This is a genomic window from Streptomyces sp. LMG1-1-1.1 (genome assembly GCF_040815545.1).
In the GTDB taxonomy this organism is placed as follows: Bacteria; Actinomycetota; Actinomycetes; order Streptomycetales; family Streptomycetaceae; genus Streptomyces.
Genome location: NZ_JBFPNH010000023.1, coordinates 1 through 52,836, shown reverse-complemented (window position 1 = coordinate 52,836; position 52,836 = coordinate 1). Strand labels below are relative to the sequence as shown.

At 71.7% G+C, this 52,836-nt stretch carries 59 protein-coding genes, 1 tRNA gene, 1 pseudogene and 2 riboswitches (1 of these 63 only partly in view); of the genes and pseudogenes, 18 read left to right on the top strand and 43 right to left on the bottom strand.

Annotated elements, in window-relative coordinates; genetic code table 11:
- From MRBLMG1_RS13620 to MRBLMG1_RS13595, 6 genes and pseudogenes are all read right to left on the bottom strand, one after another.
- Positions 1–886: the 5' portion of an ABC transporter ATP-binding protein gene (locus MRBLMG1_RS13620; protein WP_367824039.1), read on the bottom strand. The gene continues 167 nt to the left of window position 1, outside the view; the window shows 886 of its 1,053 coding nt (coding positions 1–886); the start codon lies at positions 884–886; the stop codon falls past the left edge of the window.
- Positions 883–1,560, bottom strand: a complete 678-nt coding sequence (locus MRBLMG1_RS13615) for a phosphonatase-like hydrolase (RefSeq protein WP_367824037.1) — start codon at positions 1,558–1,560, stop codon at positions 883–885. The genes MRBLMG1_RS13620 and MRBLMG1_RS13615 overlap by 4 nt, the downstream gene beginning before the upstream one ends.
- Before the next feature lie 5 nt (positions 1,561–1,565).
- A complete protein-coding gene (locus MRBLMG1_RS13610) occupies positions 1,566–2,699 on the bottom strand; it encodes a TIGR03364 family FAD-dependent oxidoreductase (protein WP_367824035.1) in 1,134 nt (377 codons plus the stop codon).
- Positions 2,700–2,831: 132 nt separating this feature from the next.
- Positions 2,832–3,590, bottom strand: a complete 759-nt coding sequence (locus MRBLMG1_RS13605; RefSeq protein WP_367824033.1) for a GntR family transcriptional regulator — start codon at positions 3,588–3,590, stop codon at positions 2,832–2,834.
- A gap of 51 nt (positions 3,591–3,641) precedes the next feature.
- On the bottom strand, positions 3,642–4,499 hold the full coding sequence (locus tag MRBLMG1_RS13600; protein WP_367824031.1) for a hypothetical protein: 858 nt from the start codon (positions 4,497–4,499) through the stop codon (positions 3,642–3,644).
- A 482-nt stretch (positions 4,500–4,981) separates the two neighbouring features.
- Positions 4,982–5,926, bottom strand: a pseudogene (locus MRBLMG1_RS13595) (ROK family transcriptional regulator); the annotation flags it as partial.
- 77 nt (positions 5,927–6,003) lie between these two features.
- Between MRBLMG1_RS13595 and MRBLMG1_RS13590 the strand changes: the two are divergent.
- Entirely contained in the window at positions 6,004–7,092 is a 1,089-nt protein-coding gene (locus MRBLMG1_RS13590) for a Gfo/Idh/MocA family protein (protein WP_367824029.1), read from the top strand.
- Positions 7,089–7,571, top strand: a complete 483-nt coding sequence (locus tag MRBLMG1_RS13585) for a heme-degrading domain-containing protein (RefSeq protein WP_367824027.1) — start codon at positions 7,089–7,091, stop codon at positions 7,569–7,571. Before MRBLMG1_RS13590 ends, MRBLMG1_RS13585 begins: the two co-directional genes overlap by 4 nt.
- Here the strand turns inward: MRBLMG1_RS13585 and MRBLMG1_RS13580 are convergent.
- From MRBLMG1_RS13580 to MRBLMG1_RS13560, 5 genes are all read right to left on the bottom strand, one after another.
- Positions 7,543–9,192 carry a choice-of-anchor A family protein gene (locus tag MRBLMG1_RS13580; RefSeq protein WP_367824025.1) on the bottom strand — a complete coding sequence of 550 codons (1,650 nt, stop codon included), beginning with the start codon at positions 9,190–9,192 and terminating at the stop codon, positions 7,543–7,545. The genes MRBLMG1_RS13585 and MRBLMG1_RS13580 overlap by 29 nt on opposite strands.
- A gap of 76 nt (positions 9,193–9,268) precedes the next feature.
- Complete coding sequence (locus MRBLMG1_RS13575; protein ID WP_367824023.1) at positions 9,269–10,126, bottom strand: fumarylacetoacetate hydrolase family protein; 858 nt, start codon at positions 10,124–10,126, stop codon at positions 9,269–9,271.
- A 137-nt stretch (positions 10,127–10,263) separates the two neighbouring features.
- The gene (locus MRBLMG1_RS13570) at positions 10,264–11,007 is read right to left on the bottom strand and encodes a YidC/Oxa1 family membrane protein insertase (RefSeq protein WP_367824022.1); all 744 of its coding nucleotides are present in this window, start codon (positions 11,005–11,007) and stop codon (positions 10,264–10,266) included.
- 99 nt (positions 11,008–11,106) lie between these two features.
- Positions 11,107–11,403, bottom strand: a complete 297-nt coding sequence (locus MRBLMG1_RS13565; RefSeq protein WP_367824020.1) for a DUF6412 domain-containing protein — start codon at positions 11,401–11,403, stop codon at positions 11,107–11,109.
- Between the two features lie 123 nt (positions 11,404–11,526).
- Positions 11,527–12,108 carry a winged helix-turn-helix transcriptional regulator gene (locus tag MRBLMG1_RS13560; protein ID WP_367824018.1) on the bottom strand — a complete coding sequence of 194 codons (582 nt, stop codon included), beginning with the start codon at positions 12,106–12,108 and terminating at the stop codon, positions 11,527–11,529.
- A 95-nt stretch (positions 12,109–12,203) separates the two neighbouring features.
- Between MRBLMG1_RS13560 and MRBLMG1_RS13555 the strand changes: the two genes are divergently transcribed.
- Positions 12,204–13,685, top strand: a complete 1,482-nt coding sequence (locus tag MRBLMG1_RS13555; protein ID WP_414721580.1) for an MFS transporter — start codon at positions 12,204–12,206, stop codon at positions 13,683–13,685.
- A 101-nt stretch (positions 13,686–13,786) separates the two neighbouring features.
- Here the strand turns inward: MRBLMG1_RS13555 and MRBLMG1_RS13550 are convergent, their stop codons facing one another.
- Positions 13,787–14,608, bottom strand: coding sequence for a class E sortase (locus tag MRBLMG1_RS13550; RefSeq protein WP_367824014.1), 822 nt, complete (start codon positions 14,606–14,608; stop codon positions 13,787–13,789).
- A gap of 63 nt (positions 14,609–14,671) precedes the next feature.
- Here MRBLMG1_RS13550 and MRBLMG1_RS13545 point away from each other — a divergent pair, with 63 nt between their 5' ends.
- Positions 14,672–15,676 carry an SEC-C metal-binding domain-containing protein gene (locus MRBLMG1_RS13545; RefSeq protein WP_367824012.1) on the top strand — a complete coding sequence of 335 codons (1,005 nt, stop codon included), beginning with the start codon at positions 14,672–14,674 and terminating at the stop codon, positions 15,674–15,676.
- A 7-nt stretch (positions 15,677–15,683) separates the two neighbouring features.
- Here MRBLMG1_RS13545 and MRBLMG1_RS13540 read toward each other — a convergent pair whose 3' ends face one another.
- Positions 15,684–16,790, bottom strand: a complete 1,107-nt coding sequence (locus MRBLMG1_RS13540; RefSeq protein WP_367824010.1) for an MrcB family domain-containing protein — start codon at positions 16,788–16,790, stop codon at positions 15,684–15,686.
- 161 nt (positions 16,791–16,951) lie between these two features.
- Here MRBLMG1_RS13540 and MRBLMG1_RS13535 point away from each other — a divergent pair, with 161 nt between their 5' ends.
- Positions 16,952–17,254 (top strand): hypothetical protein, encoded by a 303-nt coding sequence (locus MRBLMG1_RS13535; RefSeq protein ID WP_367824008.1) that lies wholly within the window; start codon positions 16,952–16,954, stop codon positions 17,252–17,254.
- A 76-nt stretch (positions 17,255–17,330) separates the two neighbouring features.
- Here MRBLMG1_RS13535 and MRBLMG1_RS13530 read toward each other — a convergent pair whose 3' ends face one another.
- The 4 genes from MRBLMG1_RS13530 to MRBLMG1_RS13515 all read right to left on the bottom strand — a co-directional run bounded on the left by MRBLMG1_RS13530 (position 17,331) and on the right by MRBLMG1_RS13515 (position 21,304).
- Positions 17,331–18,542, bottom strand: coding sequence for a DUF445 domain-containing protein (locus MRBLMG1_RS13530; RefSeq protein WP_414721576.1), 1,212 nt, complete (start codon positions 18,540–18,542; stop codon positions 17,331–17,333).
- Between the two features lie 70 nt (positions 18,543–18,612).
- Positions 18,613–19,593: an ABC transporter ATP-binding protein gene (locus tag MRBLMG1_RS13525; protein ID WP_367824004.1), complete on the bottom strand. Its 981-nt coding sequence runs from the start codon at positions 19,591–19,593 to the stop codon at positions 18,613–18,615.
- Between the two features lie 12 nt (positions 19,594–19,605).
- Positions 19,606–20,511 carry an ABC transporter permease gene (locus MRBLMG1_RS13520; protein ID WP_414721575.1) on the bottom strand — a complete coding sequence of 302 codons (906 nt, stop codon included), beginning with the start codon at positions 20,509–20,511 and terminating at the stop codon, positions 19,606–19,608.
- Positions 20,504–21,304, bottom strand: a complete 801-nt coding sequence (locus tag MRBLMG1_RS13515) for an ABC transporter permease (protein WP_367824151.1) — start codon at positions 21,302–21,304, stop codon at positions 20,504–20,506. Before MRBLMG1_RS13515 ends, MRBLMG1_RS13520 begins: the two co-directional genes overlap by 8 nt.
- 219 nt (positions 21,305–21,523) lie before the next feature.
- Here MRBLMG1_RS13515 and MRBLMG1_RS13510 point away from each other — a divergent pair, with 219 nt between their 5' ends.
- Positions 21,524–23,806: a transglycosylase domain-containing protein gene (locus MRBLMG1_RS13510; RefSeq protein WP_367824002.1), complete on the top strand. Its 2,283-nt coding sequence runs from the start codon at positions 21,524–21,526 to the stop codon at positions 23,804–23,806.
- Here MRBLMG1_RS13510 and MRBLMG1_RS13505 read toward each other — a convergent pair.
- The 3 genes from MRBLMG1_RS13505 to MRBLMG1_RS13495 all read right to left on the bottom strand — a co-directional run bounded on the left by MRBLMG1_RS13505 (position 23,800) and on the right by MRBLMG1_RS13495 (position 24,977).
- A complete protein-coding gene (locus tag MRBLMG1_RS13505) occupies positions 23,800–24,120 on the bottom strand; it encodes a DMT family transporter (protein ID WP_015033851.1) in 321 nt (106 codons plus the stop codon). The genes MRBLMG1_RS13510 and MRBLMG1_RS13505 overlap by 7 nt on opposite strands.
- Positions 24,121–24,153: 33 nt before the next feature.
- Positions 24,154–24,218, bottom strand: a riboswitch (guanidine-III (ykkC-III) riboswitch).
- 50 nt (positions 24,219–24,268) lie between these two features.
- Positions 24,269–24,607 carry a GroES family chaperonin gene (locus MRBLMG1_RS13500; RefSeq protein ID WP_367824000.1) on the bottom strand — a complete coding sequence of 113 codons (339 nt, stop codon included), beginning with the start codon at positions 24,605–24,607 and terminating at the stop codon, positions 24,269–24,271.
- 46 nt (positions 24,608–24,653) lie between these two features.
- Entirely contained in the window at positions 24,654–24,977 is a 324-nt protein-coding gene (locus tag MRBLMG1_RS13495; RefSeq protein ID WP_367823998.1) for a DUF3618 domain-containing protein, read from the bottom strand.
- A gap of 126 nt (positions 24,978–25,103) precedes the next feature.
- Here MRBLMG1_RS13495 and bcp point away from each other — a divergent pair, with 126 nt between their 5' ends.
- The 4 genes from bcp to MRBLMG1_RS13475 all read left to right on the top strand — a co-directional run bounded on the left by bcp (position 25,104) and on the right by MRBLMG1_RS13475 (position 27,106).
- Complete coding sequence (gene bcp, locus MRBLMG1_RS13490) at positions 25,104–25,571, top strand: thioredoxin-dependent thiol peroxidase (protein WP_367823996.1); 468 nt, start codon at positions 25,104–25,106, stop codon at positions 25,569–25,571.
- Between the two features lie 146 nt (positions 25,572–25,717).
- Positions 25,718–26,368 (top strand): HNH endonuclease, encoded by a 651-nt coding sequence (locus tag MRBLMG1_RS13485; RefSeq protein WP_367823994.1) that lies wholly within the window; start codon positions 25,718–25,720, stop codon positions 26,366–26,368.
- Positions 26,365–27,057, top strand: a complete 693-nt coding sequence (locus tag MRBLMG1_RS13480) for an HNH endonuclease (RefSeq protein WP_367823992.1) — start codon at positions 26,365–26,367, stop codon at positions 27,055–27,057. Before MRBLMG1_RS13485 ends, MRBLMG1_RS13480 begins: the two co-directional genes overlap by 4 nt.
- Positions 27,023–27,106 (top strand) — tRNA-Leu (locus tag MRBLMG1_RS13475). Before MRBLMG1_RS13480 ends, MRBLMG1_RS13475 begins: the two co-directional genes overlap by 35 nt.
- Positions 27,107–27,161: 55 nt before the next feature.
- Here the strand turns inward: MRBLMG1_RS13475 and rdgB are convergent.
- The 4 genes from rdgB to MRBLMG1_RS13455 form a co-directional block, all read right to left on the bottom strand.
- Complete coding sequence (gene rdgB, locus MRBLMG1_RS13470) at positions 27,162–27,770, bottom strand: RdgB/HAM1 family non-canonical purine NTP pyrophosphatase (protein ID WP_367823990.1); 609 nt, start codon at positions 27,768–27,770, stop codon at positions 27,162–27,164.
- 7 nt (positions 27,771–27,777) lie between these two features.
- The gene (locus MRBLMG1_RS13465; RefSeq protein ID WP_367823988.1) at positions 27,778–28,179 is read right to left on the bottom strand and encodes a hypothetical protein; all 402 of its coding nucleotides are present in this window, start codon (positions 28,177–28,179) and stop codon (positions 27,778–27,780) included.
- A 74-nt stretch (positions 28,180–28,253) separates the two neighbouring features.
- Positions 28,254–28,985, bottom strand: coding sequence for a ribonuclease PH (rph, locus tag MRBLMG1_RS13460; protein WP_189829816.1), 732 nt, complete (start codon positions 28,983–28,985; stop codon positions 28,254–28,256).
- An 85-nt stretch (positions 28,986–29,070) separates the two neighbouring features.
- Positions 29,071–29,343: a glucose PTS transporter subunit EIIB gene (locus MRBLMG1_RS13455; RefSeq protein WP_367824150.1), complete on the bottom strand. Its 273-nt coding sequence runs from the start codon at positions 29,341–29,343 to the stop codon at positions 29,071–29,073.
- Positions 29,344–29,539: 196 nt separating this feature from the next.
- On the opposite strand from MRBLMG1_RS13455, the gene MRBLMG1_RS13450 reads away from it, so the two are divergent.
- On the top strand, positions 29,540–30,838 hold the full coding sequence (locus tag MRBLMG1_RS13450) for a PTS transporter subunit EIIC (protein WP_367823986.1): 1,299 nt from the start codon (positions 29,540–29,542) through the stop codon (positions 30,836–30,838).
- A 285-nt stretch (positions 30,839–31,123) separates the two neighbouring features.
- On the top strand, positions 31,124–32,389 hold the full coding sequence (locus MRBLMG1_RS13445; protein WP_367823984.1) for a PTS transporter subunit EIIC: 1,266 nt from the start codon (positions 31,124–31,126) through the stop codon (positions 32,387–32,389).
- Between the two features lie 67 nt (positions 32,390–32,456).
- Here the strand turns inward: MRBLMG1_RS13445 and MRBLMG1_RS13440 are convergent, their stop codons facing one another.
- Positions 32,457–33,209, bottom strand: coding sequence for an MBL fold metallo-hydrolase (locus MRBLMG1_RS13440; RefSeq protein WP_367823982.1), 753 nt, complete (start codon positions 33,207–33,209; stop codon positions 32,457–32,459).
- A 204-nt stretch (positions 33,210–33,413) separates the two neighbouring features.
- Between MRBLMG1_RS13440 and MRBLMG1_RS13435 the strand changes: the two genes are divergently transcribed.
- Entirely contained in the window at positions 33,414–33,899 is a 486-nt protein-coding gene (locus tag MRBLMG1_RS13435; RefSeq protein WP_367823980.1) for a type II toxin-antitoxin system PemK/MazF family toxin, read from the top strand.
- Between the two features lie 105 nt (positions 33,900–34,004).
- On the opposite strand, the gene MRBLMG1_RS13430 is transcribed toward MRBLMG1_RS13435, so the two are convergent.
- The 7 genes from MRBLMG1_RS13430 to MRBLMG1_RS13400 all read right to left on the bottom strand — a co-directional run bounded on the left by MRBLMG1_RS13430 (position 34,005) and on the right by MRBLMG1_RS13400 (position 39,175).
- Positions 34,005–34,955, bottom strand: a complete 951-nt coding sequence (locus tag MRBLMG1_RS13430) for a PLP-dependent cysteine synthase family protein (RefSeq protein WP_367823978.1) — start codon at positions 34,953–34,955, stop codon at positions 34,005–34,007.
- Between the two features lie 5 nt (positions 34,956–34,960).
- Complete coding sequence (locus MRBLMG1_RS13425; RefSeq protein ID WP_367823976.1) at positions 34,961–35,239, bottom strand: MoaD/ThiS family protein; 279 nt, start codon at positions 35,237–35,239, stop codon at positions 34,961–34,963.
- A 102-nt stretch (positions 35,240–35,341) separates the two neighbouring features.
- Positions 35,342–35,458, bottom strand: a complete 117-nt coding sequence (locus MRBLMG1_RS13420) for a putative leader peptide (protein WP_017237079.1) — start codon at positions 35,456–35,458, stop codon at positions 35,342–35,344.
- A gap of 44 nt (positions 35,459–35,502) precedes the next feature.
- The gene (locus MRBLMG1_RS13415; protein ID WP_367823973.1) at positions 35,503–36,288 is read right to left on the bottom strand and encodes an ABC transporter ATP-binding protein; all 786 of its coding nucleotides are present in this window, start codon (positions 36,286–36,288) and stop codon (positions 35,503–35,505) included.
- A gap of 31 nt (positions 36,289–36,319) precedes the next feature.
- Entirely contained in the window at positions 36,320–37,399 is a 1,080-nt protein-coding gene (locus MRBLMG1_RS13410) for a FecCD family ABC transporter permease (protein ID WP_367823971.1), read from the bottom strand.
- The gene (locus MRBLMG1_RS13405) at positions 37,396–38,367 is read right to left on the bottom strand and encodes an ABC transporter substrate-binding protein (RefSeq protein WP_367823969.1); all 972 of its coding nucleotides are present in this window, start codon (positions 38,365–38,367) and stop codon (positions 37,396–37,398) included. The genes MRBLMG1_RS13410 and MRBLMG1_RS13405 overlap by 4 nt, the downstream gene beginning before the upstream one ends.
- Before the next feature lie 42 nt (positions 38,368–38,409).
- Positions 38,410–38,544, bottom strand: a riboswitch (cobalamin riboswitch).
- Positions 38,537–39,175 (bottom strand): HD domain-containing protein, encoded by a 639-nt coding sequence (locus tag MRBLMG1_RS13400; protein WP_367823967.1) that lies wholly within the window; start codon positions 39,173–39,175, stop codon positions 38,537–38,539. (Overlaps the previous riboswitch by 8 nt.)
- A 72-nt stretch (positions 39,176–39,247) precedes the next feature.
- Between MRBLMG1_RS13400 and MRBLMG1_RS13395 the strand changes: the two genes are divergently transcribed.
- Positions 39,248–40,201, top strand: coding sequence for a GlxA family transcriptional regulator (locus MRBLMG1_RS13395; protein ID WP_367823965.1), 954 nt, complete (start codon positions 39,248–39,250; stop codon positions 40,199–40,201).
- Here MRBLMG1_RS13395 and MRBLMG1_RS13390 read toward each other — a convergent pair.
- From MRBLMG1_RS13390 to clpS, 4 genes are all read right to left on the bottom strand, one after another.
- Positions 40,192–40,617, bottom strand: a complete 426-nt coding sequence (locus tag MRBLMG1_RS13390) for a Mov34/MPN/PAD-1 family protein (RefSeq protein WP_367823963.1) — start codon at positions 40,615–40,617, stop codon at positions 40,192–40,194. The two genes, MRBLMG1_RS13395 and MRBLMG1_RS13390, sit on opposite strands and share 10 nt — an antisense overlap.
- A gap of 76 nt (positions 40,618–40,693) precedes the next feature.
- The gene (locus tag MRBLMG1_RS13385; RefSeq protein ID WP_367823961.1) at positions 40,694–42,127 is read right to left on the bottom strand and encodes an amino acid permease; all 1,434 of its coding nucleotides are present in this window, start codon (positions 42,125–42,127) and stop codon (positions 40,694–40,696) included.
- 321 nt (positions 42,128–42,448) lie between these two features.
- Positions 42,449–43,033, bottom strand: a complete 585-nt coding sequence (locus tag MRBLMG1_RS13380) for a DUF2017 domain-containing protein (RefSeq protein WP_367823959.1) — start codon at positions 43,031–43,033, stop codon at positions 42,449–42,451.
- Positions 43,033–43,338 (bottom strand): ATP-dependent Clp protease adapter ClpS, encoded by a 306-nt coding sequence (gene clpS, locus MRBLMG1_RS13375; protein WP_367823957.1) that lies wholly within the window; start codon positions 43,336–43,338, stop codon positions 43,033–43,035. The genes MRBLMG1_RS13380 and clpS overlap by 1 nt, the downstream gene beginning before the upstream one ends.
- Before the next feature lie 115 nt (positions 43,339–43,453).
- On the opposite strand from clpS, the gene MRBLMG1_RS13370 reads away from it, so the two are divergent.
- Complete coding sequence (locus MRBLMG1_RS13370) at positions 43,454–44,782, top strand: nicotinate phosphoribosyltransferase (RefSeq protein WP_367823956.1); 1,329 nt, start codon at positions 43,454–43,456, stop codon at positions 44,780–44,782.
- A gap of 120 nt (positions 44,783–44,902) precedes the next feature.
- Positions 44,903–45,502, top strand: a complete 600-nt coding sequence (locus MRBLMG1_RS13365) for a nicotinamidase (RefSeq protein ID WP_367823954.1) — start codon at positions 44,903–44,905, stop codon at positions 45,500–45,502.
- Between the two features lie 29 nt (positions 45,503–45,531).
- On the opposite strand, the gene MRBLMG1_RS13360 is transcribed toward MRBLMG1_RS13365, so the two are convergent.
- The 3 genes from MRBLMG1_RS13360 to MRBLMG1_RS13350 all read right to left on the bottom strand — a co-directional run bounded on the left by MRBLMG1_RS13360 (position 45,532) and on the right by MRBLMG1_RS13350 (position 46,971).
- The gene (locus MRBLMG1_RS13360) at positions 45,532–45,975 is read right to left on the bottom strand and encodes a DUF2267 domain-containing protein (RefSeq protein WP_367823952.1); all 444 of its coding nucleotides are present in this window, start codon (positions 45,973–45,975) and stop codon (positions 45,532–45,534) included.
- 70 nt (positions 45,976–46,045) lie between these two features.
- On the bottom strand, positions 46,046–46,441 hold the full coding sequence (locus MRBLMG1_RS13355) for a DUF2267 domain-containing protein (RefSeq protein ID WP_367823950.1): 396 nt from the start codon (positions 46,439–46,441) through the stop codon (positions 46,046–46,048).
- Positions 46,442–46,539: 98 nt separating this feature from the next.
- On the bottom strand, positions 46,540–46,971 hold the full coding sequence (locus MRBLMG1_RS13350) for an Hsp20/alpha crystallin family protein (RefSeq protein ID WP_367823948.1): 432 nt from the start codon (positions 46,969–46,971) through the stop codon (positions 46,540–46,542).
- A 128-nt stretch (positions 46,972–47,099) separates the two neighbouring features.
- Between MRBLMG1_RS13350 and MRBLMG1_RS13345 the strand changes: the two genes are divergently transcribed.
- A complete protein-coding gene (locus MRBLMG1_RS13345; protein ID WP_367823946.1) occupies positions 47,100–47,732 on the top strand; it encodes a type III effector protein in 633 nt (210 codons plus the stop codon).
- Positions 47,733–47,776: 44 nt separating this feature from the next.
- Here the strand turns inward: MRBLMG1_RS13345 and MRBLMG1_RS13340 are convergent, their stop codons facing one another.
- Together MRBLMG1_RS13340 and MRBLMG1_RS13335 are read right to left on the bottom strand one after the other, a co-directional pair.
- A complete protein-coding gene (locus tag MRBLMG1_RS13340; RefSeq protein WP_015033879.1) occupies positions 47,777–48,088 on the bottom strand; it encodes a hypothetical protein in 312 nt (103 codons plus the stop codon).
- A 122-nt stretch (positions 48,089–48,210) separates the two neighbouring features.
- Complete coding sequence (locus MRBLMG1_RS13335; protein WP_367823944.1) at positions 48,211–50,619, bottom strand: immune inhibitor A domain-containing protein; 2,409 nt, start codon at positions 50,617–50,619, stop codon at positions 48,211–48,213.
- A gap of 330 nt (positions 50,620–50,949) precedes the next feature.
- Between MRBLMG1_RS13335 and MRBLMG1_RS13330 the strand changes: the two genes are divergently transcribed.
- Entirely contained in the window at positions 50,950–51,228 is a 279-nt protein-coding gene (locus MRBLMG1_RS13330) for a hypothetical protein (RefSeq protein ID WP_367823943.1), read from the top strand.
- Between the two features lie 67 nt (positions 51,229–51,295).
- Here the strand turns inward: MRBLMG1_RS13330 and MRBLMG1_RS13325 are convergent, their stop codons facing one another.
- Positions 51,296–52,048 (bottom strand): RDD family protein, encoded by a 753-nt coding sequence (locus MRBLMG1_RS13325; protein WP_367823941.1) that lies wholly within the window; start codon positions 52,046–52,048, stop codon positions 51,296–51,298.
- A gap of 98 nt (positions 52,049–52,146) precedes the next feature.
- The coding region (locus MRBLMG1_RS13320; RefSeq protein ID WP_367823939.1) for an RDD family protein at positions 52,147–52,836 on the bottom strand (690 nt) is incomplete at its 5' end.

Sequence of the window (52,836 nt, the reverse complement as noted above, 5' to 3'; positions counted from 1 at the left end):
CCTCGGAGATCCGGCCGCGCAGCGCGTTCGGACCGTCGCCGAGGCCGACGAGGTGGGGGCGGACGCACAGGGTGGCGGTGGCGCCGGGCGCGGCCTCGGGGGCCGGCACCTTCAGCGGGGTGCCGTCGAAGGTGACGCCGTCCGTGGACACCGTCACCGGCAGCAGGTTCGCGTTGCCGACGAACGACGCCGTGAACTCCGTACGGGGGCGGCGGTACAGGTCCTGCGGGGTGCCGCAGTCCTGGAGGCGGGCCTTGTCCATGACGGCGATCCGGTCGGCGAGGGTGAGCGCCTCGACCTGGTCGTGCGTGACGTACAGGATCGACACGTCGGGCAACTCGCGGTGGAGCCGGGCGAGTTCGGCGAGCATGCCGGAGCGCAGCTGGGCGTCGAGCGCCGAGAGGGGTTCGTCCAGGAGGAGGACGCGGGGCCGGATGGCGAGGGCGCGGGCGATGGCGACGCGCTGCTGCTGGCCGCCGGAGAGCTCCCGGGGGTAGCGCCGGGCGTAGGCCGCCATGCCGGTCATCTCCAGGGCCTCGGCGACCCGGCCGGGGATCTCGTCCTTCGGCGCCTTCCGGGCCTTCAGGCCGAAGGCGACGTTGGCGTCGACCCGCAGGTGCGGGAAGAGGGCGTACTGCTGGACGACCATGCCGATGCCGCGCCGGTAGGGCGGGAGCGCGGTGACGTCGCGGTCCCCGATGAACACCCGTCCGGAGGCCGGCCGGACGAAGCCGGCGACGGTCCTCAGGGCGGTGGTCTTGCCCGAGCCGGAGGGCCCGAGGAGCGCCATGACCTCGCCGGACTCGACGGTCAGGTCGAGCGAGTCGAGGACGGTGGTGCTCCCGTAGGTGACGGTGACGCCGTCGAAGCGGATGCCGCTGGTCATGCCTCGGACTCCCGTATCAGCGCGGGGAGTCCGGCGATCGAGGCGAGGACGTGGGTGGCGCCGTGCTCGGCGAGCGCCGCCTCGTCGTGCGCCCCCGTGAGGACGCCCGCCACGATCCCGGCGCCCGCACGGGACCCGCTGAGCATGTCGTACGAGGTGTCGCCCGCGACGACGGTCCGCCGGACGTCGTCGACGGCTCCGGTGCGCAGGAGGGCGGCAAGGACCATGTCCGGGTACGGACGGCCCCGGCCGCCCGCGTCGGACGGGCAGAGGGTGAGGTCGACCAGGTCGCTCCAGCCGAGGGCGTCGAGGATGGCGTCCTGGGTGATCCGGGCGAATCCGGTGGTGAGGACGACGGTCCTGCCCTGGTCCTTCAGGGCGGTGATCGTCTCGGCGGCGCCGGGGATCGGGGCGATCAGGCCGCCGGCGACGAGCTCGCCGTACGCCTCCTCGAAGGCGAGGTTGGCCTGCTGGGCGCGGGTCTCGTCGCCGCCGAAGAGGTGGCGGAAGACGGAGATCTTGGACTCGCCCATGGTGGCGCGGACGTAGTCGATCATCGTGGCCGGGTCTTCGCCGAGGCGCTCGGCGGCGGCGGTGAAGGCCTGCTCGACGAGGCCGCCGTCGGCGACGGTCGTGCCGGCCATGTCGAGGACGACGAGGTTCAGGTTGTTCATGTGGTTCACCAGCCCAGTTCGTTCGCGGTCTTCTCGGCGATGGCGGGCGAGCAGGTCATGCCCCGGCCGCCGGGCCCGGTCACCAGCCACACGCCGTCGTCGACCCGCTGGCGGTGCACGACCCGGCTGGTGTCGGTGCACTGCGCGTACACCCCGGCCCAGCGGCGGCGGATCTTCGGCAGCGGGCGGCCGAGGAACGATTCGACGACGCGGGTGAGGTGCTCGTAGGGGTCTTCGAGGGTGTCGAAGGCGAAGGGGTGCTCGTATTCGTGGGTGTCGCCGATGGTCAGCCCGCCGTCGAGGCGCTGCACCATGAGGAGCTGCATCTTGTGGGCGGCGGCGGTCGGGTCCTGCGGCTGCGCGGCCTGGAGGGAGTCCAGGGCCTCGGAGGCGTAGGCGGGGTAGTAGCGGAAGGAGTCTGCGTCGGCGACGGAGGTGGTGAGCGCCTCGCCGAGGGGCTCGGTCTGCATCATCTGGAGCCGGACCCGGCGGACGGGTACGGGGCCGGCGATCTCGCGGACGAGGCCGGAGAGCCAGGCGCCGGTGCACAGGACGACGGCGTCGCCGGTGTGGGTGTCGCCGTGGTCGTCGCGGACGCCGCTGCTTCCGCTACCGCCGGCGATGACGTCGCGGACCTCGCGGTTCGGCAGGAAGGTGTACTTCCCGGTGGCCAGGAGGGCCTTACGGAGGGCGAGCTGGGCGAGGCGGGGCTCGACGGCGGCGTCGCGTTCGCACCAGAGGGCGGCCTCGAAGTCGCCGCGCAGGGCGGGGTTGACGGCGCGGGCCTCGCCGGCCGTGAGCAGCTTGTAGCCGCGGGCGGCGGCGTCGGGCCTGGCGAGGGCGGCCTCGGCGACGGCGAGTTCCAGCGCGTTCCGCACGGGAGTGAGGGAGCCGATGGCCCGGAAGCCGAGCTCCGGGACGCGGGCGCCGATGCCCTCCCACAGTTCGCGGGCGCGCAGGGCGGTGTCGAGCTCCTCACCGCCCGCGCGGCCGCTCACCCAGATCTGCCCGAAGTTACGGAGGGACGCCCCGCGTGCCTCCGCTTCGCGCTCGATGTGTACGACCTCATGGCCGCGTTCCACTGCGTGCCAGGCGTGCATGGTTCCCACCACGCCGGCTCCTACGACGATCACCTTCATGACGGAAACGGTCGCGCCGGTGCGTGGACCGGACGAGACCGGTGAGGAACGGCACGGTGAACGAACCGACAAGCTTGGACCAGACCCGTTATCAATTCGTCATCTATGGCGTTGCCGTGATCTCCCGTTTCGTCACCCTTGCCGCCCCAGATGGGCGGTGAAGCTGAAGCGGTCGCCCCGGTAGAGCGTGCGGACCCGCTCCAGGGGCCGGCCCTCGGTGTCCCGGGAGACGCGGTGGAGCAGCAGCATCGGCAGGGCCGGCGGGGTGCCGATCAGCAGGGCCTCGCGCGGGGTGGCGAGCACCGTCTCGATGCGCTCGTCGGCATCGCCGAACGAGATGCCGAGACGGTCGTGGAGATAGGCGTAGAAGGACGAGTCCGGGTCGAACTCGGCGTCCAGGTGCGGGGCGCGGGCTTCGGAGACGTACGTGCTCTCCAGGCCGACCCGCTCGTCGTCGGCGAGCAGCACCCGCTCCATGTGCCAGACGGGCGCACCGCGTTCGGCACCGACCTCCGGGGCGAGCGCCTCCGGGCAGGGGAAGCGGTCGAGCGAGATCAGGCTGCGGCCGGGGCGGCGGCCCTGGCGGCGCACGCCCTCCGTGTAGCTCGCGAGCGACAGGGGCTGTTCGAGCTTCGGGCCCGCGACGACCGTGCCCCGGCCCTGGCGGCGCAGCCGCCCCTCCAGGAGGAGTTCGCGCAGCGCCTGCCGGACGGTCTCGCGGGACACCTCGTACCGGACGGCGAGGTCCCGCTCGGTGGGCAGCAGCCCGCCCTCGCCCAACTCGTCCACGAGGACGGTCAGTTTCGCCTTCACCGCGTAGTACTTGGGGACACGGCCGTGCTCGGGGACGCCGGATCGGACGGGGGCGCCGGGGGTGCTCTGGTAGTTCACCCGAGGGATGGTCGCAGACGGTCGTGAACGGGAAGGTGTACGGAGCGTGGCTCAGCGGTGCCGGGCGCGTCGGCCGGCCCGGACGAGCACCGCGCCGAGCAGGACGAGGGCGACGGCGAACGGGGCGAGGACCAGGACCTCGTCCCGCCCGGACCCCCGTCCCGTAAGGGCGAGTTCCGGGCGCGCCTCGGGTGCGCCGGGAGCCTTCGGCTCCTTGGCCCGTGGGGCGGTGGCCGGCGGATCGGCGTGCTTGCCGGGCACCTCGGGCGGCGCGGATGTGTCAGGTTCGGTGGGCGCGCGGGGCGCGGGCGGTCCGACCGTCAGGCGGTAGTCGCCGGACTCGCCGACCCAGTCGCCGTCGGCGCCCCGGCGCTGGACGACCGCCGCGTTGACGACGACCTCGTCCGGGGCCGCGTCCGCGCCGAAGGCCAGGCGTACGGGGACGGTGAGGGTCCCGCCCGCCGGCACCACGAAGCCGCCGAAGTCGGTGAACGCCCCCACGCTCTCCGCCTCCTCCGTGGCCTCGAAGGCCACCGGACGCCAGCGCGCGGACCCGGCGTCGTAGAACTCGAAGCGGATCTGCGCGGGCCGGAGCGTCCGCTCGCCGTCCGCGAACACCAGCACGGGATGGATGTCCGAGCAGGGCGCGTCCGTGCCGTTGGTCAGGTCGAGCTTCCACTCCTGGAAGGGCCCGCCGGCCGGGTAGTCGGTCGGCCCCCCGTGGATCCGCGTGTCGATCGGGAACCCGCTGTCGGGCACCTCACCGCAGGTGGGAGCGGCAGGCGGGTCGGGGGCGGGGGCTCCGAGCGCCGGAGCCGCCAAGGTGAGCAGGGCCGCCGCGGTCGCCGCCGTGGCCGCGGTCCGGGGGGTGCGCTGCCGGCGGCTCCGGCGCGGGGGTGCTGATGCCATGGGCGGGGCCTTTGCTGCTCGCGGGGCGGGCGTACGGGTCGGCCGCGACGCTGCCACGCCGGAACGGGCGGAGGCGGCAGCGACACCGCGCGTACCCCTGGAAGGCCCGGACGTTCCGCCCGATCAGCCTATTGTCCGAAGATCGGACCGAGGACGAGCCAGACGGCACCCTCGGCTACGACGTCCGACTGGGGCTGGGGCTGGGGCTGGGGCTGGGGCTGGGGCTCCGACTGCGGCTCCGGTTGGGGCTGGGGTTGGGGCTGGGGCTGGGGCCCCGACTGCGGCTGCGACTCCGGCTGGGGCTGGGGCCCCGACTGCGGCTGAGGCTCCGACTGCGACTGCGGCTGCGACTGCGGCTGAGGCTCCGACTGCGACTGCGGCTGCGACTGCGGCTGCGGCTGCGGCTGCGGCTGCACCTCCGACTCCGCCTGAGCAGGCGCCTGCGTCACGACCGTCACGGGGGTCGTCAGGCCCAGCCCGGCCAGGACCTCGCGGACGCCGGTGGCGAACACCTCGGGCGCGGCGAGCACGACGCGGCCGCCGAGGAGGACCCGGTCGATGTCGAGGAGGCGTACGAGGTTGGCGGCGCCCGCGCCGAGGATGCGGGCGGCCTCGGCGAGTTCGCCGCGGGCCACCGCCGCCAGGCACAGGACCTCCAGGCAGCCGCGGCCGCCGCAGGCGCACGGCGGGCCGTCGAGCTGGACGGTCTGGTGGCCGAGCTCGCCCGCCCCGGTCCGGTCACCGCGCAGCGGCACGCCGCCGAGGACGAGGCCCGCGCCGAGGCCCGTACCGAGGTGGACGTACGCGAAGGACCCGGGGGCGGCGGGGCGGAGGGCGAGCCCGAGGGCGGCGGCGTTGGTGTCCTTGTCCAGGACGACGGGCAGGCCCAGGCGCCGGGTCAGCTCGTCCCGTACGGGCAGGCCCTCCCACTCGGGGAACCCCGTCACCCGGCCGGGCACACCGGCCCGGTGGTCCAGCGGCCCCGGCATGGCGGCCCCGACCCCGAGCACCGTCCCGCCGGGCGGGACGGCGGCGAGCAGCGCCCGTACCTCCTCCGTCACGGCGTCGAGGACCGGGCCCGCCCCCGCCCCCAGGTCCACGGGCCGGCGGCGCAGGGACACGGCCGCGCCCGCGAGGTCGGTGAGGAGGGTGGTGAGCTCGTCTCGGTCGAGGTGGACGCCGACGGCGTACGCGGCGGTGGGGACCAGGCGCAGGACCGTGCGGGGCTTGCCGCCGGTGGAGGCGCGGTGGCCCGCCTCGGCGGCGAGGCCCTCGGCCCGGAGGCGGGCGGTGATCTTGCTGACGGCCTGGGGGGTGAGCCCGGTCCGTTCCGCCAGCTCCAGTCGGCTGATCCCCGCCTCGCCCGCCGTGCGCAGCAGATCGAGCACGAGCGCCGCGTTGTGGCTGCGCAGGGCCGGCACGTTCACTCCCACCAGATCTTTCCTCACTCCCCCATTGTCGCCGTCGCTTGCACTTTGGCAACAGCGTTGCTTAAGTGAGGAGCATGACTGGCACCGACCCCCGTACCCCGCTCCGCGTCGGACTCGTCGGCTACGGCCTCGCGGGCTCCGTCTTCCACGCCCCGCTGATCGCCGCCTCCGAGGACCTCGTCCTCGCCGCCGTCACCACCGGCAACCCCGAGCGCGCCGCGGAGGCCCGGGCCGCCCACCCCGGGGTCCGGGTCACCGCCCGCCCCGAGGACCTGTGGGAGCGGGGAGCGGACGACCTCGACCTGGTCGTCGTCGCCTCGCCGAACAAGACGCACGTCGCGGTCGCGACGGCCGCCCTGGAGGCCGGCCTCCCCGTCGTCGTCGACAAGCCGCTCGCCGGCACCGCCGCCGAGGCCCGCGCGCTCACCGCGCTCGCCGAGCAGCGGGGCCTGCTGCTCTCGGTCTTCCAGAACCGCCGCTGGGACAACGACTTCCTGACCCTCCGCCACCTCCTCGACGAGGGCGCGCTCGGCGAGGTCCAGCGCTTCGAGTCCCGCTTCGAGCGCTGGCGCCCGCAGCCGAAGGGCGGCTGGCGCGAGTCCGGCGCGCCCGAGGAGATCGGCGGTCTGCTCTACGACCTGGGCAGCCACGTCGTCGACCAGGCGCTCGTCCTCTTCGGCCCGGTCGTCTCGGTGTACGCCGAGTCGGACGTGCGCCGACCGGGCGCCGAGACCGACGACGACACCTTCCTCGCCCTCACCCACGCGAACGGCGTCCGCTCCCACCTCTACGTGAGCGCCACCACCGCCCAACTCGGCCCCCGCTTCCGGGTGCTCGGGCAGCGCGCCGGCTTCGTGAAGTACGGCCTCGACCCCCAGGAAGCCGCCCTCCGCGAAGGCCTCCGGCCCACCCCCGGCACCGTCTGGGGCACCGAGCCGCCGGAGCTGTGGGGCCGGCTCGGCGCCGGGGAGTCCCCGCTCACCGGTGGCGGCGCCCCCGTCGAATCCCTGCCCGGCGACTACCCGGCGTACTACGCGGCCGTCGCCGCCGCCCTGCGCGGCACCGGCCCGAACCCGGTCACCGCCCACGAGGCCGCCACCGCCCTCGACGTCCTCGAAGCCGCCAGGCTGTCGGCCCGCGACGGCGTCACGGTGACCCTGTGAGCAGCCCAGAGGTCCTGGAGATCGAGGCCCAGGAAGCCCGCCTGGTACTCCCCCGGTTCACGTACGAGGACGCCTGGACGCTCGGCACCCTCCTCGTCGGCATGGCCAGGGAGCGCCGCGCCCCCGTCGCCATCGACATCCGGCGGGGCGCGCAGCAGCTCTTCCACTGCGCGCTGCCGGGTTCCAGCGCGGACAACGACGCCTGGATCGACCGGAAACGGCGGGTCGTCGAGCGGTACGGCACGAGCTCGTTCCTGGTCGGGGCCCGCTTCCGCGCGAAGGGGACCACGTTCGAGGCGTCCTCGCGCCTCGACCCCGACCGGTACGCCGCCCACGGCGGTTCGTTCCCGGTCGCGGTCGAGGGCGCCGGCGTCATCGGCTCGGTCACGGTCTCGGGACTCCCGCAGGCCGAGGACCACGCCCTCGTCGTCGAGGCGCTGGAGCGGCTCCTCAGCTCGTACGCCGCCGGCGACGGCTGACCAGCACCAAGGCTCCGCCGCCGATCGCCAGGCCGACCGCCGTGGCCCCCATGACGATCTCCCCGGCGCCCGCGCCGGTGTCCGGCAGATGACCGTTCGGCCCGTGGTTTCCACCGGAGTCACCGCCGGCGCCGGAGTCACCGCCGCCACTTGAGTCACCCCCGCCGCTTGAGTCACCCCCGCCGCTTGAGTCACCTCCGCCGTCTGTCGACCCACCGTCCGTCGATCCGCCGCTCGTGGGGTCCGTGGGGGTGGGCGTCGGGGTCGGGTCCGTAGGCGTCGGGGTCGGGTCCGTGGGCGTCGGGGTGGGGTCGGTCGGGGTCGGTGTGAGATCCGTCGGGGTCGGGGTCGGGTCGGTGGGGGTCGGCGTGGGATCCGTCGGCGTCGGCGTCGGATCCGTCGGGCTCGGCGTCGGATCCGTCGGCGTCGGTGTGGGATCCGTCGGGGTCGGCGTGGGATCCGTCGGCGTGGGCGTCGGATCCGTCGGCGTCGGCGTCGGATCCGTCGGCGTCGGAGTCGGATCCGTCGGCGTCGGAGTCGGCGTCGGATCCGTGCACGCCGGCAAGTCGCCGTTGAACGGGTAGGCGTGGAGTTCCTGGCCGCCGCCACCGCCGGCTTCGGAGGTGTGGGTCAGGTTGCCGGTGGTGAAGAAGCGGCCGTTCACGCCGGGCATGGTCACCGTCGCCGTGCTGGCCTGGTTGCCGATCAGCACGCTGCCCGCGAACTGGGCCGTGCCCTCGAACGTGATGGTCGTCGCGTCCGGGAAGTTCCACAGCACGCGTTCGCGCAGGCCGTCCGGCAGCCCGTTGACGTACGAGTCGATGGTGCGGTCGGCGCCGAGGACGTTGACGAGGACGGTGGCGTCGGCCGGGATGCCGGTGAAGGTGATGCCCTGCTGGCCCTCGTTGGCCGACTCCAGGTCGAAGTCCACGGTGAAGACCTGGAGCGCCGAGGTCCCGTCACCCGTGAAGAGCGTCTCGGAGCCGTTGTTGACGGCGGTTCCGGTGGGGGTGCGGGAGGCCCCGTTCACGTACGCGTAGCACTGGCTGGCGTCGGTGAGCCGGTCGCGGAGCGCGGTGTACGGGGCGGCGGCCGCGGTGTCGTGTGCGGGGGCCGGGCTCACCGTGCCGGAGAGGTCGCCGGCGTACCGTACGACGCCGTGGATCGTGCCCTCCTCGGCGAGCAGGCGCTGGCCGGCGGCGACCGTGAGGTCCTCGCCGACGGTGAGGAAGTCCGTGCCGTCGTCGGGCGGGACGCGGGAGCCGACGCCCGCGACGCCGACGTTGTAGACGGCGGAGACGCCCGCCGCCTTGTTCTGGTCGAAGCCGCCGAGGACGACGACCTTGCCTTCGGCCTCCGCCGCGGATTGGCGGACGAGCATGTCGCCGCCGACGAAGACGTTGATGTTGTCGTCGCGGTACTGGACGGTCCCGCTGCCGTTGTCGTCGGGGTACTGCGGAGGGCAGTTGCCCGGTTTGCAGGGGCCGAGGCCGCCCGGCAGCGGATCGGCGTGGCCGGTGACGGCCAGCGCGCCGACGAGGGCGGTGGCCGCGACCGTGGACCCGGCGATGAGCGCGAGACGGCGCCGATCGCGCCGCCGATCGTCAGAAATTCGTTCCATATCCGGCAATATGCAAAAATCATACGAAAATGGCGACGCCCCACGCGGGGCGCCGCCGTTTTCACCTCACGGGCCGTCAGGCGCTCTTGAGCTCCTGGCGCTGCCTGCCGAGGCCGTCGACCTCCAGCTCGACGACGTCGCCGGGGCGCAGGTAGGGCTTGGGCTCCGGCTGCCCCATGGCGACACCGCCGGGCGTACCGGTGTTGATGACGTCACCGGGGTACAGCGTCATGAACCGGCTGACGTACCGGACGACCTCCGCGACCGAGAAGATCTGGTCGGAGGTGTGGCCGTCCTGCTTGAGCTCGCCGTTGACCCAGAGCCGCAGGCCGAGGGCCTGCGGGTCGGGCACCTCGTCGGCGGTCACGAGCCAGGGACCGAGCGGGTTGAACGTCTCGCAGTTCTTGCCCTTGTCCCAGGTGCCGCCGCGCTCGATCTGGAACTCGCGCTCGGAGACGTCGTGCGCGACCGCGTAGCCGGCGACGTGCGCTAGGGCCTCCTCGTCGGTCTCCAGGTAGCGGGCGGTGCGGCCGATGACGATGGCGAGCTCCACCTCCCAGTCCGTCTTCACGGAGCCGCGCGGGACCAGCACGGTGTCGTCCGGGCCGACGACGGTGTCGGCGGCCTTGAGGAAGACGACGGGCTCGGCGGGGGTCGCCTGGCCCGTCTCGGCGGCGTGGCCGTGGTAGTTCAGCCCGATGCACACGACCTTGCCGATCCGGCCGACCGGCGGGCCGACGCGCAGCCCGGTGGCGTCGAGCGCGGGCAGCACGCCGGCGCCGGCCGCCGCCCTGACGCGGTCGAGGGCGGAGGCGTCGGCGAGCAGACTGCCGTCGATGTCGTCGACGAGGGCGGACAGGTCGCGGAGCGTCCCGTCCCGGTCGAGCAGGGCGGGACGCTCGGCTCCCGGCGGCCCGACACGCAGCAGCTTCATGGTCTTCTCCCTGTGGTCGAGGTGGGCCCGGGAAGGGCCCTGCGGTACCCCGGCCGATGGAGTGCGGCCATCGGAGGATTGGTCGATCCTCCAAGAGAACGGGTCACTCTGCAAGACCCCGTTCACACCCTGGACCCTTACGCGCGAGTAGCAAGCGCTCCGGGGACCCCCTCCGCACCGTCCTCGCCCCCCGCGCCCGTACGGAAGAGCAGGGCCCGCTCGACGGCGGTCCAGGCCGTGCTGGTGACGATGTAGAGCGCGGCGGCGAGCGGCACCACGGCGACCGAGATCAGCGTGGCGAAGGACAGCAGCGGCATCACCTTGGCGATCGCGCCCGCCCCCGGCGTGGGCTGCCCCAGGTCGAGGGGCTGGGCGGCGAGCTGCGCCTTCGTACGCCGGTACGTGAACGTGGCCACGGCGGCGACGAGCGCGAAGAGGACGAGGTAGACCCGCCCGGCCGGTCCGAAGACCCCGCCGTGGGACAGCGCGTCGGCCCAGTGGTCGCCGAGCGGGGCGGCGAGGAGGGTGTGCCCGGCCATCCGGTCGCCCGAGAACAGGTGGTACATGAGCAGGAACGCGGGCGCCTGGAGCAGGCTGGGCAGGATCCCCGCGAACGGCGAGACCTTCTCCCGCGCGTGCAGCTCCGTCATCGCCTTCCTGAGCCGCTCCGGGTCCTCGGCGTGCTTCTTCCGGAGCGCCGCCAGCTCCGGCGCGATCCGGATGCGGGCCTTCTGCCCGCGCGCCGAGGCCCGGGACAGCGGATGGACCGCGAGCCGTACGAGCATCGTGAAGAGCACGATCGCGGCGGCCGTGGCGGTGGTGGCGAACAGCGGCTGGAGCAGGTCGGCGAGCCGCTCGACCAGGGAAGCGAAGACGGACAAGGGGAGCCCTCCGTGGGGTCTCGTCGTGCCGGGGAGATGTCGTTTCTCGGCATGACGGATCCGCGCGCGGGCCTGTCCGGTGTGGTGTGCGGTGGCTCCCTACGCGGCCGTCGGGAGGGCGCGGCCGGGAGCTCGGGGTCTCCTGCGGCCCGCGGCGTCGGGGTCCCGCTGCGGCAGGAACGCGGTCCGCCGCTCCCGGTCGCGGATGGCCGTTCGGACGGCGGTGGGCGGCACGGCCGGGGCCGTACGCGCTCCGATCAGGGCGCAGACGACGGTGGTCGCGGCGAGGGCGACGGCGGCGGAGACGCTCGCGCCGTCGGACAGGAGCAGGTCGGCGAGGGCGAGGAGGAAGAAGAGCGGCGCGAGGACGCGCAGGACCAGGTCCCTTGCCGTCATCACCACCACCTCCTCGTCGTCGCGCGCATGTGCCGGCCGTGGCCGTCGTGCTCGCGGTGGCCGTCGCGCCCGGCGTGTCCGTCGCCGTGCTCGGCGTGTCCGTCGCGCTCGGCACGCCGTGTCTCACCGTGAGGACGCGCGACGCCCCTCAGGAGTTCCCGTGCGCGAGGACTCGCCGGAGTTCTCGTGTTCCAGGGGGACGAGGAGGCGGCGGGGCCGGAGGAGGGCGCGGCTCACCGGGTCGCCGGGGTCCGGATCGAGGCCGGCGCCGGGCCGCATCTCGACGTCGGCGGGCGCCACGGGGACGCGGCAGGCGGGGCATTCGCCGTACGCGCCGAGTTCGGTGCCGCAGTCGGCGTGGTGGAAGTGGCGCACCGGTACGGCTCCGGGGGCCTCGGCCCGGCCCCAGGCGCCGAGCGAGCGCAGCACGGGCCAGAGGGCGAGGCCGCGTGCGGTGAGCACGTACTCGTCGCGCGGCGGCGACTCCCGGTAGCGCCGCCGGTCGAGGACGCCCGCGTCGACGAGGGCCTGGAGGCGGGCGGCGAGGACGGCGCGGGGGGCGCCGAGGTGGACGAGGAAGTCGTTGTAGCGGCGGACGCCGTAGAAGGCGTCGCGGACGACGAGGAGGGTCCAGCGCTCCCCGACGACCTCCAGGGCGCGGGCGATGGAGCACTGCTGGTGGGCGTAGTCCTTGCCGAGAGCCATGAGCCCATCGTACGCATTCAAGGTTCATTGACCGAACCTTCCTGCTACGTTGAGTTCATTCACCGAACCGACGGGTGGAGGTCCTGTCCGTGGAAATCCCCGCCGCACCCCGCCCCACCACACCCCGCCCCGCCACACCTCGCCGCGCCGCCACCGGCCCCGCCACCACCGGGCCCGCCCCGGCCGCCGCCCCCGGGTCTCCCACACCCGGGGCGCCCACCCCCGACTCCTCCGCCCGCGGGCCCCGCCCAGGCGCCACCCTCACCGTCACCGCCGCGGCCACCGCCGTCGCGCTGATGAACTACACCGCCCCGATGCTCACCCTCCCCGCCATGGCCACCGCCTTCCGCACCCCGGCCTCGGCCCAGGCCTGGCTGCTCAACGGCACCCCGCTCGGCCTCGCCGTCCTCCTCCTCGTGGCCGGCAGCCTCGCCGACGCGCACGGGCGCCGCCGCGTCTTCCTCCTCGGCACCCTCGCCCTCGGCCTCACCACCGCCCTCGGTGCCCTCGCCGGCTCCACCCTGACCTTCACCCTGGCCCGCACCGCCCAGGGCGCCGCGAGCGCGGCCGTCCTCGCGGGCAGCCTCGGCCTCCTCGCCGAGGCCTACCCGGCGGGCCGCGACCGGATCCGGGCCACCGGCATCTGGGGCGCGGCGGTCAGCGGCGGCATCGCCCTCGGCCCGCTGCTCGCCGGCGCGCTGAGCCTCCTCGACTGGCGGCTCGCGTACGGGGCGCTGGGCGCGGCGGCCCTCGCCATCGCGGCGGCGGGCACCCGTGCCCTCGCCCGCGACACGGCGAAGCCGGCCCGCCCCGCGCGGCCCGACCTCCCCGGCGCGGTCACGCTCGGCCTCGCCCTGGCGGCGCTGCTCACCGCACTCACCCTCGGCCGGGACGGCTGGCTGCGCGCTCCCGTGGGCCTGCTCCTCCTCGCCTCCGCCGCCCTCACCGCCGCCTTCGTGGCGGTCGAGCGCCGGAGCCGTACGCCCATGATCGACCTCGCCCTGCTGCGGCGGCCCGCGTTCCTGGCGTCGACCCTCGGGGCGCTCTTCACGGGCCTGGCCGTCATCGGCCTGTTCAGCGTCGTGCCGGCGCTCCTCCAGAGCGGAGCCGGCATGTCCCCCCTCGGCGCCGCCTGGCTGTTCGTCCTCTGGTCGGGAACGGCCTTCGTCGTGGCCCTCCAGGCCCGCCGCCTCGCGGGCCGCCTCTCCGCCCCCTACCAACTCGCCCTGGGCTTCGCCCTCTCCGCGGCGGGCGTCCTCACCCTGCTCGGCGGCCTCGACGGCCCTTGGCCCCGCCTCCTCCCCGGCCTCCTCACGGCAGGCGCGGGCAGCGGTCTCCTCAACGCCGCCCTCCCCCGCCTCGCCGTCGACTCCGTCCCCCCGGAACGCGCCGCGATGGGCTCCGGCGCCAACAACACCGCCCGCTACATCGGCTCCTCCGCCGGCGTCGCCCTCACCCTCGCCCTCGCCACGACCGACCCGGACACGGCCCTCATCGCCTCGACGGCCCTGGCCCTCACGGGCGCGGCCCTCACACTCGCCCTGGGACGACTCGTACGCGGACGCCCGCCGGGGTGACGACTCGTACGGGGACGCCCCGGACGCCCAATGCGGTGACGGCTGGCTCGTACGCGGACGCCCGACACGGTGACGACTCGTACGGGGAGGCCGGGATCCACTCACCCGGCCGACACCAGCCTCGCCCACACCACCAGCCGGTAGGCGCTGCTGAACTCCGGCGTGCACGTCGTCAACGTCAGATACGCCCCCGGCGCCCCGTACCCGTACGACGGCTTCACGATCGACCGCGGCACCGGCCGGATGACCCCGACGTCCCTCGGCGACGTCGCCCGCAACACCTGGTCGACGCGATAGACGTACGTACGCGTGCGCGTACGCACGGAGATCTCGTCGCCGACACCGAGCCGATTGATGTACCGGAACGGCTCCCCGTGCGTGTTGCGGTGCCCCGCCACCGCGAAGTTCCCCACCTCCCCGGGCGCCGCGGTCCCCCGGTACTGCCCGACATACCCCTTGTCGAGCACGGACCGCTTCGAGACACCGTGGGCGACGGGCGCGGTGAGCCCGATCCGGGGGATACGTAGAACGGCGAAGGCTGCGGAAGGAGCGGCGGGCCCGCCCCCGGAACCACGCCCGCCGACCACCCCGGGCTCGACGGGCCCACCGGACGCGCCCGGCTCCACGGGCACGACGGGATCTCCGGGGTCTCCGGCATCCACGGGACCCCCGGAGCCCGCAGGAACCAGGGGGTCGCCGGGGGAAGACATGTCCCACTCCCGCTCCAGCGCGCTCACCTGCCCGCGGGCCTCCGCACGGGCCTCCCGGTTGGTCCACCACAGCTGATGGGCGACGAGGAGCAGGACGACGACCCCGCAGGTGACGACCGCCTCGGCACAGACCCACAGGACACGCGCACCCGTACGGCGCCGCCCCCGCCCCTGGACGACGACCGGCACCCGCTCCCGCACCCTGGCCCGCACGCGGGGCACCATAAGCGCTGAGGCGCCAACTCTCCAGGCCCGTACAGCAGTACGGTGGAGAGCATGCGCCCCGACACCCCTGCCGCCCACACCACCGAAGCCGAGCGCCTGCTGCGCACGGCAGCGCAGTACCCGGGAGACCGTGAGCCCCTCTACCTCCAGGCCGCGGCCCACCTGGAACTGGCCGGCGACCGACCGGGCGCGACCGCCCTCTACGACACGCTCCTCACCGGCGAACCGGCGAACCCCCACCTGATCCGCGCCCTCATGGCGGCGAACCTCTGGGAGTACGGTCACGAGGCCGAGGCCCGCGCGATCATCGACGGCATCCGGCGCGCGACGCCCACGGACGCGGCGGCCTGGGAGATCACGGCGGAGACGCTGGAGGCCCACGACGAGCTGGAGGCGGCGGAGTCGACGCTGACGGACGCCGCGACCCTCCTCGCCGCCACGGCGGAGGACCTCCCCCACGCGACCCGCTCACTCCTCACCACCCGCCACCGCATCCGCCGCATGCTCGCCCTCCCCCACGACGACTGGGACGACCTCGCGGACCGCCTCCACACGGCCGCCGTCCCCCTCGACGAACTCCACGACCCCAAACGCCTCTGGTCCCTCGGCTCCTCCGACCCCGCGGAACTCCAGGCCGAGATCACCCGCCTCCGCTCCGAACTCGGCACCTACCGCACCGCCCTCTCCCGCCCCTTCCCGGTCGCCGTCCTCCACTGGCCCGAACCGGAACTCGACGAGCTCCTCGCCGCCTACCCCGAGCTCGAAGCCGAGTACCCCACCTACCGCGCCCACCTCACCGACCTCGAAGCCTCCCTCCGCGAACTCTCCCAAGCCGGCACCCCCAACCTCGGCATCGTCCGCGCCACCGTCCCCTCCTACGAAGCCTTCGCCGCCTCCGAATCCACCCACCCCTCGAACCCGGACCTCCTCCCCCAATACGCCACCACCCTGGCGGCCCGCGCCCGCGCCACCCCCTGGCCCCCCGCCCGAACCGCCCCCTGCTGGTGCGGCTCAACCCACCCCTACGCAACCTGCCACGGAGGCACCCCTACTTGAGTCAGGGCTAATCCGCCGTCATCCCCCAGTCCTGTGACCTGGGGGAGCCGCCCCATCCGTCCCCGGATCGCCAAACCGAGGCGATTCCGCGCTCTTCTAGGTACGAGGCGTAGACACCGATCTCCTCGGAGAAGAGCCCTATAAGGAAAGGCTCCGGCTTCTCTCGGTAGAGGAAATGGCGGTATTCGTAGAGCTGGCCGAGTGCCTCGCGCACCGCCACCGTCGGATTTCCGTTGCGGACGACCTTCGCCTCTACGAGCCACTCCTCACTCCCCTCCGCGTCCTGCTGGCGGAGCACCAGGTCCTTGGGGTGCTGTAGGAGTGTGATGGGCACGTAGCCACGCCCCACGATGTGGTCACCGAAATCCTCGACGAGCTTCTCGTGAGTGCGTCGCTTGACCTGCTGTCGAGCTTTGATCTCCACCACGTAGTCACTGCTGTCCTTGGGATGGAAGCCAGCGAGCGGGTCGGGGACAGGATGTGCGTGACCGTGTGGTTCGTACGACACCTCTAGGTCGTCCGCGTCGTCACTCATCCACCAAGCACGGTCCGCTTCCTGGACCCGATGGAGAAGCCCGATGCCGCTCAACAGGTCTTCCATCAGCGTGACGTCGCTGGGCAATTCGGCCGTCTCATATGTCTTCGTGATGACGCTGGCAGCCTCGTAGGCCCTGGGACGAGCCGCATTGTCCCGAAGCTCCGGCTCGTCGACCCAACCCTGCCTCTCTCGCCGCTTCACGGCTCGGCGGAGCCTGGCCGCGTGATGACGGAGGTGCTCCTCGCGCGCTCGTCCGCGCCCCAGCCGCCTCTCCAGCCACGTAATCCCCTGCTGCAAGGTCAGTGCCACGCTTTTCAGATCGGCGCTGAAGATATAAGCGAGGTACAGACCCCTCTTCGGGTCCTTGTCGCCCCCTTCGGCGAAAATGCCGATCCAGGGCGTCGCCGCCGGCGTCGTCTGCCCCCCATGCCCTTGTGCTTTGTAGCCATGCGGAAGGGCAAGGTCGGTGCGACTCGCCACCGCCCGCAGCACCTGCTGCCCCACCACGTCTCGTCTCGAACCAGCGCTCCGGTCGTACGTGCTCGCGACCTCGCTGAGTAGATCTCGTATCCCCATGCGAGGAACCTAGATCAGGGAGGCGTAGGACACATGTCCCTTGAACCCACCTCATCGGGCTCGTCTCGCGCGGTCACAGACCCGCGAACCTGCCGCCGAGCGATAAGCGGAGGGCGACCCCCTACGCTCGAAGGAAATCCAGCGACCCGAAAGGCCCCGTCATGTCCCGTGTTCCCTCGTCCGTCGTAGCCGCTGCCGGGCTTGTCGGTGGGTATGCCGTTGCTCGGTGGACGGAGAAGAGGCCGCTGGGGGGTGTGGTGCTTGTTGCGGCTGGTGGGGTGGCGGCGCGGGAGTGGCGGGAGGTGGGTGGGGCCGGGGTGGCTGTGGGGTTGACGGCTGCGTATGTGGCGGCGTTTGCGGGGTCGCATCCGTTGGCGAAGAGGGTGGGGGCGTGGCCTGCGGTGTTCTCGGTGGCCGGGGGGATGGCGGCTGCTTCGTGGGCGGTGACGCGGGCGAAGGGCTGACCTGTCGGTCGGGACGCGCGCGGAGGGGCTGATTGGTCGGTCGGGACGCGGGAGAGGGCCGGCACTGTGGGCCGGTTCAGGCGCCGGCTGCGTGGCTGAGGGTGTAGATGAGGAGGCCGGCGAGGGCGCCGACGACGGTGCCGTTGATGCGGATGAACTGGAGGTCGCGGCCGATGTTGGCTTCGATCTTGCGGGAGGTCTGGGTGGCGTCCCAGCCGGCGACGGTGTCGGTGATGAGGGAGGTGATCTCGTGGCGGTAGGTGGTGACGAGGTAGGCGGCGGCGTCTTCGGCCCAGCCTTCGACCTTTGACTGGAGGCGGGTGTCGGTGGCGAGGCGCTTGCCGAGGGAGATGAGGGAGGCGCGGGCGCGGAGGCGGAGCTGGCTGTGGTCGTCCTCGGCGGCGGCGATGATGAGGCCGCGGACGGAGGACCAGGCGGAGGCGATGATGTCCTGGATCTCCGGGCGGGCGAGGAGGTCGGACTTCAGGCGTTCGACGCGGGCGCGGGTGTCGGTGTCGGCCTGGAGGTCCGCGGCGAAGTCGGCGAGGAAGCGGTCGATGGCGCCGCGGGCGGGGTGGCCGGGCATGTCGCGCATCTCGGTGACGAACCGGAGGAGTTCCTTGTAGACGCGTTCACCGACGCGGCGGTCGACGAAGCGGGGCGTCCAGCCGGGGGCGCCGCCCTGGACGGCGTCCATGACGGACTCGCCGTGGGTGACGAGCCAGTCGTGGGCGCGGTTGCAGACCAGGTCGACGGCCCGGTGGTGGGCGCCGTCCGACACGATCCTCTCCAGGGTCTTGCCGAGGCCGGGGGCGATCTCCACGGCCTCCGCGCGGCGGGTGATCGCCTCGCCCACGACCGCTTGGACGTCCGCGTCGCGCAGGACCGTCAGCGCGCCGCGCAGCGCGGTCGAAGCTTCGGCCGTGACGCGGTCCGCGTGGGCGGGTTCCGCGAGCCAGGCGCCGAGGCGGCGGCCGATGCCGAGGGCGTGCAGCCGGCCCCGTACGACGTCGGCGGAGAGGAAGTTCTCGCCGACGAAGGAGCCGAGTGAGGCGCCGAGCTGGTCCTTCTTGGTGGGGATGATCGCCGTGTGGGGGATGGGAAGGCCGAGGGGCCGCCGGAAGAGGGCGGTGACGGCGAACCAGTCCGCGAGAGCACCGACCATGCCGGCCTCGGCCGCCGCGGCGACGTAGCCCGTCCAGGCGCCCCAGCCCGCGTTGTGGGCCCAGGTCGCCAGGGCGTAGATCAGGGCCACGCCGATGAGCAGGGACGTCGCCAGCGTTTTCATCCGCCGGACGCCTCTGCTCTTCTCCTCGTCCGCCGCTGTGTACGAGAAACTCACCAATGCACTCGACCTCCTACATCAGGGACTCCCGGCGCTCGTCCCGAGTTCCCCCGTACATCTTCGCGATCACCGCCTCGATGTCCGGCTCCCGCACCGAGAGGTCGAGGAGCGGATGGTTCGCGGCGACCGCGGCGACCAGAGGGGCGGCGGACGCGCCGGCCGGGAAGGCGAGCCATTGGCGGGGGCCGTCCGAGCGTACGAAGCGGGCGCCGGGCACGTCGGTGATCGGCGGGAGCTCGCGCTCCAGGTCGACGACGAGGAGGCGCTCGCTGTCGCCCACGGCGTGCAGGCCGGCGAGTTCGCCGTCGTACATCAGGCGCCCGTGGTCGATGACCATGACCCGGGAGCAGAGCTGCTCGATGTCGGTGAGGTCGTGGGTGGTCAGCAGCACCGTGGTGCCCCGGGTCGCGTTCAGCTCGCGCAGGAAGTCCCGCACCCGCGCCTTGGAGACGACGTCGAGGCCGATCGTCGGCTCGTCGAGGTAGAGCACGTCGGGGTCGTGGAGGAGGGCCGCCGCGATGTCGCCGCGCATCCGCTGGCCGAGGGAGAGCTGGCGGACGGGGACGTCGAGCAGTTCGCCCAGGTCGAGGAGGTCGACGCAGCGGTCGAGGTTCTCGCGGTAGCGGGCGTCGGGGATGCGGTACATGCGGTGCATCAGCCGGTACGAGTCCCTCAGCGGCAGGTCCCACCAGAGGGTGGTGCGCTGGCCGAAGACCACTCCTATCCGCTGGGCGAGCCGGGTGCGTTCGCGCGCCGGGTCGATGCCGGCGACCCGCAGTCGGCCGCCGGTGGGGGTGAGGATGCCGGTCAGCATCTTGATCGTCGTCGACTTCCCGGCGCCGTTGGGGCCGATGTAGCCGACCATCTCGCCCCGCTCCACGCCGAAGCCGATCCCGTCCACCGCCCGGACCTCCCGCTTCTCCCGGCGGAACAGCCCGGCCTTGCGGCGGACGGTGAAGGTCTTCTCGACCGCGTCCAACTCGATGAAGGGCATGGCTCCCGGACCTCAGCTTCCTGTCGATCGGTACGAGCGGATTCCGGCGCGCCAGGCGAGGCCCGCGACCGCGCAGCAGACGGCGGCGACCAGCGGCGACGCGAACGCCGCCGCGTCCGGCACGCCCGCGGGGGCCGGTCTGCCGAGGAGGTACAGGGCGGGCAGCCAGTTCACGAACGCGAGCGGTACGACGTACACGACGCCCCGCACCAGCTCCTGGGCGAAGAGCGTCGGCGGGTACTGGAGGAGGGTGTTCCCGCCGTACGTGAACGAGTTCGTGACCTCGGCCGCGTCCTGCATCCAGAACAGCGCCGACGCGCCGAGCACCATCACCGCGGCGAAGATCACCGCACCGCACACCACGGTCACCGGCAGCAGCGCCGCCTTCAACGGCGTCCACTCCACGTCGAGCAGCACCAGGGCCCACACCAGGACCATCAGCCCCTGCGCGACCCGGCCGAACCGCCGCAGCGCGAACTTGTCCGCCGCCACCTGCGCGAGCAGGGGCGCCGGGCGCATCAGGAACGTGTCGAGCGAGCCGTCCCTGACCCGCTTCCCCATCCGCTGGAGCGAGCCCATCGTGAGGTCCGCGATCCCGAACGACGTGCCCGTCAACCCGTACAGGAGGGCGACCTCCGCGAACGAGAACCCGCCGAGGCCCTCGACCTGACCGAACATCAGCAGGATGACGACGAAGTCGAAGAAGGTGACGCAGAAGCTGGTGAAGACGGTCAGCGCGAACGACGCCCGGTAGGTCATCGTCGAGCGGATCCACATGCCCGCGACCATGCGGTACGTGCGGAGGGAGTCGGCCACCGGCCGGGACGCGTAGGGAGGCGTGTACGGGGGCGTGTCCCGTGGCGTGCACGGCGGGTCGGACACCGGGCCGTCCTCTCGCGCCTGGAGGTCCTCAGCCACCCTGGACCACCACCTTCCGGGTCGCCGCGGCCTGTGCCGCCCGGCCCGCGCCGAGCAGGACGAGGGCCCAGGAGCCCTGGAAGGCGTACGCGCCGGCGAGTTCCCAGCCCTCGTACCGGCCGAGGTAGACGTCGGCGGGGACCTGGAGGAGGGAGGCCCAGGGCAGCAGGCGGGCGACCTCGCCGAGGGTGCCGGGGAAGACGTTGAGGGGGAGGAGCATGCCGGAGAAGAAGAGGCCGCCGAGCCAGGCGACCTGCACCACGCCCTGGCCGTCGAGGAGCCAGAAGGCGCTCATCGCCACCGCGTACCAGATCGCGAAGCCGACGACCGAGCCGAGCGCCACCGCCACCAGGAACGCCAGCCAGACGCCGGGCCCGGAGGGCAGGGTGAAGCCGAAGACGAGGGCGCCGAACGCCATCGGGGCGACGCCGCGGCCGAGGAGCTGGTAGGCGGACCGGCCGGCGTTGGCCGAGAACCACCAGGCCTGGAGGTCGGCGGGGCGGTACAGGTCGACGGCGATGTCGCCCGTCCTGATCCGCTCGATCAGCTCCTCCTCGAAGCCGCCGCCCATCAGCCCGCAGACGGTGATCAGCGCCTGTCCGATCCACACGTAGGCGAGGGCGTCGTCCATCGAGTAGCCGCCGAGCCGCGGCCGTTCGTCCCAGAGGGCGATGTACGTGTACGACAGGATGAAGCCGAAGACGCTGTTGGTGAACACCCCCGCCACCGTCGCGACCCGGTACGTGGCGTGGCGCCGGAAGCCGCCCGCGGCCACCGTCGCGTACAGCCGCAGCATGAAGCTCCCTCCGGTACGGACCGTCCGACACGGACCGTTCGGCACGAACCTCCCGGCACGAACCGTTCGGCCCGGCTCTCGGCGCGAACCTTTCGGTACGAATGACAGCGAAGCGCACGACCCTAGCGGTGCGCGGCGGGGCACCGCGAGCGGATTTCACGTCAGGATCGGGTCGCGTTCGGGAGTTTCGTCGCATTCCGTGCAATATGTGATGCCATGTCCCCTTCCTCAGGTACGAGCGACACCCCCCGGCCATCCCGCCCGGGCCGGGAAGCACACTGGGAACCGAGGGACCCCACCCTCCCCACCCCGCGACCGGACGAGCGGCCGGGACGACGCCCCCGCCGCCGCGGCGGCGTCCGCCGCGTCCTGCGGACCCTCTTCGGGCTGCTCCTCCTGGGCACGCTGCTGCTCGCCGGCGCGTTCGTCGCCGGCTACCTCCTGGTGGAGATCCCGCCCGCCAACGCCGCCGCCGTCGCCCAGTCCAACGTCTACCTCTACCGCGACGGCAGCCCCCTCGCCCGCGACGGCGAGGTCAACCGGGAGAACGTCCGCCTCGACCAGGTGCCGCTCACCGTCCGGCAGGCCGTCCTCGCCGCCGAGGACCGCGACTTCCACACCTCGCGCGCCGTCGACCCCAAGGCCATGCTCCGCGCCGCCTGGAACACCGTCACCGGCAAGGGCCGCCAGTCCGGCTCCACCATCACCCAGCAGTACGTGAAGAACTACTACCTCGGCCAGGAGCAGACCCTCACCCGCAAGGCCAAGGAGTTCTTCATCTCGATCAAGCTCGGCCGCGAGAAGAGCAAGGACGAGATCCTCGAGGGCTACCTCAACACCAGCTACTTCGGCCGGAACGCCTACGGCGTCCAAGCCGCCGCCCGCGCCTACTACGGCAAGGACGTCGAACGCCTCGACACCGCCGAAGGCGCCTACCTCGCCTCCCTCCTCAAGGCCCCCAGCGCCTACGACGTCACCACCCACCCCGAGAACCGGGCCACCGCCGTCGCCCGCTGGCACTACGTCCTCGACGGCATGGTCGGCGAAGGCTGGCTCGACCCCGCCACCCGCGCCGCGGCCCGCTTCCCCGCCCCCCAGACCGCCCGTCCCGCCACCGCCCTCTCCGGCCAGCGCGGCTACCTCGTCCAAGCCGTCGAGGAGTACCTGACCGACCACGGGATCGTCGACGAGAAGACCCTCGCCGGCGGCGGCTTCCGCATCACCACCACCCTGGAACCGGCCAAGCAGGACGCCCTCGTGCAGGCCGTCGAGGACCAGGTCGTGTCCCGGCTCGACCCCGCCCGCGCGCCCGCCGACCGCTACGTCCGCGTCGGAGCCGCCGCCGTCGACCCGGCGACCGGCAGGGTCCTCGCCCTCTACGGCGGCATCGACTACACCCAGCAGTACGTCAACAACGCCACCCGCCGCGACTACCAGGTCGGCTCCACCTTCAAGCCGTTCGTCTTCACCGCGGCCATCCAGAGCGGCGCCCAGACCCAGCAGGGCCTGCCCATCACCCCGTACACCCTCTACGACGGCACCAACCGGCGCCCGGTGGAGGGCTGGAACGGCACGCTGTACGACCCTGCCAACGAGGACGACGCCAGCTACGGGGAGATCGCCGTCGGCGCCGCCACCGACCTGTCCGTCAACGCCGTGTACGCCCAGATGGCCGTGGACGTCGGCCCCGCGCACGTCCGGCGGACCGCCATCGCCCTCGGCCTGCCCCGCTCCACCCCCGACCTCACCGCCTCCCCCTCCATCGCCCTCGGCCCCGCCACCGCCAGCGTCCTCGACATGGCGGCGGCGTACGCGACCCTCGCCGCGCACGGCCGGCACGGCACGTACACCCTCGTCTCCGACCTCACCCGGGGCGGCCGGGAGGTCGCCCTGCCGGGCGGGACGGCCCGGCAGGCCGTCAGCCGGGAGGCCGCCGACACGACCACGTCCATCCTCCGCAGCGTCATCGAGACCGGCACCGGCACGGCCGCCCAGGCCGCCGGACGCCCCGCCGCGGGCAAGACCGGCACCGCCGAGGACGACAAGGCCGCCTGGTTCGCCGGCTACACGCCCGAACTCGCCACCGTCGTCGCCCTCATGGGCCAGGACCCCGAATCGGGCCACCAGGAACCCCTCTACGGCGCCCTCGGAATGCCCCGCGTCAACGGAGGCGGACCGCCCGCCGCGATCTGGGGCCAGTTCACCCGGAACGCGCTGGCCGGCACCGCACCCAGGGACTTCGACCTCCGGCTGATGCCCGGAGCGGAGGAGAGGCCGGCCGTACCGCCCCTGCCGGACGCGACCGACGGGACGGACAGGGCGGACGGGACTGACGGGACGGAGAGGACGGAGAAGACGGAGGGAACGGAGGGGACGGACAGGACTGACGGGACGGACAAAGCGAACGTGACGGACGAGGTGTACGTGACGGGCGAGGCGGGACCGGGAGCCGCGTCACGCAGCCCCCGCCCTCCACGCACCGACGTCCGGGGTCAGTGACCCGAGGTCGCCTTCAGACCCACCACGGCGACCAGCAGCAGACAGACGAAGAAGATCCGGGCGGCGGTCGCCGGCTCACCGAGCACCACCATGCCGAGCACCGCCGCACCGGCCGCGCCGATGCCGACCCACACGCCGTACGCCGTGCCGATCGGCAGCGTCTTGGCCGCCTGCGACAGCAGCAGCATCGAAGCGACGATCCCCGCGCCCGTGAACACACTGGGCCACAGCCGGGTGAAGCCGTCGGTGTACTTCATGCCGATCGACCAGCCGACCTCGAGCAGACCCGCGACGACGAGAAGAACCCAGGCCATGACGACGACACCTCCGCGAGACGGAACAACAGGAGTGCGTCGTCTTGTCCTGTCCCGGTACGGCGCGTCTCGTCGGGTACCACCAGGCTAGCAAAGAACACGCAAAGGCCCTGGTGACAGTCGTCACCAGGGCCCGGAAGCGCACGTCCTACAGATAGAGACCGGTCGAGTCCGAAGCGCCCTGGAACCGGTCCGCGGCCACCGCGTGCAGGTCCCGCTCCCGCATCAGGACGTACGCGATGCCCCGCACCTCGACCTCGGCGCGGTCCTCCGGGTCGTAGAGCACCCGGTCGCCGATCTCGACCGTACGGACGTTCTGGCCGACCGCGACCACCTCGGCCCAGGACAGCCGACGGCCCACCGCGGCGGTGGCCGGAATGAGGATGCCGCCGCCGGAGCGCCGCTCCCCCTCCGGAGAGTCGGTGCGGACCAGGACCCGGTCGTGCAGCATCCGGATGGGCAGCTTGTCGTGCGTGTTCTCGCTCACGGACCGAACCTACCTGCCCGGGCGTGTCGCCCGTAGCCGGGAGGAGTCATCCCCGGCCCTTCCGCGAGGACGCCACGAGCATCCCCACGACCGCCGCGGTCGCCAGCGCCGCCACCGGAACGACCCGGTCCAGGCGGATCGCGCCGTCCTCGTGGGTGAAACGCGCCTTCACGTCCGACACGACCCGGTTGACCGCGACGAACGCGCGGCCCACGGTCTGGTCGACCGACGAGGCGACCTTGGCCTTCGCGTCCCCGATGATCGTCTGCGGGTGCACCCGAATACCGATCTCGTCGAGAGTGACGGCGAGCTGCTCGCGCCGGCGGACGATGTCCGCCTCGATCTGCGCAGGGGTCCTGACGTCCGGCACCGCGCTGCCTCCGTAGTCGTGTATCCAGTCGATTACGGCCAGTCTGTCAGTTCCGGCGCCGAGGGGGCGCGCCAGACCCCCATTAGGCTCTGAACGCGTACGCGAACACTCCGAGGAGAGCCAGCCATGAGCGAGCGACTGCAGCCCGGCGACACCGCCCCCGCCTTCACCCTTCCCGACGCGGACGGCAACGAGGTCTCCCTCGCGGACCACAAGGGCCGCAAGGTCATCGTCTACTTCTACCCCGCCGCCCTCACCCCCGGCTGCACCAAGCAGGCCTGCGACTTCACCGACAACCTCGACGTCCTCGCCGCCGCCGGCTACGACGTCATCGGCGTCTCCCCCGACAAGCCGGAGAAGCTCGCCAAGTTCCGCGAGAAGGAGAACCTCAAGGTCACCCTCGTCGGCGACCCCGACAAGACCACCCTGGAGGCCTACGGCGCCTTCGGCGAGAAGAAGCTCTACGGCAAGGTCGTCACGGGCGTCATCCGCTCCACCGTCGTCGTCGACGAAGACGGCAAGATCGAGCACGCCTTCTACAACGTCAAGGCCACCGGCCACGTCGCCAAGATCATCCGCGACCTGGGCATCTGACCCCGCCCCCACGAGCACGGCCCGCACCCCCACCAGGGCGGTGCGGGCCGTTCCGTTTCCCGCACGCGACACGCACGCGATATGACGTGACCGTCCGATACCCGGCTCGTTACTCCGTACGAGATCCGCACTGGGGAGGGAACTCGATGGGAACGAGCACCTACACGAAAGACCGGCTGGAATCAGCGGCGCGAGGGGCGCGAACGCTGACGCAGGCCCTGGAGCGACTCGGGGTGGACCCACGGAGCGGATCCCGGCGCTATCTGCACGACCGCATGCGCAAGCTGGGGGTCGACACGTCGCACTTCGAGCGGGAGGGGGTGCGGTGGACGAGGGAGGTACTGGAGGACGCGGTGGCCGCTTCCACGAGCCTGTGCGAAGTGCTGCGTCGGCTGGGGGTGGAGGTCGTGGGCGGGCAGCACGCGCACATCGGTCGACGCATCAAGGCGTTCGGCATCGACACCTCACACTTCACCGCCTCGGTCCGCACGGAGAACATGCGGTTCAACCAACGGCGCCGCTCACCCGCGGAAGTACTGGTCCAGAACGAGTCGCCCCACGCCGGGCGTCTGCCCAGCGACCGCCTCAAGCGCGCGATGCTGGAGTGCGGCGTCGCGGACCGGTGCGCAGGGTGCGGGAACGAGGGAGCGTGGCGGGACGCGCCGCTCCCGCTCGAGGTGGACCATATCGACGGCAACTGGCGGAACAACCGGATCGAGAATCTGCGCCTGCTCTGCCCCAACTGTCACTCCACGACAGACACCTACCGGGGACGCGGGAAGGGGCGCACGCGATGACGAGCGGCACGCGCTACACCCGCGACCGCCTGGCCGATGCGGCCGCGCGGTGCGCCGACATCGACGAGGCCATCGCCTTCCTCGGGGCGGAGCCGTACGACACCCTCCCCCGCTATCTCATGCGGCGGTTCGCCCACTACGGCGTCGACGTCTCGCACTTCCCACCCTTCGGGCGCCTCGCCCGACCGAGTTCGCATGATCTGCGGGAGGCGGTCGCGGAGTCGACCTCCGTGAGGATGGCCCTGCGTCGTCTGGGCCGAACCGACAACGGCTCGCAGCGTGCGAATCTACGGAGGTGGATCGCGGAAGACGGTTTGTCGACCGCTCACTTCCTGGGTCAGGCACACCAGCGCGGCAGGCCGAGTGCGACCGCCAAGCGCGCGGAAGACGTTCTGGTACGGCACGACAAGAGGCGTCGGACCACCACCAAGAGGCTGCGCCGCGCACTGCGCGAAGTCGGTGTGGCCGACGAGTGCTCCGGGTGCGGTGTCGGCCCCGAGTGGTTGGGGAAGCCCATGACCCTGGAGGTCGACCACATCAACGGCGATTGGGGCGACGACCGTCGCGAGAACCTCAGGCTGCTGTGCCCCAACTGCCATGCGACCACCTCGACGTGGTGCCGGGGCGGCGCCCGGTACGATGACAGGCGACTGAGCGGCGGTGGCGCAACGGCGACGCAGCAGACTTAGGATCTGTGGCCCTTGATCGGGCTTGAGGGTTCGAATCCCTTCCGCCGCACAGAGACGGCCTGCGAATCGAAGGATCGATGCGCAGGCCGTTCGCATGCCGGGGCTCAGCCCAGCAGTTCCTTCACCACCGGTACCAGGGCGCGGAAGGCCTGGCCTCGGTGGCTGATGGCGTTTTTCTGAGCGGGGGTCAGTTCGGCGCAGGTGACCTCGTGGCCCTCCGGCTGGAGGATCGGGTCGTAGCCGAAGCCGTTGGTGCCGGCCGGGGTGTGGCGGAGGGTGCCGGGCATGGTGCCTTCGACGACGCGTTCGGTGCCGTCGGGGAGGGCGAGGGCGGCGGCGCAGGCGAAGTGGGCGCCGCGGTGGGTGTCGTCGATGTCCGAGAGCTGGGCGAGGAGCAGGTTCAGGTTGGCCTTGTCGTCGCCGTGGGTGCCGGCCCAGCGGGCGGAGAAGATGCCGGGGGCGCCGTTGAGGACGTCGACGCAGAGGCCGGAGTCGTCGGCGACGGCGGGGTGGCCGGTGGCCTGGGCGAGGGCGTGGGCTTTGAGGAGGGCGTTCTCGGCGAAGGTGACGCCGGTCTCCTTGACGTCGGGGACGTCGGGGTACGCGTCCGCGCCGACGAGTTCGAGGTCGAGGCCTGCGTCGGCGAGGATCGCGTGGAGTTCCGTGATCTTGCCCGCGTTGCGGGTGGCGAGGATCAGTCGCTGTCGGGTCATGCCCCGATTATCCCGGGGTGCAGACCTTGGCCACCTCGCCGGCGGCGTCCGTGATCGGGGTGATGTCCGGGGTGGTGTCGCCGTTCTTGACGGCGGCGCGGACGGTGTCGACGCCCTTGGTGAGGTCGTCGACGGCCTTGGAGAGGTCGGCGTTGTCGGTGGTGTTCTTGAGGTTGCCGAGCTCGGTGGAGATCGAGTTGAGGGACTCCTCGATCTGCGTGGCGTCGTTGGACGCGTTGGAGACGGCCTGCTGGAGGTTCTGCACGGACGTCGCTATCGCGTCGGCGGTCTTGACGCAGTCCATGGCGGTGTCGAGGGCTCCGCAGCCACTCAGGACGGTGGTGAGTGCGGCGGCCGTGGCCACGGCGAGTGCGAGACGGCGCTTCAAGACGGGTCCTCCCCTGTACATGACAGTCGTGCGGGCGCACGGATCGTACCGGGTACGTTCCGTGCGCCCGATGCCCGTCAGGACGCAGGCAGGCGTCAGAGGGTTCCTTCGAGGGCCTTGCGCTGGATCTCGGCGAGTTCGGCGCAGCCGCCGGAGGCGAGGTCGAGGAGGGCGTTGAGTTCCTTGCGGTCGAAGGGCTCGGCCTCGGCGGTGCCCTGGACCTCGACGAAGCGGCCGTCGCCGGTGCAGACGACGTTCATGTCGGTGTCGGCGCGGACGTCCTCCTCGTAGCAGAGGTCGAGGAGGGGGACGCCGTCGACGATGCCGACGGAGACGGCGGCGACGGTGCCGGTGAGGGGCTTGCGGCCGGCCTTGACGAGCTTCTTGCCCTGGGCCCAGGCGACGGCGTCGGCGAGGGCGACGTAGGCGCCGGTGATGGCGGCGGTGCGGGTGCCGCCGTCGGCCTGGAGGACGTCGCAGTCGAGGACGATCGTGTTCTCGCCGAGGGCCTTGTAGTCGATGACGGCGCGCAGGGAGCGGCCGATGAGGCGGGAGATCTCGTGGGTGCGGCCGCCGATCTTGCCGCGGACGGACTCGCGGTCGCCGCGGGTGTTGGTGGCGCGGGGGAGCATGGAGTACTCGCCGGTGACCCAGCCTTCGCCGCTGCCCTTGCGCCAGCGGGGGACGCCTTCGGTGACGGAGGCGGTGCAGAAGACCTTGGTGTCGCCGAAGGAGATGAGGACGGAGCCCTCGGCGTGCTTGCTCCATCCGCGGTCGATGGTGACGGGGCGGAGCTGTTCGGGGGTACGGCCGTCGATACGAGACATGGGACGAGCGTAGCGGGACATGACGGAGGGCCCGTTCCCCTGCCGGAACGGGCCCTCGGTCAGGAAGTGAGCGGACGACTCACGCTCACATGAGGTCTTCGATCTCCGCGGCGATCGGGTCGGCGTCGGTGCCGATGACGACCTGGATGGCGGTGCCCATCTTCACGACGCCGTGGGCGCCGGCGGCCTTCAGGGCGGCTTCGTCGACGAGGGCGGCGTCGACGACTTCGGTGCGCAGGCGGGTGATGCAGCCTTCGACTTCTTCGATGTTGTCGATGCCGCCGAGCCCGGCGATGATCTTCTCAGCCTTGCTGGCCATGTGTTTCTCCCTGTCCGTTCTGTTCGCGCGATGGCGAATCTCGGCGCACCTGCGGTCCGCTTTGTCACGGTAACCCACGGTTGGCCCAACTTCGCGAGCGAGTGCCGCCGTTCTGCCGAATGATGACGATCACCGGCGGCCTGTCCTCAGTGGGTCCTCGGAGCCTATCGCAACTGGTCTACACCAGTGTGCAACGAGACGCGGACCCGGCTTGTTCCGGGCAGGGAGGACGCCGATGAGTACCGAAAGCGCCGCGGCCCAGCCGAAGAAGCCCGTGTGGGGCGGGCTCTTCCAGGGACTGCAGAAGATGGGCCGCAGCCTCCAGCTCCCCATCGCCGTCCTGCCGGCGGCGGGCATCATCAACCGGCTCGGGCAGCCGGACGTGTTCGGCGCCGACGGTCTCGGCTGGGACGACGTCGCCAAGGTGATGGCCGGCGCGGGTGGCGCGCTTCTCGACGGCAGCCTGGGTCTGCCGATCCTCTTCTGCATCGGTGTCGCGATCGGCATGGCGAAGAAGGCGGACGGCTCGACCGCGCTCGCGGCCGTCGTCGGCTTCCTCGTCTACTACAACGTCCTGCGCCAGTTCCCGAAGGACTGCCCCACGGGTACGCAGGACATCGGCGGCGGCTGCCTCGCTCCCGACGACTCCTTCGCGGGCTACACGTACCAGAACCCCGGCGTGTTCGGCGGCATCGTGATGGGCCTGCTCACCGCGTACCTGTGGCAGCGCTACCACCGGACGAAGCTGGTCGACTGGCTGGGCTTCTTCAACGGCCGCCGTCTCGTCCCGATCATCATGACGTTCGTGGCGATCGCGTTCGCCGCGATCTGCCTGTGGATCTGGCCGCCGATCGGTGACGCCCTGGAGAACTTCAGCGACTGGCTGGTCGGTCTCGGCGCCTGGGGTTCGGGCATCTTCGGTGTGGCGAACCGGGCGCTGCTCGTCATCGGCCTGCACCAGTTCCTGAACGTGCCGATCTGGTTCCAGTTCGGGACGTACGAGAAGCCGGACGGCTCGGTGGTCCACGGCGACATCCCGATGTTCCTGGCGGGCGACCCGAACGCCGGTCAGTTCCTGACGGGCTTCTTCCCGATCATGATGTTCGCGCTGCCCGCGGCGGCGCTGGCGATCACCCACTGCGCGAAGCCGCATCGCCGCAAGGAGGTGGGCGGTCTGATGCTGTCCGTGGCGCTGACCTCGTTCGTCACGGGCATCACGGAGCCGCTGGAGTACTCGTTCCTCTTCATCGCGCCGCTGCTGTACGCGGTCCACGCGGTGCTGACGGGTGTCTCGATGGCGGTGACGTGGGCGTTCGGCGTGAAGGACGGCTTCAGCTTCTCGGCCGGCCTGATCGACTACGTGATCAACTGGAACCTCGCGACGAAGCCATGGCTGATCATTCCCATCGGTCTCGGGTTCGCGGTCGTGTACTACGCGATCTTCCGGTTCGCGATCACCAAGTTCGACCTCCAGACGCCCGGTCGCGAGCCGGACGAGGTCGGAGACGAGATGGAGCGGGAGAACGTCAAGTAGCGCTGCGGTCACCCTGCAGAACCTGACCGTTTCGGGGCTTCCGTCCCCCTCGTAAGCCCCGCTGAAGGCCCTCGGACCTCACCGTCCGGGGGCCTTATGTCGTGCATTTCAGGCTATGGCCGAGCCCACAAAATTCGCAGGTTCCTTATCTAAGTCTCACGTGCTAAAACTGGTCTACACCACTCATTGGTGTAGACCACGCGGTCCAGACCACCGCGTTCCACGAGACGTCGCCTCCCCCCGTGTTCATTCCCTGGCGGCGCCTTGCCTTACTGGAGGAAGTTGATGAGTACGGCCACCGCCCAGGCCGCCGCTCCCGCGAAGAAGCGCGGATCCGGCCTGTTCCAGGGCCTGCAGAAGGTCGGTCGCAGCCTGCAGCTGCCGATCGCCGTTCTGCCGGCCGCGGGTATCTTGCTCCGTCTCGGCCAGCCCGACGTCTTCGGCGCCGACGGCCTCGGCTGGGGCAAGGTCGCTTCCGTCTTCGCCACCGCCGGCGGCGCGGTCTTCGACAACCTGCCCCTGCTCTTCTGCATCGGTGTCGCCATCGGCTTCGCCAAGAAGGCGGACGGCTCCACCGCCCTGGCCGCGCTCGTCGGCTTCCTGGTCTACAGCAACGTGCTGAAGGCCTTCCCCATCACCGAGGCCGTGGTCAACACGACCGCCAACAAGGGTGTCGACGTCGCCGCGACGTTCAACAACCCGGGCGTCCTCGGCGGCATCCTGATGGGCCTGCTCTCCGCCGTCCTGTGGCAGCGGTTCCACCGCACCAAGCTGGTCGACTGGCTCGGCTTCTTCAACGGCCGCCGTCTCGTCCCGATCATCATGGCCTTCGTCGGCACCGCCGTCGGCGTCGTGTTCGGTCTGGTCTGGGAGCCCATCGGCGAGGGCATCTCCAACTTCGGCGAGTGGATGACCGGCCTCGGCGCCGGTGGCGCCGGCCTCTTCGGCCTCATCAACCGCGCGCTGATCCCGGTCGGCATGCACCAGTTCGTGAACACCGTCTCCTGGTTCCAGATCGGCGACTTCACCAACGCGGCCGGCGAGGTCGTCCACGGTGACCTCAACCGCTTCTTCGCCGGTGACCCGAGCGCCGGAATCTTCATGTCGGGCTTCTTCCCGATCATGATGTTCGGCCTGCCGGCCGCCGCCATCGCCATCGCCCACGCCGCTCGCCCGGAGCGCCGCAAGGCCGTCATGGGCATGATGGTGTCCCTCGCGCTGACCTCCTTCGTCACCGGTATCACCGAGCCGATCGAGTTCACCTTCATGTTCATCGCGCCGGTCCTCTACGCGATCCACGCGGTCCTGACCGCCGTCTCGATGGCCGTCACCTGGGCGTTCGGTGTCCACGCGGGCTTCACCTTCTCCGCCGGCGGCATCGACTACCTGCTCAACTGGAACCTCGCGACCAAGCCGTGGCTGATCATCCCGATCGGTCTCGTGTTCGCGGCGATCTACTACGTGGTCTTCCGCTTCGCGATCACCAAGTTCAACCTCCCCACCCCGGGCCGCGAGTCCGACGAGGAGCTCGAGGACCTCACCAAGGCGTGATCCTCGCCCGTACGAAAGGGGAAGGCCCCGGAACCCACAGGTTCCGGGGCCTTCCCCTTTTCCGTACTCAGACCTCGTACACCGCGCCCGGCCTGGCCAGCTCCGACGGGCCCCGGTAGAGCGCGCGGGCGTCCGCCAGGTTCTGCTCGCCGTCGGTCCACGGGGGGATGTGGGTGAGGACGAGGCGGCCGACGCGGGCGCGGGTCGCCTCGGCGCCGGCCTCGCGGCCGTTGAGGTGGAGGGCGGGGATGTCCTCCTTGCCGTGGGTGAAGGAGGCCTCGCAGAGGAAGAGGTCGGTGCCGTCGGCGAGGTCGTGGAGGGCTTCGCAGACGCCGGTGTCGCCGGAGTAGGTGAGCGAGCGGCCGCCGTGCTCGATCCGGATGCCGTACGCCTCGACCGGGTGGCAGACCTTCTCCGTACGGACGGAGAACGGGCCGATCTCGAAGCTGCCCGACTTCAGCGTGCGGAAGTCGAAGACCTCGCTCATCGACGTGGCGGACGGGGTGTCGGCGTACGCCGTGGTCAGCCGCTGCTCGGCGCCCTCCGGCGCGTAGACGGGGAGCGCGTCGCAGCGTCCGCCCTCGTGCCGGTAGTAGCGGGCGACGAAGTACCCGCACATGTCGATGCAGTGGTCCGCGTGCAGATGGCTGAGGAAGATCGCGTCGAGGTCGTACAGACCGATGTGTCGTTGCAGCTCGCCCAGGGCGCCGTTGCCCATGTCGAGGAGCAACCGGAAGCCGTCGGCCTCGACGAGGTAGCTCGAACAGGCCGAATCCGCGGACGGGAACGACCCGGAGCAACCGACGACGGTGAGCTTCATGGAGCGTGAACCTCCGTGGACGGGTACGGAAAGCGCGCTGAGGGAGGGGGGAGGCTGTGCGATCTGTCGAGCGTAAGGCGCACCCGGGCCTGTCGCTCCTTCGTGGTGGCCCGTTGTGGGCGAACTCACGGGCTCTGTCACCGGTTCGGATGGATGGCGGGCCGCTACGGCGAAGTGAACCGTGCGCCGGTACCTTCTTGAGGTATGGACACGTCGTGGTGGCCCGCGCTGGTCGCGGTCGTGGTGATCGCACTGGTGGTGGCGCTCGCCGGCGGATGGAAGCGGTCGTCGCGGCCCCCGCGCCGGGGACCGTCGGGGCGGACGCGTCCGCCGGCCCGTCCGCAGGCGCGGCCCGAGGGACCCCGGCGGGCTCCGGGGCGGGCGCCGCGGGCGGCCGAGATCTGGTGGGCGGACGTGCCCTTCGAGGACGGTCCCGGGTCGAAGGACCGGCCCTGTCTGGTGCTGTCGGTACGGGGGGACAGCGCGCTCGTCGCGAAGATCACCAGCAAGTACCACGACGAGCGGCCCGGGGTGATCGCGCTGCCGCCGGGGGCGGTGGGGGACGCGCAGGGGCGGCCGAGCTTCCTGGAGACGGACGAGCTGCGGGAGGTTCCCGTGGGGGATTTCCGGCGGAGAGCGGGACAGGCGGACCCGGTCCTCTGGGACCAGGTCCGCCACTTGGCGCGTTAGCGACTCACCGCGCCGGTGGAGGCGCCAGGGGCCTGGGCGCGACCGGCGCGCCGTCCGGTGTGCCCACCCGTTCCGCGCCCGGCGGACGACTGCCCGGAGCGGGGCCTACGCCCAGAGCTGGCCCTGGACCGTTTTGATGGCTTCTTCGGTGGTGGCCGCGGTGTAGAGGCCGGTCGAGAGGTACTTCCAGCCGCCGTCGGCGACGACGAAGGCGATGTCGGCGGACTCGCCGGCCTTGAGGGCCTTGTTGCCGACGCCGATGGCCGCGTGGAGGGCGGCGCCGGTGGAGACGCCGGCGAAGATTCCCTCCTGCTGGAGGAGTTCGCGGGTGCGGGTGACGGCGTCGGCGGAGCCGACGGAGAAGCGGGTGGTGAGGACGGAGGCGTCGTAGAGCTCGGGGACGAAGCCCTCGTCGAGGTTGCGGAGGCCGTAGACGAGGTCGTCGTAGCGCGGCTCGGCGGCGACGATCTTGACGTCGGGCTTGTGCTCGCGGAGGTAGCGGCCGACGCCCATCAGCGTGCCCGTCGTGCCGAGGCCGGCGACGAAGTGGGTGATGGAGGGGAGGTCGGCGAGGATCTCGGGCCCGGTGGTGGCGTAGTGGGCGCCCGCGTTGTCCGGGTTGCCGTACTGGTACAGCATCACCCAGGACGGGTTCTCGGCGGAGAGCTCCTTGGCGACGCGTACCGCCGTGTTGGAGCCGCCCGCCGCGGGGGACGAGATGATCTCCGCGCCCCACATGGCGAGCAGCTGACGACGCTCCTCGCTGGTGTTCTCGGGCATGACGCAGACGATGCGGTAGCCCTTGAGCTTGGCGGCCATGGCGAGGGAGATGCCGGTGTTGCCGCTGGTCGGCTCCAGGATGGTGCAGCCGGGGGTGAGCCGGCCGTCCTTCTCCGCCTGCTCGATCATGTGGAGCGCGGGGCGGTCCTTGACCGAGCCGGTCGGGTTGCGGTCCTCCAGCTTCGCCCAGATGCGGACGTCGTCCGAGGGCGAGAGCCGGGGGAGGCGGACCAGCGGCGTGTTGCCGACCGCGGCCAGCGAGGAGTCGTAGCGCATGTGGATCAGACCATGCCGCCGGCGACGGCCGGCAGGATCGTGACGCTGTCGCCGTCGGTGAGCTTGGTGTCGATGCCGTCGAGGAAGCGGACGTCCTCGTCGTTCAGGTAGACGTTGACGAAGCGGCGGAGCTTGCCGGCGTCGACGATGCGGGCCTCGATCCCGTTGTGGCGGGACTCCAGGTCGGCGAAGAGCTCGGCGAGGGTGTCACCGCTGCCCTCGACGGCCTTCTCGCCGTCGGTGTAGGTGCGGAGGATGGTCGGGATGCGGACCTCGATGGCCATGGCGTGGGCTCCTGTCGGAAGTGGCGTGGTGGGCGCGCTGCTGGGGCCCCGCGCGGAGGGGTCGTGCGGTGAGGTGCGCTCGGCCGGTCGTTCGGCGGTCGTTCAGAACGCGGCGCGGGTCGTACACATCGCGCTGGCGAGGCGGCACAGGTCGACGTGCAGGCGGCCTACGAGCATGACTGTGCCCGGAGTCTCTTCGCTCACGTCGTGGGAAACCATGGGCTCATCGTATCGATTCCCGGTCCGGGTTCCGGAATGTGATCTCACATGGTGGATGCTTCCTGACCGCCTGGCGGACTGTGCAGGTAGACGACGGTCGGGCTGCCGGTCCTGGGGTGCGGGATGACCTCGGCGTCCACCCCGTAGACGGCGTCGAGGAGGGCGGGGGTGAGGACCTCGGCGGGGGTGCCGCCGGTGACGATCCGGCCGCGTTCGAGGACGTAGAGGCGGTCGCAGTACGCCCCGGCGAGGTTGAGGTCGTGGAGGGCGAGCAGGTTGGTGGTGCCCAGGGTGCGGACGAGGCCGAGGACGTCGAGCTGGTGGCGGATGTCCAGGTGGTTGGTGGGTTCGTCGAGGACGAGGAGGGCCGGGTCCTGGACCAGGGCGCGGGCGACGAGGGCGCGTTGGCGTTCGCCGCCGGAGAGGGTGGGGTACGGGCGGTCGGCGAGGTCCGTGAGGCCGACGCGGGCGAGGGCGGCCGCCGTGTGCTCCCGGTCGGCGTCCGTGTCGCCCTCCCAGAACCGCTTGTGCGGGGAGCGGCCGAGGGCGACGAGTTCGCGGGCGGTGAGTTCGAACTCGGCGGCGGCGTCCTGCGGGACGGTGGCGACGCGGCGGGCGCGGGCCTTGGGGCCGAGGGCGCGGAGGTCGTCGCCGTCGAGCGTGGCGCGGCCCGAGGTGGGGGCGAGGGTGCCGTAGACGCAGCGCAGGAGGGTGGTCTTGCCGCTGCCGTTGGGGCCGATGAGGCCGACGGTCTCGCCGGGGCCGACGGTGAGGTCGACGGAGCGGAGGCGGTCCTCGTACGAGAGTCCGCGCAGGCGGAGCTCGGTCACGGGCGTGGTCCTTCCGGGCGGTGCGGCGCGGTCACAGGGGTGTTCCTTCGGGGCGGCGGCGCATCAGCCAGAGGAGGAAGGGGCCGCCGGTGAGGGCGGTGAGGACGCCGACGGGGATGTCCTGGGGTGCGGCGACGGTCCGGGCGCCGAGGTCGGCGAGGACGAGGGCGAGCGCGCCGCCGAGCGCGGCGACCGGCAGGAGGCGGCGGTGGGGGGCGCCGACGGCGAGGCGGGCGGCGTGCGGCGCCATCAGGCCGACGAAGCCGACGGCTCCGCTGGCCGCGACCATGACGGCGGTGACGAGGGAGGCGAGCACGAAGACGGCGGCGCGGAAGCGGGCGGTGTCGAGGCCGAGGACGGTGGCGCCCTCCTCGCCGGTGAGGAGCAGGTCGAGGGGGCGGGCGAGGGTGAGGAGGGCGGCGACGCCGAGGGCGAGGACGGCGGCGGGCAGGGCGAGGGTGTCCCAGCGGGCGCTGCCGAGGCCGCCGAGGGACCAGTACATGGCTTCCTGGAACTGTTCGGGGCGTCCGGCGACGACGAGGAGCAGGGTGGCGAGGGCGGAGAGGATGTACGAGACGGCGACGCCGGCGAGGAGGAGGCGGGCGCCGGTCATGGTCCCGCCGCGGCGCGCGAGCCCGTAGACGAGGACGAGTGCGAGCAGGGCGCCGGCGAAGGCTCCTGCGGGCAGGGCGAGGGTGGTGGTGACCCCTCCGCCGATGCCGAGGACCAGGACGAGGACGGCGCCGGCGGAGGCTCCGGAGGAGATCCCGAGGAGGAAGGGGTCGGCGAGCCGGTTGCGGACGAGGGCCTGGAGGACGGCGCCGACGACGGCGAGTCCGGCGCCGACGACGATGCCGAGGAGGACGCGGGGCAGTCGTACGTCGAGCACGATCGTGCGGTGCGGCGAGGGGGCCGCCCGCCCGGTCAGGGCGTCGAGGACGTGGCCGGGCGGGACGCGGACGGAGCCGAGCGCGAGGGAGGCGAGCGCGGCGGCGGCGAGGGCGAGGACGAGTCCGGTGACGACGAGGGCGTACCGGCCGGGGTGCGCGGGGCCGCGGCCGGGGGGTGCGGTGCGTACGGGGGTCGCGGCCGGGCGGAGGGCGGTGCTCACCGGGCGGGGTGGAGCTGGGCGGCCAGCTTGTCGACGGCGGCGGGGACGCGGACGCCGAGGACGGTGTCGGAGAGCGGCAGCACGGCGAAACGGTGGTTCCGGATCGCGGGGACGTCCTTGAGGGCGGGGTCGTCGAGGAGTCGCTTCTTCTTCTGTTCGACGGTGGTGGACCCGTAGTCGTAGATGACGATGACGTCCGGGCGGCGGTCGACGACCTGTTCCCAGGTGGCGTCGCCGAAGGCCTTGTCGAGGTCGGCGAAGACGTTCCGGCCGCCGGCGCGGGTGACGAGGTCGTTGCCGATGCCCTTGCCGCCGGCGGTGAAGGCGGTCTTGTCGCCGCTGTCGTAGACGAAGACGGAGACGGGCCGGGTGCCGTCGAGCCGCTTCTCCGTGGCGGCGACGGTGGCGCGGGCCTGCCGGATCCAGGTCTCGGCGCGGTCGGCGACGCCGAACGTCCGGCCCGTCTCACGGACTTCGCGGTAGAGGTCGTCGACGGTGGGCGAACCGGTGGGGCAGTACTCGGTGTTGAGGCGGGTCGCGATGCCGGAGCGCGCCAGGTCGTCGCGGCTCCGGCCGTCCTTCGCGGAGAAGGCGGAGGAGTAACCGCCGTACACGAAGTCGGGGTTCGCCGCGAGGAGGGCTTCCTTGGAGGGGTACTCCTTCGCGAGGACGGGCACGGTGCCGTACGCCTTGGCGTACGCGGGGAGGATCGCGTCGTCGAGGTAGGCGGTGCCGACGAGCGACTTCTCCAGGCCGAGCGCGAGCATGATCTCGGTGACGTGCTGGTTCATGGTGACCGCACGCCGGGGCGGGGCCTGGTAGGTGTGCGGCACACCGCAGTTGGTGACGGTGTACGGGAATCCGGCGGCGGGCTTCGCGGGTGGCGCGGCGGCCTCGGGGGCGGCCGAGCAGGCGGCGAGCAGCGGGATCAGGACGGCTGCGGACAGCAGCGGGCGACGCCAGGACACGGCGGAACGGGCCTCCTCCGGGGATTTCCACGTCCCCGATCGGTGGTGAGAAGGCGGCAGGTCAGTTCCTGGCTTCCGCCTCCCCGGGGGAGGCGGTCACAGTGGCGGGACCGTGCCGGATTCGCACCGGCTTCCTGGGTCCTGCCGCCTTTGGGTCCCGGCCAGTCTCTCACTCGGGCCAGGACGAGTCGCGGATGGTGGTCACGAAGTCGCCGGGGACGAAGCCGGGGGCGTAGTGGCGCAGGACGTCGGCCTTGACGTTGCCGAAGGTGGTCTCCGGCTTGGGGGCGATGCCGTCGGCGAAGGCCTCCAGGATGCGGCGCTTGAAGTCGGGGCGGGGGTGGGCGGCGACGATCGCGGCCCGGTCGCCGGGGCTGACGGCGGCGGGGTCGTCGTAGCCGATGCCGAGGACGTCGTACTCGACGCCGGCCGTGACGAGCGCGACCTCGGGCTCCATGAACTCCGGCACGCCGGGGGTGGTGTGGAGGGCGATGGCGGTCCAGACCCGGCGGACGGCGTCCTCGTCGGCGCCGTGGGCGCGGAGGAACGCGGCGGCCTCCTCGGCGCCGTCGACCTCGAAGCGGCGGCCGCTCCCCCGGTGCTTCTCGCCGAGGCCGAGGTCGTGGAACATCGCGCCGACGTAGAGCAGTTCGGCGTCGAAGGCGAGGCCGCGGGCGCGGCCCTGGAGGGCGCCGAAGAGGTAGACGCGGCGGGAGTGGTCGTAGATCAGCTCGCTCGTGGTGTCGCGGACGAGTTCGGTGGCGGCGGTGGCGAGGCCGCTGTCGGGGATCAGCGCGAGTGCGTTCATGGGACCAGCCTCGTCGCCGGGCCCGTACCCCCGCCATGTCCGTACGGACGGGTATCCCACAGAATCGGACACATGACGGTGCACACGGTGGTGGTGGCGGCTTTCGACGGTGTCCGGCTCCTGGACGTCTCGGCTCCCCTGGAGGTGTTCTCCACGGCGGGGTCGGGTTACGAGGTCCTGGTGTGTACGCCCGGCGGGCGGGACGTGCGGACGTCGTGCGGGCTGCGGATCGGGGCCGACGTGGCGGTGGCGGCGGTGACGGGCGCGGACACGCTGGTGGTGCCGGGGGCGGTGGACGTGGAGCTGTGCGTGGCGGCGGCTCCGGCCGTGGCGGGGCTCGCGGCGCGCTCGGGGCGGGTGGCGTCCGTGTGCACGGGGGCGTTCGCGCTGGGTGCGGCGGGGCTGCTGGCCGGGCGGCGGGCGACGACGCACTGGGAGCACGCGGCGGAGCTGGGGCGCCGGTTTCCGGAGGCGGTGGTGGATCCGGACGCGATCCACGTGCGGGACGGGGAGGTGTGGAGTTCGGCGGGGGTGACGGCCGGGATCGACCTGTGCCTGGCGCTGGTGGAGGAGGACCGGGGGCCGGAGGCGGCCCGTGCGGTGGCCAGGGACCTGGTGGTGTTCCTGCAGCGGCCGGGCGGCCAGTCGCAGTTCTCGGCCGCCTCGCGGACCCCTCCGACGGCGCATCCGGTGGTCCGGCCGCTCCTTGACGCGGTGGTGGCCGATCCGGCGGCGGACCACAGTGCTCCGGTGCTCGCGCGGCGGGCGGGGGTGAGCGCCCGGCATCTGACCCGGTTGTTCCGGGAGCAGGTGGGGGCGACGCCGGCGGGGTACGTGGAGCGGGTGCGGGTGGAGGCGGCCCGGATGCTCCTGGAGGGCGGGGCGAGCGTGACGGGGGCGGCGGCGCGGAGCGGTCTGGGGAGCGACGAGACGCTGCGGAGGGCGTTCGCCCGGCATTTCGGGGTGACGCCCTCCGCCTATCTGGCGCGGTTCCGCACGACGTCGGCGGGCGCGTCCTACGCGTAGGCCTCGACGATCTCGACGTCCTCTTCGGTCACGACGCCTTCGACGATGGTGAAGGAGCGGAACTGGAAGGGGCCGGCGCCGTCGGTGTCGGCGGTGGAGACGAGGACGTAGTGGGCGTGCGGCTCGTTGGCGTACGAGATGTCCGTGCGGGACGGGTAGGCCTCGGTGGCGGTGTGCGAGTGGTAGACGATGACGGGCTCCTCGTCGCGGTCGTCCATGTCGCGGTAGAGCTTGAGGAGGTCCGCGGAGTCGAACTCGTAGAAGGTGGGCGAGCGGGCGGCGTTCAGCATGGGGATGAACCGCTCGGGGCGGCCGCTGCCGGCCGGGCCGGCGACCACGCCGCAGGCCTCGTCGGGGTGGTCCGCGCGGGAGTGTTCCACGATCTGGTCGTACAGGGCCCGGGTGATGGTCAGCATGCCGACAGGATAAGCAGACGGGCCGCCCCGTACCGAGGAGTGGTACGGGACGGCCCGGATGCTGGACGCGGGTCGCTCAGGAGCGCTTGGCGAAGGCCGCGCCCTCGGGGTTGCGGGCCTTGAGGACCAGGTAGGAGACGGCGAGGACGAGGCCCCAGACGGGCGCGCCGTACAGCGCGACGCGGTTGTCCTTGTCCATGCCCATGGTCACGATGACCATGGTGATGAAGGCGAGCGAGAAGGCGCTGAACCAGATGCCGCCCGGCGCCTTGAACGGCGACTGCGGGAGCTCGCCCCGGTCGGCCTTGATCCGGTAGCGGATCTGGCAGATCAGGATGACGATCCAGGCCCACATGCCGGAGATGGTGGCGAAGGAGACGACGTAGTTGAACGCCTCGCCGGGCCACTGGTAGTTGATCCAGACGCCGACCGTCATCAGCGCGGCGGAGACCGTGGTGCCGACGAGCGGGGTGCCGGACTTGGTCAGCTTGGTGAAGGCCTTCGGGCCCTGGCCGTTGAGCGCGAGGTCGCGCAGCATGCGGCCGGTGGAGTACATGCCCGAGTTGCAGGACGACAGGGCCGCCGTGAGGACGACGAAGTTGACGATGGCGGCGCCGACGCCGAGGCCCATCTTCTCGAAGGCCGCGACGAACGGGCTGACGCCCGGCTTGAACTCGGTCCACGGGACGACCGACAGGATCATGATCAGCGCGCCGACGTAGAAGACGGCGATGCGCCACGGCACGGTGTTGATCGCCTTCGGCAGGACCGTCTTCGGGTCCTTGGACTCGCCCGCGGTGACGCCGACGAGCTCGACGGCGAGGAACGCGAACATGACCATCTGGAGGGTCATCAGGGTCGAGCCGATGCCGTCCTCGCCGGCGAAGAAGCCGCCGAGGTCCCACAGGTGGGTGACGGAGGCGGTGTCGCCGGCGTCGGAGAAGCCGAGGGTGAGGATGCCGGCGCAGATCAGGATCATGCCGACGATCGCGGTGACCTTGACCATGGAGAACCAGAACTCGAGCTCACCGAAGAGCTTCACGGAGATCAGGTTGGCGCCGTAGAGGATCACGGTGAAGACGAGGGCGGAGAGCCACTGGGGGATGTCCCACCAGTACGTCATGTAGGTCGCGGCGGCGGTGACCTCGGTGATGCCGGTGACGACCCAGAAGAGCCAGTAGGTCCAGCCGGTCGCGAAGCCCGCGAACGGGCCGATGAACTCCCGGGCGTACTCCGAGAAGGAGCCCGAGACCGGGCGGTACATGAGGAGCTCGCCGAGTGCCCGCATGATGAAGAAGATGACGAGGCCCGCGATGGCGTACGCGAGGATCAGGCTCGGTCCCGCGATGGAGATGCCCTTGCCCGCACCGAGGAACAGTCCGGTGCCGATGGCGCCGCCGATCGCGATCATCTGGATCTGGCGGGCGCCGAGTGCCCGGTGGTAGCCCTCGCCCGATGCGGAGTCCTCGGCCTCGTTGCCGTCGTGCTGCTTGACCTGCACTGAGGTCATGGTGGTGCGCCTTTCTCCATACCGATCCGCGCGACTGCGAGTGCGTCTGCTGCGGATCAGTTCCTGATCCCCCCGGATGTGGATGGAGTGCCACCGGCGGTCAGCCGGTCCAAGCGCCCTCGGGAACAGGGGTGGCGTCCCCGAGCGGTCGTGAAGATTTATCACGGGGTGGGGGGCGATCGAGGGAGTTGGGAGTGGTCTGCGCCACATAAAAATGGGGACAAAGGGAATTCAAGATGACACGGCGGACGCTCTGATAACGCATTCGTTATCCGGATTTGAGCGTCCGCTGAGCGAACAACCGCCGTCGGGGAGAACCCGCTACGGCATCAGGGTCATGACGAGGGACTCCTGGAGCGCCCCCAGCCAGAGGTACGCCATCACCATCGGCTTGCGCGGGTCGGAGTCCGGCAGCCGGTACAGCTGCTCGCTCTCGTCGTCGTCCGTGACGTCGAGGCGGGTCCCGATGGTCAGCCGGAGGTCGTTGAGCGCGCCGAGCCAGGCCCGGGACTCGTCCGGGGTCAGCTTCAGGACCGCCCCGCCCTCGCCCTCCGCGTCGACGGAGAGCCCGTCCAGGGCGCGGACCACCACGAGGGCGTCCTCGCGCTTGCGGGCCCGCAGGTCGTTCTCGGTGTAGCGGCGGAAGTCGGACGCGGCCGCCCGCAGCTCCTCGCTGGCGTCGCCGTACGCGTCGGGGAAGAGGCGCTTGAGCGCGGGGTCGGACGGCGGCTCGCTCGGCCCCTCGGAGAACAGCGCGGCCAGCGGGTCGGCGTCCGCCGCCGGCTCGTCGCCCGGCCCGATCAGCTCCATGAGCTGGACGGCGAGGGAGCGCAGGATGGAGATCTCGACGTCGTCGAGCGCGACGGCGGCGCCACCGCCGGGCAGGGACTCGAAGTGGCCGGCCATCAGAAGCGGTCCTGGGTGAGGGTCGCCCAGAGGCCGTAGCCGTGCATCGCCTGCACGTCGCGTTCCATCTCCTCGCGGGTGCCGCTGGAGACCACCGCGCGGCCCTTGTTGTGCACGTCGAGCATCAGCTTGTGCGCCTTGTGCTTGGAGTAGTTGAAGTACGACTGGAAGACGTACTCCACGTAGCTCATCAGGTTGACCGGATCGTTGTGCACGAGGGTCACCCACGGCACGTCGGGTTCGACGACCGCGGAGACCTCCTCGGCGGATTCCGTACGTTCGATCTCAATAGGCGCGACGCTCACTCACCCCATGTTGTCACCCCTGGGCGCCCGTCGCACAAACGGGGCGCGCCCTCGGCGGAGGACATCCGGCGATAGAAATCGTCACTCTGACGATTTCTGCGCTAGCATCGCTGACATGAACGCTGCGGACCTTGGGCTGCCGGTGGACGTGCCGTCGACCGCGCTCTTCACCGATCAGTACGAGCTGACCATGCTCCAGGCGGCCCTGCGGGCCGGAACCGCCGACCGGCGCTCCGTCTTCGAGGTCTTCACCCGGCGACTGCCCGAGGGGCGCCGCTACGGCGTCGTCGCGGGCGTCGGACGGGTCCTCGACGCCGTCGAGAACTTCCGGTTCGACCCCGCCGTCCTGGGCTTCCTGCGCGAGCGCGGCATCGTCGACGAGCCGACCCTGGAGTGGCTGGCCCGCTACCGCTTCTCCGGCGACATCTGGGGCTACCCCGAGGGCGAGGTGTACTTCCCCGGCTCGCCCGTGCTGCGCGTCGAGGGCTCCTTCGCCGAGTGCGTGCTCCTGGAGACGGTGATCCTCTCCATCCTCAACCACGACTCGGCCATCGCCGCGGCCGCGTCCCGCATGTCGGCCGCGGCCGGCGGCCGGCGCCTGATCGAGATGGGCGCCCGGCGCACCCACGAGCTGGCGGCCGTCTCCGCCTCCCGCGCCGCCTTCGTCGGCGGCTTCGACGCCACCTCGGACCTCGCGGCCGGCTTCCGCTACGGCATCCCGACCGTCGGCACCTCCGCCCACGCCTTCACCCTGCTCCACGACAGCGAGCGGGACGCCTTCCGGGCCCAGGTCGAGACCCTGGGGCGCGGGACGACCCTGCTCGTCGACACCTACGACGTGGCCGAGGCCGTCCGGACCGCCGTCGACGTGGCCGGGCCCGAGCTCGGGGCCGTCCGCATCGACTCCGGCGACCTGCTGCTCGTCGCCCACCGGGTGCGGGCGCAGCTCGACGAGCTGGGCGCGCGCGACACGCGGATCGTGGTCACCTCGGACCTCGACGAGTACGCCATCGCCTCGCTCGCGGCGGCCCCGGTCGACGCGTACGGGGTGGGGACGCAGCTGGTGACCGGCAGCGGCCACCCGACCTGCTCCATGGTCTACAAGCTGGTGGCGCGGGCCGCGTCGGCCGACCTGAAGGCGCCCCTGGTGCCGGTCGCCAAGAAGTCCCTGGGCGGCAAGGCGTCGGTCGCCGGCCGCAAGTGGGCGGCCCGGCGCCCGGACGCGTACGGGGTCCCCGAGGCGGAGGTCGTGGGCACCGGCGCCGTCCCGCCGGAGCTCGCCGACCACCAGCTCCTGGTCGAGCTGGTCAAGGGTGGTGACGTGGTGGCCCGGGAGCCCCTGGAGGCGGCCAGGTCGCGGCACATCGCGGCCCGCGCCGCGCTGCCGATGTCGGCCCTGCAGCTCTCCCGGGGCGAGCCGGTGCTGCCGACGGAATACCTGTAGGAGCTCCGGAGCACTCCGGAGGACCTCGGGGACGCCCCCTCCCGCCGGGAGGGGGAAGTCTCTAGGCTCGGACCCGTCCCCGAGACCCCACCCCCATTAGACGCGCTAAGGACACCCGCCATGCACCGCGCATTGATCGTTGTGGACGTGCAGAACGACTTCTGCGAGGGCGGCAGCCTCGCGGTGACGGGCGGCGCGGACGTCGCCGCCGCCATCACCGACCTGGTCGGCCAGACGGCGGGCACCTCCTACCGGCACGTGGTCGCCACCCGCGACCACCACGTCGACCCGGGCGCGCACTTCGCGCCGGCCGGTGAGGACCCGGACTACGTGTCCTCGTGGCCGGTGCACTGCGTGGCCGGGACGGAGGGCGTCGGCTTCCACCCGAACTTCGCGCCCGCCGTCGCCAGCGGCGCCATCGACGCCGTCTTCGACAAGGGCGCGTACTCCGCCGCGTACAGCGGCTTCGAGGGGCGCGACGAGAACGGCGAGACGCTCGCGGAGTGGCTGCGCGACCGGGACGTCACCGAGGTCGACGTGGTCGGGATCGCCACCGACCACTGCGTGCGGGCGACGGCCCTGGACGCGGCGCGGGAGGGCTTCCGGACCCTGGTGCTGCTCGACCTGACGGCGGGCGTCGCCAAGGAGACCACGGACCGCGCCCTCGAAGAGCTCCGGACGGCGGGCGTGGAGCTGACCGGCAAGCCGGTCGTCGCCTGAGGTCCTTCCGGCGCGCGGCCCGGACGGGCCTACGCGGCGGACACGAGTTCGGCACGGCCGAACAGCAGGGCGTAGCCCGTGGGGAGCCGGCCCAGGATCCGGGTGACGAGGTCGGGGCCGGCATGGGCGGCGACGGCCGAGAAGACGGATCCCGTGTCCCAGCGGGCGGCTGCCGGGGAGGCGCCGGTGCGGGCGGCGAGGTCCTTGACGAAGGCCCAACCGGTGAGGGGTTCGATGTCGGGGACCTGCGCGGTCAGGACGCGGGCCGCCTCCAAGGGCAGCGAGGCGGCGAGATCGACGCGCTCGTCGCCGACCAGCTGGCGCCCCAGACCCGCGAGGACCAGGCGGACGGCTTCGTCGGCCCGCTCGCGCGTGGGGTAGGCGCCTTCGTAACGGACCTTCTCCAGCATCTGCTCGTACGCCGTCCCGTACGGCTGCCGGTGCTCAAGCGGTACGCGCGCGTCGGAGATCATTGCGGTGCATGCCTTTCGTGGAGCAGGAGTGGGTGGTGCCCCTCGGGTGCGGCGCCACCCGTCCGGGTCGTCAGGTGGGCTGGGGGCGGCCGAAGAGGAGGTCGTAGCCGACGGGCAGTTGGAGCAGGATCTGCCCCAGCAGGTCGTCGCCGACCACGTCGGCGACGGTGGACAGCACGGCGCTGACGTCCCATGCCGCGGTCCGCTCGGTGGCGCCCTCGATCCAGGCGGCGGTCGCCCGGACGAACCGTTCCGGGGGGAGCGGTTCGGCGCTCTGCAGCGGGTTGAGCAGGATCAGGGCGAAGCCCTCCGGCAGCCGCGCCGCGAGATGGGCGCGGACGTCGCCGACCAGATGCGCGCCGAGCAGGGCGAGCACCACACGGGCCGCGCGCTCGGCTTCCTCGGTTGTGTCGTATGCGCCGCGTTCCTTCACGTCGTCGAGGAACGCTTCGCGTCGCGGACTCATCTCGGCCGCCCCCTTCTCCTCTTCGGACTGCCCACGGGGTGCGGAGGGCGGGGCGAGGGGAGATCAGGTGCCCGCCCTCCGCACGGGTCCGGCCGGTGTCAGCCGGAGATCTCCTTGCGGTCGGAACCGACGCCGATGGAGATCTTGCGGGGCTTGGCGCGCTCGGAGATCGGGATGCGCAGGGTGAGCACGCCCGCGTCGTAGTCGGCCTTGATGCGCTCGGTGTCGAGGGTGTCGGCGAGCACGAACTGGCGGGAGAAGACCCCCAGCGGCCGTTCGGACAGCTCCATCTGCACGTCGTCGGCCTTCGCCGTCGGCCGGCGCTCGGCCTTGACGGTGAGCATGTTCCGCTCGACGTCGATGTCGATCGCGTCGGCGCTGACACCGGGAAGGTCGAAGGCCACGACGTACTCGTCGCCTTCGCGGTAGGCGTCCATCGGCATCGCGGACGGGCGGGACCAGGTGCCCGGGCCCATCAGCTGCTGCGCCAGCCGGTCCAGCTCACGGAAGGGGTCAGTGCGCATCAACATCGTGAAAACACCTCCAGCAGGTTCAGGCAGTTGCTGCCAATGCGCTTCACTGACACCGTTGTAACATGTCATCCAATGGATGACAAACACGATGTCGTCGACATGATGACGGCTTGAGGGAGGTGCCCGTGACCCCTGCCGAGCAACGACCCACGACCGGCACGAACGCCTGCGGCCCGGCGTCGTTCCTCGCCGCCGCGGCGGCCCTGACGGCCATAGGCGACGCCTTGCGCGACGCTCAGCGGGACTCCCCGGACGCACAGGAGGATCCCGGGCCCGGGACGGAGCAGGCCCTGGCCTCCCTGACGCTGTTGCGGCAGGTGCGCGAGCAGCTCGCCGGATGGGAGACCGGCCTGATCGAGACCGCCCGCGACGCGGGCGCCAGCTGGGCGGACCTCGCCGACCCCCTCGGCGTCGCGAGCCGCCAGGCGGCCGAACGCCGCTATCTGCGGGGCCGCCCCGGCCCGGCCGGGACCACCGGCGAGCAGCGCGTGACGGCCACCCGTCAGGCCCGGGCCGCGGAACGCACCACGGCCACCTGGGCCCGTACGAACGCCGCGGACCTGCGCCGCCTCGCGGGCCAGATCACCGCGCTCACCGACCTTCCCGCGGCCGCCCGCCGACCGCTCGGCGAGCTCCACGCGGCCCTCGCCCACGACGACCCGGCCGATCTCATCGCCCCTCTGGCCGCCGCCCGCCCCCACCTGACCTCCGCCCACGCCGACCTCGCCGCCCGGATCGACACCCTCACGTCCCGCTGAGACGCGTTCGAGGACCGCGGCCGCCGCCGGTCGGGCCGGGCCGCCTACGCCGCGGGCTCTCGCGGGAGGGACCGTACGGGGTGCCAGAGCTCCTGTGCGGCGCCCGGGGTCGATCTCCACAGCAGGCCGTCGGGGTGGTGCAGGACGGCCGTGATCTCGTCCGGGGTGGGCGGTTCGCTGTTGCCGCGGAGGTAGACCGCCCGCAGGCCGAGGTTCCGCAGCCTGGTCAGGGCGCGGGCACGGTTCGCGGCGTGCACCAGGAAGCGGACCGTGGCGCCGTCGCGGGCCGGGCTCGGCAGCCCTATCGCGACGACCACGCTGCCGCCCGGCAGCTTGCAGAACCCTCCGTTGGGCATGCGAAACCACTCCCCCGTGGATCAGATGTCAATAAGAAAAGCGTCAGAGGCACCTAAACACGATCGGCCGCCGCCCGCTAGGGGGCGACGGCCGATCACGCTTTGACCTGCAGTTTTACTACTTACTTCGAGGCCGGACCCACCTGGACCGTGATCGTCTGGCCATCCTTCGGCTCCTTGACGACCTGGATCTTGGTGTTGGTGTCAGTTACCTGGACACCGGCACGCGGGGTCTCGGCGAACCAGTAGACACCGTTGCGGTCGTCGAAGGTCGGGTTGCCGGCCTGGGACGGGACCCAGGTGCCGACGCCCTTGTTGTGAAGCTGGAAGCCGTCCGTGCGGGACAGGCTGAACGGCGAGTCGTACGCCTGGACGCGGTTGCGCATCAGGGTGCCGTCGGACCACTTCAGCGGGCTCGGGTGCGCGTCGATCGGGAGGACCAGACCGGCGCCCGGGTGCTGCGAGGTGTTGTTGTCCTTCTGGGACAGGTCCCACTTCCAGATCAGCAGGCCGTTCTGGTACGGGTAGTGCTCGACCCAGCCGGACTTGTCACCCGTGAAACCGAAGTTGTACGGGCCGACCTTGAGGGTCGAGTCGTACGAGACGTACTGGCGGTTCTCCGCGATGTAGTACTGCTCGTACTCCTTGGTGAAGCCCTTCGCGATCCGCGAGAAGCCCTTCGACACCCAGCCGTTGTCACCGTTCTCGGCGTTGTCCGAGAAGACGGTGGCACCGTCGGCGGTCAGCGTGATGGCGTCGGCGGTGAAGCCCTTGCCGCCCGCGCCGCCGTCCGTCTGGTAGCGGAAGCGGAGGTCGAACTTCTTGCCCGCGTAGGCGCCCAGGTTGTAGACGAGCTTCTTGTGCGCGCCGGAGACGTCGGTCAGCGCCGGGGCGCCGGAGGCGTCCTTCGGGATGGCCACGCCGTCGGCGGTGCCGTCCAGGGCGGTCCAGTTGGCGCCGCCGTCGGTCGACACCTCGGTGTAGAGGTAGTCGTAGTCGAGCTCGATGTCGTACCAGCCCTGGAGCTCCAGGGAGGCGGACGTCTTGCCCGTGAGGTCGACGGAGCGGGTCAGGGTGTTCTTGAGGTCGTCACCCATGTTGCTCCACCACTGCGAAGCACCCTCGGCGGGCGCGACGACGTCGGTGGTGACCTGCTTCTTCGGCAGCTCGACGAGGAGCGCCTGCGGGTTCTTCGTGTTGTACTCCGAGACGCCCAGCTTGTGGGTGGTCTTGGTGGAGCGCTGCCAGTCGTTGACCTTGGCGTAGTTCAGCCAGCCGAGCTGGAGCTTGTCCCAGGCGGTCATGTCGCCGGGCAGGTCGCCGATGGCGTCCTTGCCCTGGCCGAGCCAGGAACCGGACGACATGAGGGTCCAGAACCCGGTGGAGTTCTCGCCGCCCGAGGTGTCGTAGTGGTCCGGCAGACCGAGGTCGTGGCCGTACTCGTGCGCGAAGACGCCGAGGCCGCCGTTCTCCGGCTGCATCGTGTAGTCGCCGACCCAGATGCCGGTGTCACCGATCGGGGTGCCGCCGGCCTTGTTGTTCGACGGGCCGGTCTTGCCCGCGTTGGTGCCGTAGGCGTACCAGCGGTGGGCCCACAGGGCGTTGGTGCCCTCGGCGCCGCCGCCGGCCGACTCGTCCTCGCCCGCGTGCACGAGCTGGAAGTGGTCGATGTAGCCGTCGGCCTCGTTGAAGTTGCCGTCGCCGTCGAAGTCGTAGCGGTCCCACTGGTCGTACGTCGCCAGCTGGGCCTTGATCTGGGCGTCGGTCTGGCCCTTGGCCTTCTGGTCCGCGACCCAGGCGTTGAGACCGTCGCGGACGGTGTCCCAGACGTTGGCGCAGTTGGTCTGGCCGCAGTAGTTCGAGCCGTAACGGGCCTCGTTGTACGGGACCTTGACCCAGTCGGAGACCGTGCCGTCGACCGAGTAGCGGCCGGACGAGGTCTTCTCGTAGTAGGTCTTCAGCGACTGCTTGGGCTGTCCCTTGGCGTCCTTGCCGGTGCCGAAGTACAGGTCCTGGAAGTGCTGCTGGTTGTAGTCAGCCTGCCAGGCCGTGGAGTTGTCGTTCGCACGGTCGGGCTTGGCTATCGCGTTGTGCAACGGGCCGGGCGTGCCGCCGTACTTCGGCTTCAGGTCCGGCGTGTCGTCGTCCTTGCGGTCGACCAGGGTGGTGTTGTCCACCTGGTTGCCGAACTCGACGAGGATGGTGAAGATCTTGTCGGTCTTCTCGCGGCCCAGCTCGACGTACTTCTTGCTGCCGAGCTTGACGACCTGAGAGCCGCCGCGGTTCTCGACCTTGGCCTCGCCGTTGAGCACCTGCTCCAGAGCGGCCTTGCGCTGCTGGTCCTGCTGCTCGCTGAACGGACCTTCGAGGTCGTGGTCGACCGTCGTCTTGTCGACGGTCTGGATGCCGGCCGGCTCCACGCTTCCGTGGTTGTCGGCCCAGGCGGTGGTGAAGGTCGAGGCGGTGGCGGCGGTGGCCGCGAGCGCCACGACGACTGCGGACGCTCTGATCGCCCGTCGTCTGTTGGTCACTTGATGTGTTCCTCCCCGGCGCCCGCCGCCCTCGGACCGAATGGTGGGGTGTCCGTCCGGCGGGGTCGCGCGTCACAAGTGACGACATTCGACCGGAGTGAGACAAGAAAAGACAGATCTTGACTTGCACAGACCAAGTGCACTATGCGGGAGCCGGATTCCGATATCCGGACGCCCAGGAGGCGCATCCCGGCCGAGAATTGGGCATCTCGTGACCCTGTGCGCCCCCCGTGCACCGACGCCGTGGGTAAGGTCACGCTTACTTCCGACCCCGCTCGGGCATCCACCGTCATAGAGTCGAACCGATGTCCTGAGAGGGCGGTACCCGTCATGCAGCGTCCGAACGCCGCTCAGCTCGCCTACGGTTCGGCCACCGTCGTCTTCACGACCGTCGCCCTGCTGCTGCTCTCGCGTGTGACGACGACCCTCGGCATCGCGGTGATCTGCGTCACCGGACTCCTGATCGGCATGCTCGTGGCGGTGACGATGCCCGCACGGACGAGGCCCGTCAAGAGCCCCGCCGAGGTTCCCGCACCCCCCGGAAACGAGACGATCCGCGTACCGGCTCCGCGCGTGGGCGCGGGGGCCGATACCCGGATCGGTTCGTGACGCTTCGTCCGTTCCCGTAGGCGTACACATCCGCGCACTCGCGCGCGTACCCGGACGAACGGGTCGCCTACCGCAGGACCGAGACCACCACCGTCTTCGCCGCCTTGTCGTGCAGACCCTGCTTGTACGGCTTGTCGACCAGGATCAGGATCAGCAGCAGCAGCGGCCACAGGCAGGCGCAGCAGATCAGCGCGGGCAGCCAGAGGACGACGGCCCGGAGCAGCGACTGGCTCATCGGGGGCGTCGAGCCGTCGTTGAGCATCGCGACCCGCAGCTTCATCAGCTTCTTGCCGAGCGTCTGGCCGTTCTTGGCCACCATCACCGTGTCGTACGCCACGTACGCGACGATCGTGATGAGCTGGAAGACCAGCTGGCTGCCGCCGTTGAAGCTGTTGACCGTGTCCCCGAAGTCGTTGCCGTCCCGGGTCGCCCGCTCGTAGATGTCGAACGGGATACCGATGATCGCGAGCGGAATCGCGATGATCACCCAGTCGACGAGCCGCGCCAGGATGCGCCGCCCCGAGTCCGCGAGCGGCGGCATCCCGGAGAGCGGATCCGTCCCGCCGTACCCCCCGCCGTAGCCACTCCCGTACGGGGGCGGGGGCGGAGGCATGTTGTCGTACGGGGAGCCGTACGGGCTCCCGGGCGGCGGCCCGCCCGGCGGCGGTCCACCGGGGGGCGGTCCACCAGGGGGCGGCTCACCGGGAGGCGGTCCACCGGGGGGTGGCTGGCCTGCGGAGGGGGGCGGGGGCTCCTGCGGCCTCTTGAGGAACGGGTCCTCCTCGGGCGGCTGGCCGGGCGGCGGCTGGTCGTTGCTCATGGGGGCAGTGCATCCCGGGGGCGACGACCCCGCAAAAGATCGTCGCCCGTTCGGGGGACGGCCCGCGGTGGGGGCCGGGGGGAGTTTTCGGACGGGGCTTAGCGGGCCACGAAGGTGCGGGCCGCCTTGTCGTGCCAGCACTGGCGCCACGGGCGGTCGAAGAGGCACCACAGGACGTTGAGGACGCCGATGACCAGGAGCCCGAGGACGCTGTAGAGGAGCCAGCGGACGAGGGCCTTCCCGAACCTCGGCGGCTGGTGCGCCTCGATGTCCCGCACTTCGAGACCGCACAGCTTCTTGCCCAGGGTGCGGCCCCACTTGGCGGTCGGCAGCGCCTCGTACAGGATGCCGAGCACGAACAGCGCGGCCAGCGCGATGCCGAACTGGACGGCGGTCGTCGAGTCCAGCAGCCAGACCTGGACGGTGACACCGGACTGCCGGGCCGCCTCGATCTTTCCGTCGATGTGGTCGAGGGCCGCGGTCACGAACGGGAACGAGGCCCCGCCGACCAGCGCTCCGAGGACCACGGTGTCGATCAGCCGCGCCGTCAGACGCCTGCCGAGCCCCGCCGGCCGGGCCGCCGCCTGCTCACGGGCCGCCTGCTGGAACACGTCCTCGACGGGCGGCTTCCAGGGGACGACGGGCTGTTGCTGCTCCTGCTGCTGCGGCTGCGGCTGCTGCTGCGGCTGCTGTGCCCAGGAGGGCGTCGCGGGGGTGGCCGCGGGCGCGGGCGCGTGCGCGGGGGCGGCCGCGGGGGCCGGAGCCGACTGCGCGGGCTGGGGGCGGGG

Excerpts from the sequence above, each read along its gene's own strand:
- MRBLMG1_RS13390 (WP_367823963.1), bottom strand. The coding sequence starts at position 40,617 with ATGCTGACCATCACCCGGGCCCTGTACGACCAGATCGTGGAACACTCC.
- MRBLMG1_RS13425 (WP_367823976.1), bottom strand. The coding sequence starts at position 35,239 with ATGGCCATCGAGGTCCGCATCCCGACCATCCTCCGCACCTACACCGAC.
- MRBLMG1_RS13610 (WP_367824035.1), bottom strand. The coding sequence starts at position 2,699 with ATGAAGGTGATCGTCGTAGGAGCCGGCGTGGTGGGAACCATGCACGCC.
- MRBLMG1_RS13370 (WP_367823956.1), top strand. The coding sequence starts at position 43,454 with ATGAACGCTGCGGACCTTGGGCTGCCGGTGGACGTGCCGTCGACCGCG.
- MRBLMG1_RS13480 (WP_367823992.1), top strand. The coding sequence starts at position 26,365 with ATGACGAGCGGCACGCGCTACACCCGCGACCGCCTGGCCGATGCGGCC.
- MRBLMG1_RS13395 (WP_367823965.1), top strand. The coding sequence starts at position 39,248 with ATGACGGTGCACACGGTGGTGGTGGCGGCTTTCGACGGTGTCCGGCTC.
- MRBLMG1_RS13340 (WP_015033879.1), bottom strand. The coding sequence starts at position 48,088 with ATGCCCAACGGAGGGTTCTGCAAGCTGCCGGGCGGCAGCGTGGTCGTC.
- MRBLMG1_RS13465 (WP_367823988.1), bottom strand. The coding sequence starts at position 28,179 with ATGTACAGGGGAGGACCCGTCTTGAAGCGCCGTCTCGCACTCGCCGTG.
- MRBLMG1_RS13400 (WP_367823967.1), bottom strand. The coding sequence starts at position 39,175 with ATGAACGCACTCGCGCTGATCCCCGACAGCGGCCTCGCCACCGCCGCC.
- MRBLMG1_RS13330 (WP_367823943.1), top strand. The coding sequence starts at position 50,950 with ATGCAGCGTCCGAACGCCGCTCAGCTCGCCTACGGTTCGGCCACCGTC.
- MRBLMG1_RS13590 (WP_367824029.1), top strand. The coding sequence starts at position 6,004 with ATGACTGGCACCGACCCCCGTACCCCGCTCCGCGTCGGACTCGTCGGC.
- MRBLMG1_RS13615 (WP_367824037.1), bottom strand. The coding sequence starts at position 1,560 with ATGAACAACCTGAACCTCGTCGTCCTCGACATGGCCGGCACGACCGTC.
- MRBLMG1_RS13540 (WP_367824010.1), bottom strand. The coding sequence starts at position 16,790 with ATGGGGATACGAGATCTACTCAGCGAGGTCGCGAGCACGTACGACCGG.
- rdgB (WP_367823990.1), bottom strand. The coding sequence starts at position 27,770 with ATGACCCGACAGCGACTGATCCTCGCCACCCGCAACGCGGGCAAGATC.
- MRBLMG1_RS13565 (WP_367824020.1), bottom strand. The coding sequence starts at position 11,403 with ATGACGGCAAGGGACCTGGTCCTGCGCGTCCTCGCGCCGCTCTTCTTC.
- MRBLMG1_RS13440 (WP_367823982.1), bottom strand. The coding sequence starts at position 33,209 with ATGAAGCTCACCGTCGTCGGTTGCTCCGGGTCGTTCCCGTCCGCGGAT.
- MRBLMG1_RS13360 (WP_367823952.1), bottom strand. The coding sequence starts at position 45,975 with ATGATCTCCGACGCGCGCGTACCGCTTGAGCACCGGCAGCCGTACGGG.
- rph (WP_189829816.1), bottom strand. The coding sequence starts at position 28,985 with ATGTCTCGTATCGACGGCCGTACCCCCGAACAGCTCCGCCCCGTCACC.
- MRBLMG1_RS13535 (WP_367824008.1), top strand. The coding sequence starts at position 16,952 with ATGTCCCGTGTTCCCTCGTCCGTCGTAGCCGCTGCCGGGCTTGTCGGT.
- MRBLMG1_RS13435 (WP_367823980.1), top strand. The coding sequence starts at position 33,414 with ATGGACACGTCGTGGTGGCCCGCGCTGGTCGCGGTCGTGGTGATCGCA.
- MRBLMG1_RS13600 (WP_367824031.1), bottom strand. The coding sequence starts at position 4,499 with ATGGCATCAGCACCCCCGCGCCGGAGCCGCCGGCAGCGCACCCCCCGG.
- MRBLMG1_RS13530 (WP_414721576.1), bottom strand. The coding sequence starts at position 18,542 with ATGAAAACGCTGGCGACGTCCCTGCTCATCGGCGTGGCCCTGATCTAC.
- MRBLMG1_RS13545 (WP_367824012.1), top strand. The coding sequence starts at position 14,672 with ATGCGCCCCGACACCCCTGCCGCCCACACCACCGAAGCCGAGCGCCTG.
- MRBLMG1_RS13380 (WP_367823959.1), bottom strand. The coding sequence starts at position 43,033 with ATGGCCGGCCACTTCGAGTCCCTGCCCGGCGGTGGCGCCGCCGTCGCG.
- MRBLMG1_RS13575 (WP_367824023.1), bottom strand. The coding sequence starts at position 10,126 with ATGAAGCTGCTGCGTGTCGGGCCGCCGGGAGCCGAGCGTCCCGCCCTG.
- MRBLMG1_RS13505 (WP_015033851.1), bottom strand. The coding sequence starts at position 24,120 with ATGGCCTGGGTTCTTCTCGTCGTCGCGGGTCTGCTCGAGGTCGGCTGG.
- MRBLMG1_RS13580 (WP_367824025.1), bottom strand. The coding sequence starts at position 9,192 with ATGGAACGAATTTCTGACGATCGGCGGCGCGATCGGCGCCGTCTCGCG.
- MRBLMG1_RS13560 (WP_367824018.1), bottom strand. The coding sequence starts at position 12,108 with ATGGCTCTCGGCAAGGACTACGCCCACCAGCAGTGCTCCATCGCCCGC.
- MRBLMG1_RS13450 (WP_367823986.1), top strand. The coding sequence starts at position 29,540 with ATGAGTACCGAAAGCGCCGCGGCCCAGCCGAAGAAGCCCGTGTGGGGC.
- MRBLMG1_RS13385 (WP_367823961.1), bottom strand. The coding sequence starts at position 42,127 with ATGACCTCAGTGCAGGTCAAGCAGCACGACGGCAACGAGGCCGAGGAC.
- MRBLMG1_RS13355 (WP_367823950.1), bottom strand. The coding sequence starts at position 46,441 with ATGAGTCCGCGACGCGAAGCGTTCCTCGACGACGTGAAGGAACGCGGC.
- MRBLMG1_RS13510 (WP_367824002.1), top strand. The coding sequence starts at position 21,524 with ATGTCCCCTTCCTCAGGTACGAGCGACACCCCCCGGCCATCCCGCCCG.
- MRBLMG1_RS13485 (WP_367823994.1), top strand. The coding sequence starts at position 25,718 with ATGGGAACGAGCACCTACACGAAAGACCGGCTGGAATCAGCGGCGCGA.
- MRBLMG1_RS13325 (WP_367823941.1), bottom strand. The coding sequence starts at position 52,048 with ATGAGCAACGACCAGCCGCCGCCCGGCCAGCCGCCCGAGGAGGACCCG.
- MRBLMG1_RS13445 (WP_367823984.1), top strand. The coding sequence starts at position 31,124 with ATGAGTACGGCCACCGCCCAGGCCGCCGCTCCCGCGAAGAAGCGCGGA.
- bcp (WP_367823996.1), top strand. The coding sequence starts at position 25,104 with ATGAGCGAGCGACTGCAGCCCGGCGACACCGCCCCCGCCTTCACCCTT.
- MRBLMG1_RS13420 (WP_017237079.1), bottom strand. The coding sequence starts at position 35,458 with ATGGTTTCCCACGACGTGAGCGAAGAGACTCCGGGCACAGTCATGCTC.
- MRBLMG1_RS13430 (WP_367823978.1), bottom strand. The coding sequence starts at position 34,955 with ATGCGCTACGACTCCTCGCTGGCCGCGGTCGGCAACACGCCGCTGGTC.
- MRBLMG1_RS13525 (WP_367824004.1), bottom strand. The coding sequence starts at position 19,593 with ATGCCCTTCATCGAGTTGGACGCGGTCGAGAAGACCTTCACCGTCCGC.
- MRBLMG1_RS13350 (WP_367823948.1), bottom strand. The coding sequence starts at position 46,971 with ATGTTGATGCGCACTGACCCCTTCCGTGAGCTGGACCGGCTGGCGCAG.
- MRBLMG1_RS13365 (WP_367823954.1), top strand. The coding sequence starts at position 44,903 with ATGCACCGCGCATTGATCGTTGTGGACGTGCAGAACGACTTCTGCGAG.